This is a genomic window from Collinsella aerofaciens ATCC 25986, assembly GCF_964239575.1.
In the GTDB taxonomy this organism is placed as follows: domain Bacteria; phylum Actinomycetota; class Coriobacteriia; order Coriobacteriales; family Coriobacteriaceae; genus Collinsella; species Collinsella aerofaciens_BQ.
On the sequence record NZ_CAXSQQ010000003.1, the window covers coordinates 115,344 to 161,630 of the forward strand.

Here is a 46,287-nt window from a genome sequence, read left to right on the forward strand (position 1 = left end):
CGTAGTTGCCGGCAATGGATGCAAGCTGCTCAACAATCTGCGCGCGCGGAACTCCTTCGTCACGCAGGCGGCGATGCAGCTGGCAGGTCTCGAGCAGCGATTCCTCGCCCTCACCGATGAGAATGGCATCGAAGAAGGCCGCGTACGGCTCGGGGTTGTACACCGAGGGGCCGCCGGCGATGATGATGGGGTCGTCTTCACCTCGGTCGGCCGCTAACAGCGGAATGCCAGCGAGGTCGAGAGCCTCGAGGAAGTTCGTCACCGCCATCTCGTGCGGCACATGCAGGCCGACGATATCAAACGAAGCGACCGGCGCTGCACCCTCGAGCGAGAGCAGCGGAATGCCCGCCTCGCGCATAGCGTCACCCATGTCGGGCCACGGCACATAGCCACGCTCGCAGGAGATGCCCTCGGCCTGGTTAAGGATGTTGTAGAGGATGGCGATACCCTGGTTGGGCAGACCGACCTCGTACACATCCGGATAGATCAGGCAGCAACGGTAGTCGGCATCGGCCTTGGAAAGCGTGCCCCACTCGTGATCGATATAGCGACTCGGCTTCTCGACCTTGGCGAGCAACGGCTCAATTAAATGAAAACAATCTTGGTATGCAACGCGCAACGGAAAACCCCTAAGCAGCGAGATCTGATGCGTCCTGGTAGGACGCCATAGGACGGGTAGCGCCCGCGACCGTGGTTACCAGATCGCGAACGCGGGAGAACGTGGCAGTAACCACCTCGTTGGCACGGCTGTAGTCGACATCGCGCTCGTAGAGCGAAACAAGCGCACGGCCCATGCCATAGGTGCCCGCGGCAGCAGTGAGCGCCTTGACGGCAAACCCAATATGCGGTGTCTGCTTGACGAGCGCGCGGGTGACCGCGCGGATCACAAGACCGCCGGCAAGCACGCCCGCGACCTCGTAGCCGCGCTCGGGCTTAATACCGCGTCCAAAGACGGCAGCGAGCTCAAAGAGCATGCCCACCTGCGCCAGCGCCATAACGGGATAATCGGCGCCCGGCAAAAACACCAGCGCACCGGTCGCCATATTGGTGAGCGCGCACGAGGTGATGATACGATTGGCCGCCGCGATGCGCATGAAGGCAAAGTTCGCCGCAAAAGCCGTTTCCTTGTCGGTGCGATCGAGAATCCAGCGGGCAAGCGTCTCGAGCAGATACGTCTTATCGGTTGCCGCTACCACGCCGAGCATGGGCGTGGACTCCTCGATAAACGGCACCTCCACAGCAGACTCGGCAAGCACGCACACGGGCGCGCCGGCGATCACGAGCTCCTGCACGGCACTCTCCAAGCGGTCGGAACCACACGAGAGCACCAGCACCACATCGGTATCGGTCTTTGGAGCAATTCGCTCCTCCCCCAGACGCTCGACGCGCACAATACCCGAGGTCGTCTGCGGCACAAAGGCGTCACGCACCGTCTCGGCAAGAAAGCGCGAGGCGGACGAATCCAGATAGACCGAGACGCGCACCGGCGTATCGGAATCCTTCTTAACGGACGCGCCCATCTTAAAAGCGCGGGTCAGCTTATCTACGGGAATTTTCATAGCAAACCCCTCCAGCGGTTACGCGGCGCCCGAACGATGCCGCCATATGGATTGTACGATACCCACCGTCAGCAGCTGAATCATCATCGAAGACGAACCGAAGCTAATAAACGGTAGCGGAATACCGGTAATCGGCATCATGCCGATGCACATGCCGATGTTTTCGAAGGTCTGGAACGCCCACATGCCGACGATACCTACGCATGATAAGCGTAGGAACAGAGACTCGCACTTAAAAGCAACGCGGATCGTCGAGAAGATGAGCAGTACGTACAAGCACAGCAGCAAAAAGGAGCCGCAGAAGCCAAAGGTCTCGGACAAAAAGGCGAAGACGAAGTCGGTGTGGAACTCAGGCAGAAAGCCGCCGGCCGACTGCGTCGCATGGCCCAAACCCTTACCAAAGAAGCCACCCGAGCCAACGGCGATAAGCGACTGCTGCAGGTTGTAGGCATCGTCCGAATCGGCATTATCGGGGTCGATAAAGACCGTCAGACGGTTCATCTGATACTGCTTGATAAGCACATCGTGGCCGAGCAACGAATCAAAGACCGAATCGAGCGCCAGGACGAGGGCCACCAGGCCCACGAGCAGGGCCAGGGTCGACAGCACCCATTCGCGGCGTGCACCACTCATACAAATGACGATGGCGCCCGAAACCAGCACGACAAGGCCCGAGCCCAGGTCGCCCATGGCGACGACGGCCAAAAACGGAATGGACAACATGCCGCAGAGCTTGACGTAGTCGCGAACGGTATCGATGCGACCGTTATACTGCGAGCCAAGCGTAGCAATAAAGAAGATGGTGATGAGCTTGGCAAGCTCAACCGGCTGGAATGTCAAGCCGATACCGGGAATCTTGATCCAGCCCGTCATGCCCAGACCGCCCGTATAGGACAGACCCGGAATCTTGGGCGAGAGGATCACGATCAGGTCGATGACGAGCAACGCCGTCGAGAAATTGGAAATACCGCGCAGGTCGGAGCGCCAGACCAGCACCGCCAGCACCGTGCCGATGCCAATTCCCAGCAGATGGCGTGAGAACGAAGCATCGGCCTTAAACTGCGAAGCCGACCAGATAATGATGGCACCGTAGGCGACGAGCGCCACTGTAGCCACGAGCACACCGATATGGACCTTTTGGCGAAACGTGCCGCGCGAGGCCGAAAGTTGCTTGTTGACACGGTCCAGGCTGCTGCGAGAGCCGGTCTTGGTTGAACGGAACAGATCCGCCGGAGAAAAATCCATCGCAACCTCCTATCGAACCGAAGAATCGCCCGAGGCCGAAGAGGTATCGGGCTCGTCATAAATCACACCGAGCACGTCGCGCACGACATGCATCGCGGTATCTGAGCCGCCGCCGCCCTGCTCCAGGACAGTAGCGATGACATACTTGGGATTATCGGCCGGTGCATAGGCGCAGAACCAAGCGTATTCGTCCTCGCCGCTTTTCTCGCCCGTGCCCGACTTGCCGTATACCTGCGGCGTCAGGGTACCAAAGTGCGCCGCCAGGGACGTCGATGCCGTGTATATCACGTCGTGCATGCCGTTGCGAACAAGAGCCAAATCCGAATCGCTGTTGATCTTGGCCTCCAGGCGCTTCTTCTTGCCCTTGCCATTGTACTTATAGGCATCGCCGTCGCCATCGCGCGACACGGCAGACAAAAATACGTGAGGCACGTACTGTTTGCCGCCGTTGGCAAGACCCATATAGGCGCACGCCATCTGCAGGGGCGTCACCAGGATGTCGCCCTGGCCGATAGCAATGTTGGTCATATCGCCGGCATTCCACTTGCGGTCCTCGGCAGAGGCGTCGGTGAAGTATGACTCTTTCCACTCGGCATCGGGAATACGACCCGCGCCCTCACTCGGCAGATCGATACCGCAGGTCTTGCCTAGGCCCCAGCGACGAAAGACCTCCTGCAGGCCCTCGGAATGTTTCTCGTCATAAAAGAACGCCTTACCCATGTCGTAGAAGACGGGGTCGCACGAGTTGGCGATACCCGACTGCAGCGTCATGGTGCCGTGGCCAGACGTCAGCCAGCAGCGCTTGCCCCAAGCCTTGCCCAGACCCGTCCAATAACCCGTGCAGTTGGTTGTCTGCGTTGAAGTGTAGGTTCCAAACTCAAGACCGGCCAGTGCCGAGAGCGGCTTGATGGTCGAGGCCGACATGTACTGTCCGCTAATGGCGCGGTTGAGCAGCGGGTGCGAACCCTTGTCATCATTGAGCTCGGTCCACACGTCATTTGAGACGCCGCCGATAAAGACGGACGGATCGAACTTGGGCTGGCTCGCCATGCCCAGGATCTCGCCATTGTTGGGATCGAGACACACCACAGCGCCGTTGCCGGCATTGCTGTAGCCAGTGGTCTTGGCAAGCTCGATAGCGCTCGCCAGCGCCGTCTCACAGGCCTGTTGGATCTTAAGGTCGAGCGTGAGCTTAATGTCGGAGCCGGCCTTCGCGGGCACTGCGCCGGCCTGACCGGTCACATTGCCCGAGGCATCGACCTTGACGGTCTGCTCGCCACGAATACCCTGCAGCAGGTTTTCGTAGTAGCTCTCAACGCCCGCCTGGCCCACGATATCGCCCGACTGGTACGTAATCTTGCCAGCAGAAGCATCATCATCGCCAGAGGTTTTCTTATTCTGGGCCTCGAGCTGCTCGGAGGTAATGGTGCCGGTATAGCCCAAGATATGGCATGCCGTCTCGCCGTATGGATACTGGCGCTCGGTACGCTCGGCAATCTTGACGCCCGGGAACTCGCCGGCGTGTTCCTTGATATAGGCAACCGTGGAGCGACGGACGTCCGTCGCGATGGTATGCAGGCTCTGAGCGCCCTCTGTATTGTCCTGAATATTGCGAAGGACCGGCACATAAGGCATTCCAAGCACGTTGGCAAGATGGCGAACCAGAACCTCATCCTCGGCAAGGTCGCGGTAGGCCACGACAGCAAGTGAGGGACGGTTCTGGACAAGCGCCACGCCATTGCGGTCGAGGATGCGGCCGCGCACAGCGGGTGTGGTAACGGTGCGAGTCTGATTACTATTGGCCTGCTTCTCGTAATAGTCCGACGAGACCATCTGCATGCCCCACAGCTTGACGGCAAGTGCCGCAAACATCGCGCCCACACCCGTGGTGAGGATGGAAAAGCGGCCCTTAAAGGCGGTCGCCGCGGTATTGCCCTCGCCCTCGGTGGCGCGCGGGGCCGTTCCATGCTGTGTATCGTAGGTAAAACGGGAATCGCCTCGACGCATGATGACCAGCGCGACCACGATGGCCACAACCAGCACGATACCGGCGATAATAACCGTCATCTGGGAAGACATCTACGGGCCTCCCCTATTTGAGCTTGCGGGTCTTGGGCTTAAAGCGCATACCCGTCTGGCGTCCGCCACGTGCGGAGAATCCATAGCCGGACTGCGGCACGACGCCGGACATCAAAAACGGAATGGCAACCAGACCCGTCAGGATCGAGGACGGCAGCGCATGGCCGAAGATCGCCACGACAAAGCTCGTCTCCAAACCCATAAACAGCAAGATGATGCTGTAGATCACATTAATGACGAGCGCAAAGGCGCCCACGGTGACGCCGCGCGCACTCGGGGTACCGCCCGTCTGACCGACGGCGCTGTGCACCAGGGCAAAAGAACCCACGGTCAGCAGGAGCGACATAACGCCCACCGGCACGGCAGCGGACAGGTCATAAAACAAGCCGCTGCAAAAACCGCACACGACGGCACGGGTCGGGTCGCCCGAGAACACGCTTAGGCACACCAGGATAATCATGAAGTTGACGCGACCTCCCGCAATGGAGATCTGCGGTGCCAGGCCTGCCTGCAGCAGCACACACACAATGGCGGCGATTACAAACGTGCGGGAGCTCATCCCCTGCTCGTGTAGATCCATGGACATGCCCCCTATTCGCTCGAGCCAGAATCGGTCGTCTCGGACGTGTCGGAACTGTCATCCGAGCTCTCGTCCTTCGTCTTGGTCGCAGCATCTCGCGACGTTCCCTGCGGCGTGCTGTTGGCCGTGCTCACGTCCTCATCCGAGGCCGACTGTTCGTCGGTCAGCGAGGTAATGACCAGCACTTCCTCGTTGTTCTCGGCCGTGGTCTGAGCGCGCACCACAATGGTGTAGTACACGTCGTTTGCCGATTTCTCGACCGACGAGACGGTGCCGAGCGGTAGACCCTTAGGGAACACGCCGCCAATGCCCGAGGTTACGATGATGTCGCCAACCTTAACGTCGGAGTCGACGCTCACGTACTCAAGACGCAGCGTGCCGTCAGCCTGACCCTGAAGCATGCCCTGGGCGCGCGTGTCCTGCACCATGGCGGACACGCCCGAGTTCTCGTCGCCAATCAGGCGCACGGTCGATGTCTTAGCCGATACCTCGATAATCTGGCCGATAACACCGGCAGAACTCGTCACGGGCATGTTGATGGTAAGGCCGTCGGCAGAGCCCTTGTCGATGGTAACAGTCGAGGTCCAGGCATCGCCCGAAGCGCCGACAATGCGAGCCGCGGTGGACTTGAGATTGTAGGTCGACTGCAGTCCGACCAGCCCCTCCAGACGCTCGGCGGTCTTTTGAGCCTCGGAGAGCTCAGCAACCTTAGAGGTCAGTTCCTCATTTTGCTTCTTGAGTTCGTCGAGCGTGTCCTGCGACGCCGTAAGGTTAGAGAACACGTTGCCGATCGCATTGAAGGGAGCCGCCACAGCCGAGCCCACAAAGCGCACCGGCGAGGTAATCGTCGTTACGCCCGAACGCACGGCATGAATCGGTCCTGCCTCGCCCTCGCGGATGTAAAACGTGAGCAGCAACACCGAAATCAGGCTGAAAACAATCAACGGGCGCATACCCGTTGATTGTCGCTTGGTATTCAGATTTGTGGAGAAACCCGAAGATCGTGCCAAATGGAATCCACCTTTTGGAAATTAAGCATTGGTCTGGACGAAGCCGCCATCAAACGCATTGGCCTCGAGCACGCGGGCACAGCCGTTAACGACGTTATCGAGCGCCGTGGGGCTGACGTTGACCGAAACACCGGTCTCATCGCGCAGGCGCACGTCGAGACCGCGCAGCAGCGCGCCGCCACCGGTCAGCAAAATGCCGTAGTACATAAGGTCCGAGGCGAGATCGGGAGGCGTGGCATCGAGGGCGTCCTTGACGGCCTTGGCCATCTCGTCGAGCGGCTTGTTGAGCGCGCGACGAATCTCCTCGCTCTCGATGCGCACGGTCTTGGGCAGACCGGTGATCACGTCGCGGCCGTTGACCTCGACGTCGAGCTCGTCCTTGAGCGGCACGGCGGAACCGACCTTGATCTTGATGTCCTCTGCCGTACGCTCGCCGATGGCCAGGTTGTAGGCATCTCGAACGTGCGTGAGGATAGCCTGATCGAACTCGTCGCCGGCAATACGGATGGACTGCGAGACGACGATGCCGCCCATAGCGATAACGGCAACCTCGGTGGTACCGCCACCGATGTCGATGACCATGGAGCCGGTGGGCTCCTCGACGGGCAGGTCGGCGCCGATAGCGGCAGCCATGGGCTCCTCGATCAGATAGGCCTGGCGAGCGCCAGCCTGGATCGTGGCCTCAAAGACGGCACGCTTCTCGACCGACGTGACGCCGGAGGGAACGCAGACGACAACGCGCGGACGCGGGGTCCACGGATAGCGCTTCTCGGACGCCTTATCGATAAAGTAGCGAAGCATGGCTTCGGTAACATCGAAGTCGGCGATGACGCCGTCCTTCAGGGGACGAACGGCCACGATGTTGCCGGGCGTACGGCCAAGCATGCGCTTTGCCTCGATACCGACCGCCAGGATGCGCTCGTCGTTCTTGTCGATGGCGACGACGGAGGGCTCACGAATGACGATGCCCTTGCCGCGCACGGAGACAAGCGTATTTGCGGTGCCGAGGTCGATGGCAAGATCGCCCGCATAGCTACCGAAGAACATATCCATCAAAGAAAACAACGCAACTCCTGATGTGTTGGATGATTGCTGGAAAACTACTAGCTCATCATACTAGCGCAAGCCCGGCACCTCACTTGCGGTGAAGCGCCGGGCAAAGCTAAATCCCATAAGGTCACTACTGGTTGTCAGCAGCCGAGAAATCCATATCGAGCGAGGAAACGGCCCAGCCGATATGGTTGTCGGAGCGCACGAATTTGACGGTGTACTCCTGCTCGCCGCCCTTGGACAGCGATGCCTTCACCTTAGCGGTCGTCTCGGTCATGGACTGATCCATGCCCTCGACGGACACGGTGGCGCCCTGCGGAATCGAAGAGATGATCATCGACTTGGCGTCCTCGGACAGACTCGAAGCCAGGCAAGACTCGGCCTTTGCGGTGTCACCGTCCCCGGCAGCCTGGAACAGATCGGAAACGACAGACTCCTGAGACGGGAAGCCAAAGCCGCGCGTGTAGGCAAAGCCCAGACCGCCCGCGGCGATCAAAATGAGCAGAAGCAGCACGATGAAGACTTTGAGACCCGTGTGGCGATGGCGACGACGGACCTTGGCCTGCTTACGATCCTGACGGTCCTGCTGGACCATCTCGGACTCGGACAGCGTAAAGAAGCCGGTGTCCGAGGGATCGGGCATAAACTGACCGGTCGCGCCCGTAGGATCGAGCGGATCGACGGCAGGAGCGTCCATCGCGGGCGTCGGAGCCGTGGCCATAGCCGTCTGGGCAGACAGCGCGGCAAGCGAATCGTGCACGCGGGCAAGCTCATCGGCCTGCTCGGAGGTGAGCTGGTAGATGCCATCTGCAGTAGCGGCGTTAAAGGCGTCGAGTGCGTCGGAGGGACGGCCGGCGGCAGAAAGCGCCTGACCCATGCCGGCGTTGAGCGCACGCGTGTCGTCGCGGGGGCCGGCAAAGTCGATAGCCGTGCGGTAGGTCTCCACGGCATCCGCCGGACGGCCGAGCTTAATGAAGCAACGACCAAGCTCGCCCAGTGCGGCGGCAGGAGCCGGATTGGCGCCGTCGATGGCAGCCTGACGGAAGGCAGTACCCGCGTTGGCATAGTCGCCCGACTGGAACAGCGCGTTACCCAGGCCCAGATAGGCCTTGAACGGCGTGGCATAGGAAGCATCCTGCGTAGCAGCAGAGAACGCCTGGGCGGCCGTCGTGTAGTCGCCCACGGCGGCGAGTGCCTTGCCGCGGTTGGTGAGCAGCGCGCCGCGCTTGCCGTAGGTGCCGTCATTGAGGGCAGCGGCGTAGGCCTCGGCGGCCTCGGCATACATGCCCAGGTGCATCAAGGCGTTGCCACGAAGGTGATCGGCCTCGCCCATAATCTCATCGGGAGTTTTTGCCGCCCCAAGCATCTGGGCTGCAGCGGAAAAATCACCCGCGCGGTAAGCGGCGCGGCCCTGTTGGATCAGCTGGCTATTCAAGGAAGTCCCCTTTACTCGTGAACGATCTCGACATGGACGATCTCGTCGCCGGCACGCAGCTGCGAAATCACATCGAGACCCTCGACCGTGGTACCAAAGACGGTGTAACCGGAATCGAGGTTATGCTGGGCACCCAGGCAGAAGTAGAACTGCGAACCCGCGGAATCGGGGTCCATGGAGCGTGCCATGGCAAGGGCACCATCGACATGGCTGTTGCGCGGATTGGTGGCAAACTCGCCCTTGATGCAGTAGCCGGGACCACCGGTACCGGGCATGCCGTCAGGGCCCTCAAGACCGGCAGCGACGTCGGCGCCGGACATATCGCGGGTATTGGGGTCGCCGCCCTGAATGACAAAGCCGGGCACATAGCGATGGAACTTAAGGCCATCATAGAAACCCATCGTGGAAAGCTCGCAGAAGTTCGCGACATGAATGGGAGCGCCCTCACCGTCAAACTTGACCTTGATGGTACCCTTCGACGTCTCGATAACGGCGCACTCGTCGCCGGCAAGCTGATACTCGGGCGTGTAGAGCTCTTTCTTAAAACCAAACATGTGGTTCCTTCCTCGTGCGTTTAAAGCATATTTGTACGAATTGTAGCAATAAGCATGCGCTTACATCAATTGCGCACGTAGGTTATGCCGACTATGGCGAACTAATTTTAGGAACGCTGCTGCGGCTTCCAGGAGCCCACATTGGCGTCGTACTGGTTCAGCGCGCTGTTGCCGCTTTGAGCGATGGGCGCCAGGATCTCGCTTTGGTGAGAACTCATCGACTCGCCATCGGGAATGGCCAGCGAGATGTCCCAACTCTGGCAGATCACGTCGACGCGCTCGTACATCCACTCGGCAAGCTGCTTTAAGTGGGCGATGTCATCCGCATAGACCGTATCGTCCTGGTACTTAAGGTTGTTAAGCTCATCTTGCGTCTTTTTGATCTGGTCGCGCAGGGCGTAGGCACTCTGCGACAGCTCCTGGCGGATGGACAGCGGCGTTCGGAGATAGCCGTTGTTAAAGGAATCGATGACCTCGCCGATCTGGTCCTCATCACCGTAGGACACGATGGTCTGATACAGACCGTCGAGTCTGGTATAGAGCTGATCATCGGTGAGCACGGTTTCTTCCTGGACCACCTCGGCAGAATCGTCCTGCTTGGTATCGTCCTCAGTCGCCTCGCCCTTTTGGCGCGTGGGGAAGGTCGTCTGCGCAGCCTGGCCAAACTGGTCGTAGAAGGCAGGCATGACACCCATGGGATCGGCCGTCACGAACCAATAGGCACCGCCGCAAACGACGGCAAGGACCGCGATGACGATGAGCGGCTTGGGGATATGACGCTTGTGCTTGTGATAGGCGTCCTCGTCGGGATGCACCTTGCGCTTGGGTTTTTGAGCATCGTCATGCAGGGAAACGGGCGTGGGAATATCGACCTTGGGGATACCGAAATCCTTATCGAAAGCCGGCAGCACGCAGGTCTCGTTAGGATCGGCGGCGTCCGAAAGAACCGCGGCAGCCGAGGCGGGCGCATGAGGCACCTCGGTATCGATCTGCTCTTGCGTTAGGCGCGGAAAGCCCGCCGTGCGGCCCGCTGCCAGGTCGGATGCGGCCGCGTCCTCGGAGAGGATACCCGGAGCAGGGCGTCCGCATTTTGGGCACGTGCGATCATGCGGAGAAAGACGGGCACCGCAGCCCTCACAGAACACGAACTCGGTGTGCTCGGGACCATCGCCCGGACCCACATAGGCGTTGCAGTAGGGGCAGAACGAGGCGCCGTCCTCGATAGTCTTAAGGCAATGCGGGCAGATCACGGCATCCTCTTTTCGAAGCAATTCAAACAATCGAGGTTAGAGCATAACATCGCCACGGCCCCACAGGAACAAGGCACCAATTCAACATCGCCAGGGCGCGTAGCTACTTCTTCTTTTTGCTTGGCATCGAGACTTTGATGCCTTGGGCGGACTTGGTCACACGAGAGCGCTTAGCTCCGGTACTCTTCTTTTTCTTGGGCTGGGCCTGGGCCACGCCCTCGAGTGCGCGGGCCTCGGCCTCGCGAGCGGTGCGATCTTCGCGGCGCTGCGCCATGTCGGCGGCGACGCGCTTGGCAAAACGTTCGGCCGTCGAGCCCGTCGAGCTCACCTTGCCGCCACCGCGACCCAGGCGGACGCGCACACCGCGGCCAAAACCAGTTGCGGCATGACGACGACGCGGCTTGAGCGAATCCATCATCGTGGCGAGCTTAAAGAACACCGAGCAGGTAAAGACCACGATAACAGCCAAGATAACCATCTGGCCCATCGACAGGTTGGCAATAGACAGCAGCTCCGGGAATCCGATAACGCCCACCAGGATGCCGGCGACTACAAACACAAAGAGCACCACACGTAAGGGCGTGAGAGGCTGCGAGACGCGCCAGATTAGGCTGACGCTCGCCGCGCACGACGTAAGCAGGCACATCGTAGACAGCGTGAGCTGGCTAAAGCCAAACACGCGCGCCACAAAGATATCGAGCGCCGCAGCCAAAATGACCGCAATCGACGCCGGCAGTGCACGCTTGAGTACGTTGCTCAAAAACGCACCCTTCACACGAGCATTGTTGGGCTCCAGGCCCAACACAAAGCCCGGCGCGCCGATGCAGAAGAAGTTAATGAGCGTCATCTGGATGGGCTCGAAGGGGTACGGCGGCAGCGCGATACACAGCGCCGCCAGGCCCATCGAGAACAGCGTCTTGGTCAGGAACAGTGAGGCCGAACGCTGCAGGTTGTTGATGGAGCGACGGCCCTCGGCCACCACGGCGGGCATCGAGGCAAAATCGTTGTCGACGAGTACGATCTCGGCCACGTTGCGCGCGGCATCGGAGCCGGCCGCCATGGCGACGGAGCAGTCGGCCTCCTTGAGCGCCAGCACGTCGTTGACGCCGTCGCCCGTCATGGCCACGGTGTGCTCGCGGCGCTTGAGCGCCTGCACGAGCTCGCGCTTCTGCTGCGGGGTCACACGACCAAAGACATGGTAGCGGTCCACTGCGGCATCGAGCTTGGCCGGCGTATCGAGCGTCGTGGCGTCCACATAAGCGTCCGCCCCCGGCACGCCCACCACACGCGCGATCGACGACACCGTACGCGGGTCGTCGCCACTGATCACGTTGAGGGTCACGCCCTGCTCGTTAAAGTAGCCGATGGTCTCGGCCGCCGAGGTACGGATCTCGTCGCGGATGGTCACAAAGCCCACGGGCTCGGCCTCGCCCACCATATCGCCATCGGGTGTAAAGCCGTCCACGCGCGCCACCACGAGCACGCGGCAGGTGTCGGCAAGCTCGGCGACACGGTTCTCGACCTGCGAAAACACACGATCAGAGAGCACAAACTGCGCCGCACCCATCACATAGGAACCCTGCTCAAAGGACGCACCGCTCCACTTTTTGGAGGACGAGAATGGAATGACCGACAGCGGCTCGGACACCTCGACCGGGCGATCGGCGTAATAGTTGAGCAGCGCCTGGCAGGTCTCGTTGGCATCGGCCGAAGTCGCACGTGCCACGTTAGCCAGCGCAAAATCGAGCACCGTGGTATCGACGGGAACAGCCGCCTCGTCCGAGCCAGCGCCTAGGCTGACGCCCTCAACCGGCAGCGGATACGTGCCCTCGACCTCCATGCGGCCCGACGTGATAGTGCCCGTCTTGTCCAGGCACAGCACGTCGACGCGCGCGAGCGTCTCGATGCAGTAGAGCTGCTGCGCCAGCACCTCGCGGCGGGCCAGGCGCACCGTGGCGATGGCGAGCACCGACGAGGTCAGCAGCACCAAGCCTTGCGGAATCATGCCCAGCAGGGCGCCCACCGTGGACAGCAGCGCCGACGAAGGCACATGGCCAGCCAACAGCTCGGAGAAGCACCACGAAAGCGCGGTATCGCCCGGGGTTCCCGCGGCATCCCACAGCTCGCTCACACTCGAGGCAAACAACGCCAAACCGAGCGGGATCATGATGATGCTCGCAAAGCGCACGATAGCGTTCAGCGCGTTCATGATCTCGGAATTGACCTTTTTGACGTACTTGGCCTCGTTATTAATTTTGGCCACGTAGTTGTCGGCGCCGACATGAATCACGCGGGCGCGCAGCAGGCCCGAGTCGATAAAGCTGCCGCTCATGAGCTCAGAACCGGGCTGTTTCTTAATAAGGTCGCTCTCGCCCGTCAGCAGGCTCTCGTTCACGAGCGCCTCACCCGAAACCACCACGGCGTCAGCGGGAATCTGGTCGCCGCGCCCCAGGCGGATGATGTCGTCGAGCACGATCTGGTCCAGGTCGAGCTCCACCTCGGCGCCGTCGCGCACCGCGATGGCCTTCTTGGAGGTCAGCAGCGTGAGCTTATCGACCATCTTCTTGGAACGCATGGACTGAATGACGCCAATAGCGGTATTGAGGAACACCACGAACAGGAACGTCAGATTCTTAAACGAACCGGTCAAAATGACCAGGAACGCCAAGATCACGTTGATCAAATTGAACAGCGTGCAGAGATTCTCGATGATGAGCTCTTTGACCGACTTGGTCTTGAGCTCCATGTTGCGGTTGATCTTACCGGCGGCGATGCGCTCCTCGACCTCGGCGGTCGAAAGCCCGCGCTCGATATCCGTTGCTGCCATACCACGTCCCATCACGTCGCGTCGGTATAAGAAAACCGCCCGGACCATGCGAGGTTCGGACGGCCTTGCGTTCGGTGGTGCCCCATGTTGGATTCGAACCAACGGCCTTCTGCTCCGGAGGCAGACGCTCTAATCCCCTGAGCTAATAGGGCCAACGTTTGGCATTATACCCAAGTGCGCCACGGGCTATCAAAATAAAAGAAAAAGCTTTGCAGTTCCGAGGAAGACGCGGCGCAACGGCCCACTTTAGAAGGCAAAAGCGAGTCAGATAGTATAAACTCTCATGCACCATATATACACGGCTCGCGATGCGGGCCGTTTTTGCAAGGGTTATCCATCGAGGTGAGAGGCACACCATGATTGCTATTTTAAAGCAGAGCGCCAGCGACGAGGCCGTCAGCCATATCGTCAGCTGGATTGAGAAAAAGGGCCTGAAGACCGACGTCTCGCGCGGCGAGAACGAGACGATCATCGGCCTGGTGGGCGATACGACCAAGATCGACCCGTTCCTGCTCGAGTCCATGGATGTCGTCGAGCGCGTGCAGCGCGTCTCGGAGCCGTTCAAGCGCGCCAACCGCAAATTCCACCCCGAGGACTCCGTCATCGACTGCGGCCACGGCGTCAAGATCGGCGGCGACCAGTTCCAGGTCATCGCCGGCCCCTGCTCCGTCGAGGGCGAGAACCTCATCCGCATCGCACGCCGCGTAAAGGCCGCCGGCGCCACGATGCTGCGCGGTGGCGCCTACAAGCCCCGCACCTCCCCTTACGCCTACCAAGGCATGGGCCCCGCCGGCCTCGACCTGCTGTGCGAGGCGTCTGCCGAGCTCGACATGCCGATCGTCACCGAGATCATGGACCCACGCGACGTGCAGGTCTTCCTGGACAAGAAGATCGACGTCATGCAGATCGGCGCCCGCAACGCCCAGAACTTCCCCCTGCTCAAGGAGGTCGGCAAGACCAAGACCCCGATTCTGCTCAAGCGCGGTATGTCCGGCACCGTCGACGAGCTGCTTATGGCAGCCGAGTACATCATGAGCGAGGGCAACGACAACGTCATCCTGTGCGAGCGCGGCATCCGCACCTTCGAGACCCGCACCCGCAACACCTTCGACCTCAACGCCGTGCCGGTGCTGCACCACCTCTCGCACCTGCCCGTCGTCGCCGACCCCAGCCACGCCACCGGCTACACCCGCTATGTTGAGCCCATGGCGCTCGCCGCGACTGCATGCGGCGCCAACGGTCTGGAGATCGAGGTCCACGACGACCCGAGCCACGCTTGGTCCGACGGTGCTCAGGCCCTCACCCCCGACCAGTTCGACGATACCATGCGCCGCATCCGCGCCATCCGCGAGGTCGTCTGCCAAGAGACCGTTCAGGAGTAGCCCATGGGCACGGTGAGAAACGCACGCGTTAACCAGGGCGGCCCCAAGTGCGCCGGCATCGTGGGCCTGGGCCTCATCGGCGGCAGCTTTGCCCGCGGCTATGCGCAGGCGGGCGTCCGCGTGCTGGCCTGGGACCCCGATGACGATGTCATGACAGCCGCCAGCATGGGCACCGTCGCCGGCGAGCTCAACGACGAGACGCTCGGCGAATGCGACATCATCGTCCTGGCTTGCTACCCCGAGGCCTGCATCGAGTGGCTCGAGGCGCATGCCCAGGCACTCGCCGACGCCACCGACACCGAGGCCATCATGGGCCCCGTGGTGATCGACACGGTGGGCGTCAAGGGCATCGTGTGCGAGCGCGCCTTTGAGCTTGCCCGCGAGCACGGCTTTTACTTTGTGGGCGCGCACCCCATGGCGGGCACACAATACTCGGGCTACGCACACTCCCGCGCCGACCTGTTCCAGGGCGCGCCGCTCGTGCTTGTACCGCCCGCGGTGGACGATGCGCTCAAGCTGGAGCTTTTGGGCCAGGTGCGCGAGATGGTGCGCCCCTTGGGCTTTGGCAAGTTCAGCGTGACCAGCGCCGCCGAGCACGACCGCGTCATCGCCTTCACGAGCCAGCTTGCGCACGTGGTATCCAACGCCTACGTCAAAAGCCCCACCGCCCAGGTTCACCACGGCTTTTCGGCCGGTAGCTACCGCGATCTCACCCGCGTGGCGCACCTCAACCCGCAAATGTGGTCCGAGCTCATGATCGACGACGCCGACGCACTCGCCTTCGAGATCGACCATCTGATCGAGTCGCTTGGCGCCTACAGCCGTGCGCTCAAGGACCGCGACCAGCGCTATCTGGAGAATCTCCTTGCCGAGGGCGACCGCATTAAGCGCGCGCTCGACGACGAGGCCTCACACTAGACCACCTATCACGCCAGGTCGAAAGGACCGAAGCTTATGGCGATTACCATCGATATCGACACCGCACGCCCCTACCAGGTGCATGTTGGCACGTTTTTGCTGGAGCAGGCGGGACCGCTCGTGCGCGCCACTGCCGGCGGCACCAAGGCCGTCATCGTGACGGACACCAACGTGGGCCCGCTCTACCAGATGCCCGTTAAGCAGAGCCTGGAGGCATCAGGCTACGAGGTGAGCATCTGCACCTTCGAGGCCGGCGAGGCCCATAAGCGCGCCGAAACCTATGTTGCCATTTTGGAGTTTGTGGCCGAGCACGAGCTTTCGCGCTCCGACGTGATCGTGGCACTCGGCGGCGGCGTCGTGGGCGACGTGGCGGGCTTTGTGGCCGCCACCTACATGCGCGGCTGCAAGTTTGTGCAGATCCCCACGAGTCTGCTCGCCATGGTGGATTCGTCGGTGGGCGGCAAGACGGCCATCGACCTGGCCGCAGGCAAAAATCTCGCCGGTGCCTTTTGGCAGCCGAGCGTGGTTATCGCCGACGTGGGATGCCTTGCCACCCTCACGCCCGAGCAGTTCGCCGACGGCTGCGGCGAGGTCATCAAACACGCCGTCATTGCCGATCCGGAGCTTTTCGCCGAGCTGGAGAAGACCCCGCTCACGCTGGAGCTGCTCAACCGCGATGTGGCGCGCGTAGCGCTCATCATCGCCCGCAATATCGACATCAAGCGCGCCGTGGTCGTTGCCGACGAGCGCGAGACCAACCAGCGCAAGCTCCTCAACTTTGGACACAGCGCCGGACACGCCGTCGAGGGCTGCGAGCACTTTGAGCTCGGACACGGCAACTGCGTGTCGATCGGCATGGGCATCATCACGCGCGCCGCGGCCCTGCACGGCGTCTGCGATGCCGCACTGCCCGGTCGTATTGAGGAGCTCTGCGCCCGCCATGGCCTCAAGACCCGCTGCGACCTCGATGCCGATGCCGTCTTCGCCGAGGCGCTCCACGACAAGAAGCGCGCCGGCGAAACCATCGACCTGGTGATTCCGCACGGCATTGGCCGTTGTAGCATCGACCGCACGCCGCTTTCCACATTCCACGAACTCATTGCCGAGGGCCTCGGCCAGAAGGAGGAGGCATCCGCATGCTAGCCCGCATCACCCCGTCCCCGCTCAAGGGCACCGTTCCCGCCATCGCGTCCAAGTCGATGGCGCATCGCCTCATCATCTGCGCTGCGCTTGCCAACGGCGAGACGCACGTTACCTGTAACACCACCTGCGCCGACATCGAGGCCACGGTGCGTTGTCTAACGGCCCTGGGTGCTCGCATCGAGACCGTCGAGGACGGCTTCCAGGTCCACCCCACCATGAAGAGCATTGAATTTGGCCTGCTCAAGGCCCTAGCCGGCGGCACGCTCGACTGCGGCGAGAGTGGCTCCACGCTGCGCTTTATGTTGCCCGTCGCCTGCGCGCTGGGCGCAGAAGCAACTTTTGTGGGTCAGGGACGCTTAGGCGCCCGCCCGCTCTCCCCGCTCTCGGACGAGATTATCGCCGCCGGCTGCGACCTACAGGGTCTGGGCGGTTTTCCGCTCAAGACGAGCGGCCGCATGCGCCCGGGCACCTTTGTGCTTCCGGGCAACGTGAGCTCGCAGTATATCTCCGGCCTGCTGCTGGCGGCCCCGCTACTGGCCCAGCCCTCCTGTGTGCAAGTGACCGGCCTCATCGAGAGCCGCCCCTATATCAACCTGACCATCCAGGCCATGAAGGCCTTTGGTGTCGAGGTCAACGTCGAGCGTATTCCGGCCAAGGACGGCCAGCCCGAGGTCACGAACTTCCGCGTAAGCAGCGGCTCGTACCGCACGCCCGGCAGCGTAGCCGTCGAGGGCGACTGGTCCAACGCCGCCTTTTGGCTGTGCGCCGGCGCCATCGGCACCGACCCCATCACCGTGGAGGGTGTGTCCCTGAGCTCCGCACAGGGCGACCGCAACGTGCTTGCCGCGCTTTCGCGCTTTGGCGCCCGCATCGTGCGCTCCACCAACGCCGCCACCGTGCAGTCCGACAAGCTCGCCGGCTTTGAGATGAGCGCCCACGACATTCCCGACCTGGTGCCCGTTATCTCGGCCGTGGCCTCGCTGGCACAGGGCCGCACCTTTATCCGCGATTGCGCCCGCCTGCGTATCAAGGAATCCGACCGCCTGGCCACAACCACCCGCGAGCTCACCGCGCTGGGCGCGCAGGTGCGTATTGCCGGCGACGACCTCATCATCAAGGGCGTCGATGCCTTCACCGGCGGTGAGGTCGATTCGCACAACGACCACCGCATCGCCATGATGGCCGCCATCGCCGCAAGCCGCGCCACCGGCGAGGTCGTGATCCACGGCGCCGAGGCCGTCAACAAGTCCTATCCCGATTTCTTCGACCACTACCGCCTACTGGGCGGCAAGGTCACACTCGAGGAGGAATAGCATGTCCTCGACCTTTGGCAACGTCTTGCACTTAAGCATCTTCGGCCAATCGCACTCCCACGCTATCGGCTGCTCGCTCGATGGCATCCCGGCGGGCATCGCCGTGGACCAGGAGGAGCTGCAGGCCTTCCTCGACCGTCGCGCCCCCGGACGCGACGAGACCGCGACCAAACGACGCGAGGCTGACGCAGCCCACATCATCGCCGGTGTTGTCGATGGACATACCACCGGCGCGCCCATCGCCGCGATTATCGAGAACACCAACACGCGCTCCAAGGATTACTCCGAGCTGCGCCGCAAACCCCGCCCCGGGCACGCAGATTTCCCTGCGCGCGTGAAGTATCACAACATGCACGATGTCGCTGGTGGCGGGCATTTTTCCGGTCGCCTAACGGCACCCTTATGCATCGCTGGCGGCATTGCGCTACAGGCGCTCGAAGCCCGCGGCATTCAGGTCATGGCGCATGTGGCGCAGATCGGCGGTATCTCCGACCTGCCCATGGACGACATGGTCTATCGCGAGGCCGACCGCAAGGCAATTCTTTCGAACGACCTGCCGTGCATTGACGCCGCCGCAGCCGGCCGCATGCGCGAGGAGATCCTAGCCGCGCGCGACGAACTCGACAGCATCGGCGGCATCGTGGAGTGCGGCATTTACGGGCTTCCCGCGGGCATCGGCGACCCCATGTTCGACGGCATCGAGAACCGCATCGCGCAAATCGCGTTTGGCATTCCCGCCGTGAAGGGTGTGGAGTTTGGCATGGGCTTTGCCGTGGCCGCCATGCGCGGCAGCGAGAACAACGATCCGTATCGCATCGATGCCGAGACCGGCGAGATCGAAGTCGAGTCCAATAACGCCGGCGGCATCCTGGGCGGTATTTCGACCGGCGCGCCCGTCATGTGGCGCATGGCCGTAAAGCCGACGCCCTCCATTGGCCGCGAGCAGCAGACCGTAGACATGGACGCTATGGAAAATGCCGAGCTCTCGGTCCACGGCCGTCACGATCCCTGCATCGTCCCGCGCGCCGTCCCCGTTGCCGAGGCAGCAGCTGCCCTCGCGATTTGGGACGCCCTCCTCGAGGACGCCGCCCAGCTTTAGTCCACCCACCCCAAGGGTAGTTAATTTGGGACGGGGCTATTTTAGCTACCCCCATATACCGGTTCATATTTGCCCCGGCACCCATCGATTCGCCGACAGTCAAAGGGTAGCTAAAATAGCCCCGTCCCAAATTAACTACCCCCGCACAACGATTCACGAAAGGGGCCTCCATGGACCTTGCTGACATCCGCCAGGCCATCGATGGCATCGACACCACGCTCCTCAACAGCTTTGTCGAGCGCATGGACATTGCCACCGAGGTCGCCAAGTCAAAAATCGAGATGGGCAAGGCCGTCTTCGACCCCGCCCGCGAGCGCTCCAAGCTCAACAACCTCGCCAGCCGCGCGCCCGAGCGCTACGAGGCACAGACCATCGCCCTGTTCCGTCTCCTCATGAGCATGAGCAAGGCCGAGCAGCAGCGCTACATCAACGAGCTCAACGGCATCACGGTCTCGCAAAAGGCCCACGCCACGGCCGTAGCCTCCGACACGCCCTTCCCCCAAACGGCCAGCGTTGCCTGTCAGGGCGTGGAAGGCGCCTACAGCCAAATCGCTGCGTGCAAGCTCTTCGACGTGCCCGACATCGCGTTCTTCGAGACCTTCGAGGGCGTCATGCGCGCCGTGCGCGACGGCTTCTGCGAGTTTGGCGTGTTGCCCATCGAAAACTCAACCGCCGGCTCGGTCAACGCCGTCTACGACTTGCTCGCCCAGTTCGACTTCCACATCGTGCGTTCGCTCCGGCTCAAGATCGATCACAACCTGCTCGTCAAGCCCGGCACCAAGCTCGCAGACGTGCGCGAGGTCTACAGCCATGGCCAGGCCATCGCCCAGTGCGCCGGCTTTATCGAGCGCCACGACTTGCATGCCACCAAGTACCCCAACACCGCCATGTCGGCCGAGATGGTCGCCAACTCCGAGCGCACCGATGTCGCCGCTATCGCTTCGCGCAGCTGTGCGGCGCTCTACGGCCTGGAGGTCCTGGAGCCTAATATCCAGGACTCGGACAACAACTACACGCGCTTTGTCGTCATCAGCCGCGAGCCGCGCGTCTACCCCGGCGCCAACCGCGCCTCGCTCATGATCACCACGGCCAACGAGCCGGGCGCCCTCTATCGCGTGCTCGAGCGCTTCTACGCACTCAACATCAACCTGATCAAGCTCGAGAGCCGCCCCATCCCCGGGCACGACTTTGAGTTTATGTTCTACTTTGACCTGGACTGCCCCTTTGGCAGCAAGGCCCTCGACGACCTGCTTGATTCCATCGACGACGTGTGCGAGAGCTTCACCTACTTTGGCAGCTACACGGAGGTGCTCTAGATGACCGATACCGCCGCAACCCGCCCCTACGGCGTGCTGGGCCGCGTGCTGGGCCACAGCTACACCCCGACCATCTACAAAGAGCTCGCAGGCCTGGAGTATGTGCGTTTTGAGCGTGAGCCCGAGGATCTTGAGGCTTTTATGACGGGCGACGAGTGGGAGGGCACCAACGTGACCATCCCCTACAAGCGCGCCGTCATGGAATACCTGGACGAGCTGAGTCCATTGGCCGAGCGTATGGGCAACGTCAACACCATCACGCGCCTGCCCGACGGCCGCCTGCGCGGCGACAACACCGACCACTTTGGTTTTCAGTGCCTGGTCGAGGAGCTGGGCGTTGAAGTGGCCGACAAGAAGGTCCTTGTGCTCGGCGCCACCGGTGGCGCGGGTACCACTGCCAGCATGGTGCTCGGCGACCTAGGCGCCACCGTGGTGCCCGTGGGCCGCACGAGCGAGGTCAACTACGGCAACATCGCGCAGCAGTCCGACGCCGCCCTGCTCGTCAACTGCACGCCCGCCGGCATGTTCCCCCATTGCCCCGACGCGCCTTGCACGCTCGAAGGGCTCGATGCGCTCGAAGGCGTTATCGACATTGTCTACAACCCCGCCCGCACGGGACTCATGCTCGAGACCGAGCGCCGCGGCATCCCCTGCATCGGTGGCCTGCTGATGCTCGTGGCCCAAGCGGCACAGGCCGTCGAGCACTATACCGGCCAAGTCACCCCGCGCAAGCGCATCTTAGACGTAACGGAGCGTCTGTCCCGCCGCGAACAAAACATCGCGCTGATCGGCATGCCGGGTTCGGGCAAGACCCGCGTGGGTGAGCAGATCGCCCAGCTCACGGGCCGCGAGCACATCGACTTGGATCGCGCGCTCGAGGAGCGTCTGGGCATGCCCTGTGCCGACTTTATCGTCGAGCGCGGCGAGGCGGCCTTCCGCGAACAGGAGACTGCTACGCTGGCCGACATTTCCAAGCGCAGCGGCCTGGTGCTCTCCACCGGCGGCGGCGTGGTCACACGCGACGAGAACTACCCGCTGCTGCACCAGAATAGCCAAATCGTGATGCTCAACCGTATGCTCGACGAGCTCGCCCACAAGGGCCGCCCCATCACCGCGCGCGACGGCATCGATAAGCTGGCTGAACAGCGCATGCCGCGCTACCGCGCCTGGGCCGACTACATAATCGACTCACGCGACTGCGCCGCCAACACCGCTTGCGCCGTCCTCGACACCCTCCCACCCGCTCTCTAACCAAAACCACCACAAAGGGGACAGGCACCTTTGTGGTGGTTTTCCAACCGCAAAGGAAGCAACCATGAAAGCACTCGTCATCAACGGTCCCAACCTCAACATGCTCGGCATTCGCGAGCCGGGCATCTACGGCAGCGACAACTACGACCGCCTGGTCCAGATCTGCCAGGAGGCAGGCGCCGCACAGGGTTTTGACGAGGTCGAAGTCTTCCAGTCCAACCACGAGGGCAGCATCGTCGATAAGATCCAGGAGGCCTACGGCAAGGTCGACGGCATCGTCATCAACCCGGCCGCCTACACACATACGAGCGTGGCGATCCTCGATGCGCTCAAAGCCGTCGCCATCCCTGCCGTCGAGGTGCACATCAGCGCCGTAGAGACGCGCGAGGACTTCCGCCAGGTGAGCTACGCACGCCTAGCCTGCTTCGCCACCATCACCGGCGAGGGCCTGCAGGGGTATGCACATGCGCTAGAGCTGTTGAAAGAGCATCTGGAAAAGTAAAATGCCAACCCCAACAAACAGCAGCGGCTTGCTCGCGCTCGGCTTCAGCAGCATACAAGATGAAAAAAGCCCAGACCACCAAGCGGTCCGGGCTTAATTAACGATGGTGCTCCATGGCGGATTCGAACCGTCGACCTTGGGATTAGAAGTCCCCTGCTCTATCCAACTGAGCTAATGGAGCAAATAACCGCACGCCCAAGCAAGCGCAAGCCTGTCAGGCGCAAGTAATTATAACCTAGTTGAACTGCTCGCGGTACGCCTTGCAGACCTCATCGACCGGGCCGTCCATGCGAAGGTCACCCTTCTCAATCCAAACGGCACGGTGGCAGATGCGCTCAACCTGCTCCATGGAGTGCGAAACGAACAGAACCGTCACGTCGCCGCTCTGGATAAAGTGCTGAATGCGGTCCTCGCACTTCTGCTGGAAGAACACGTCACCGACGGACAGCGTCTCGTCAACGATTAGAATATCGGGCTCGGTAATCGTCGCGATTGCAAAGGCGATACGCGCCACCATGCCCGAGGAGAAGTTCTTAAGCGGCATATCGACAAAGTTCTGCAGCTCAGCGAACTCGATAATGCCGTCAAAGTTGGCGTCGATGAACTCCTTGGTATAGCCGAGCAGGGCACCATTCAGATAGATGTTCTCGCGGGCAGTCAGCTCGGGGTCAAAGCCGGCACCAAGCTCAATCAGCGGCGCGATGTTACCGTGCACCTTAACACTGCCCTCGCTAGGCTCAAGCACGCCAGCGATAATCTTGAGCATCGTAGACTTGCCGGAGCCATTGGTGCCGACCAGACCCACGACCTCGCCACGATGAATATCGAACGAGATGTGCTTAAGCGCCCTAAACTCCTCAAAGAACAGCTCGTGCTTGGCAAGCTTGATGAAGTACTCCTTGAGGTTGGTCAGCGACTCGGACGCCATGTTAAAGATCATGGTGACGTCGTCGACCTCGACAGCCAGAGGCTGCTCGCTGTAATCAACAACAGATTCAGTCATCACAGCACTCCTTAGATGTAGAGGATGAACTTGCGCTCGGACTTATGGAACACGGTGTAGCCAATAACAAGCGCAAGGACCGCCCAAGCGACGCACATACCAAACGTCAAAAGCGAGGGCGTAGTCTGGAACAGGAAGATATCACGCATAAACTGCAGGTAGTTGTACATGGGGTTCGCATACACCAAGATCCGAACGATATGCGGCATCTGAGCAACAAAGTCGGTCGTCCAGAAAATAGGCGTGATATAGGTCCAAGCCGTGATGACAACACTCCACAGATGCATAACGTCGCGGAAAAAGACCGTGAGGGCCGAGAGCATCATGCCCAAGCCCATGCAGAAGCACATAAGCAGCAGCAGGCAGACCGGCAGCAGAATCAGGTGCCAAGAAGGCATAACATGGAACCACAACATAACGATGGCAACGGCGACCAGCGAGAAGGCAAAGTTAACCAGCGAGAAGAGCACCTTCTGTACTGGGAAGACCCAACGGTGCACCTTAACCTTCTTGAGCAGCGGGGCAGCACCCACGATCGACGTCAGGGCCTGGTTCGTAGACTCGGACATGACGGCAAAGGTAACGTTACCCACGATCAAGTACAGCGGGTACATCTCGGGCGTAATCGAGCCATTGCGGCCCTGGGCAAAAATCGTCGAGAACACGATGGCCATGACGATCATCATCAGAAGCGGGTTGAGCACCGACCATGCGACGCCCAGAACGCTACGGCGATACTTGATCTTAAAATCCTTGGTAACCAGCTGACGAAGGATAAACGCGTCCTTCTCAAATTCGTTCTTAGCAAACGTCGCAGGCAGACTGCGAGCTTCTTGTTGCTTTGTCTGATCCGACACGGATGCAACTCCTTTACTCGTAATCGTTGACAAACGAACAGTATAGACCCGACGGCCCTGCAAACGATTCGCGCAACAAAACTGGAGAACTAACCCACATCTAAGGATGCCAAGCCCAAACGGCTATACTTTCAAGGATTGAATGTGTAAGGAGCATTGAGTGAATTCTGAATCTATCGCCGTCATCATCCCCTGCTACAACGAAGCGCTCACGATCGGCAAAGTCATCGACGACTTTCACCGCGAGCTTCCGCAAGCGACGGTCTATGTCTATGACAACAACTCGTCGGACGATACCTCACGCATCGCCACCGAGCACGGCGCCACGGTTCGCTTTGAGCCCCGTCAGGGAAAGGGCAACGTGTGCCGCCAGATGTTTCGCGATATCGACGCCGATTGCTACCTGATGGTCGACGGCGACGACACCTACCCCGCCGAGGCGGCCAAAGCCCTCTGCGAGCCTATCCTCAGCGGCACGGCCGACATGACCGTAGGCGATCGCCTTTCCAACGGCACCTATGCCGAGGAGAACAAGCGTGCCTTCCACGGCTTTGGCAACAATCTGGTCCGTGCCATGATCAAGTTGATCTATGGCTACAGCTTCGATGATGTCATGACCGGCTACCGTGCCATGAGCCGCCCGTTCGTTAAAACCTTCCCTGTGCTTTCCGAGGGCTTCCAGATCGAAACCGAGCTCTCGATCCACGCCGTCGACCACCGCTGGCGCATCAAGGATGTGCCCATCGAGTACCGCGACCGTCCGGAAGGTTCCGAGTCCAAGCTCAATACCGTAAGCGACGGCATTAAAGTCGTTGCGATGATTGGCACGCTGTTCAAGGACTACCGCCCTCTGAAGTTCTTCAGCCTCGTCGCGCTTCTGTTTGCGGTGATCGGCCTCGCCTTGGGCACGCCCATCGTTGTCGAGTATTTCCAGACCGGCCTCGTTCCGCGCTTCCCCACCGCCATGCTCGCCGCGTCGTTTATGTTCCTGTGCGGTCTGAGCCTTGCGACCGGCTTCATCCTCGATTCCGTGGCAAAGGTCGAAAAAAAGCAGTGGGAGGTCAACGTGTACAGCAAATACGCCTACGATGACCAGCCCGGCAGGTCCGCCACCACGCCAAGCGAGTGAAAGATCTTCCGCAAAATACTATTGGCACCACTGCGCAGATAGCCATCAACAAGAAAAGCCGCCGTTAACAAGCGGCGGCTTTTACTCTCGAAAAGTTGATAGCGGCTAGAGCGTCTTGAGGTACTCCCCAAGCTCTTCCTCCCAGTCGGGCATGTGGAAGCCGGCAGCCTCGAGCCTGGACAGGTCGAGCGCGGAGTGGACCGGGCGCGGGGCGATGGGGCCGTCGGCGTTCGCGTAGTAGTCGGCGGTCGACACCGGCACGACCCTGTCGCCGTTGCCGTTGGCGGCCTCGAAGACGGCGCGGGCGATGTCCGCCCAGCTCTTCACGGCGCCGGAGCCGGTGCAGTCGTAGGTGCCGTAGGGGGCGTGCGTCCCCAGCACGTGGAAGATGGCCTCGGCCATGTCGCGCGTGAAGGTCAGGCGGCCAAGCTGGTCGTCGACCACAGTGACCTGCGTGAGCCCGTCCTCGGGGTCTGCGACGCGGTCGGACAGGCACTTCATGGTCTTGACGAAGTTGTGCCCCTCGCCGATGACCCAGCTGGAGCGCATGATGTAGTGACGGGGGCACCCGGCCACGGCGATGTCGCCGGCGGCCTTGGTCTGGCCGTAGACGGACAGCGGGGAGAAGGGCTCCTCCTCGTCATGGACCTCGGCCGTGCCGTCGAAGACGTAGTCGGAGGACACGTGGACGAGCGTGATCCCGTGCCCGGCGCAGGTGCGGGCGAGCAGGGCCGGCCCGGTGGCGTTGGCCTTCCAGGCGGTCACGCGGCCCTCAGGGGTCTCCGCCCTGTCCACGGCCGTGTAGGCGCCGCAGTTGATCACGGTGCCGTAGAGCGACCAGTCGTATTTTGAGTAGGCGTCCGGGTCGGACATGTCGAAGGTGTCGATGTCGCAGAAGTCGAAGTCCTTCGCCACGCCGCGCTCCTCGGCGAGCGCGCGCACCGCGCGGCCCAGCTGGCCGTTGCAGCCGGTGACGAGCGTCCTCTTGGGCGCCATGGGGAGGACGTCCTTGAGCATCGGGTGGTTGAGGTCTGCATCGGAGACGGTGGCCTGATCCAGCGGGATCGGCCACTGGATGGCGAGCTCCGGGTCGGCGAGGTTCACGAAGGTGTAGGTCCTCTTCAGCTCGATGGACCAGTGGGCGTCCACCAGGTAGGTGTAGGCGGTGCCGTCCTCCAGGGCCTGGAAGGAGTTGCCCACGCCGCGCGGGACGTAGATGGCCTTGCTCGGGTCGAGCGTGCAGGTGAACACCTTCCCGTAGGTCTCGCTGCCCTCGCGCAGGTCCACCCATGCGCCGAAGACCGAGCCGCGGGCCACGGAGATGAACTTGTCCCAGGGCTCCGCGTGGATGCCGCGGGTGACGCCGCGGCTGTCGTTGTAGGAGATGTTGTTCTGGACGACCCTGAGGTCGGGGATGCCCAGGGCGGTCATCTTGGCGCGCTGCCAGTTCTCCTTGAACCAGCCGCGCGAGTCGCCGTGGACGGCGAGGTCGACGACCTTCAGGCCCTCGATGCCGGTCTCAGCGACGGAGAGGTCCTTCTCGAATGCGATGTCTGCCATGTCTCTCTCCCCTCCTACTGGCCCTGTGCGCGGTAACGGGCCTCGGTGGCCTCCTTGGCCGGGCGCCACCAAGACTCGTTGGCCACGTACCAGTCGATGGTGGCCTTCAGGCCCTCGGCGAAGTCGGTGTGGGCCGGCCTCCAGCCCAGCTCGCGCTGGAGCTTGGTCGAGTCGATGGCGTAGCGGCGGTCGTGGCCGGGGCGGTCGGCGACCCAGTCGAAGTCCTCGGGGTCGCGGCCCATGGCCTCCAGGATCATGCGCAGGACGGTGATGTTGTTCTTCTCCCCATTGGCGCCGATGAGGTAGGTCTCCCCCATGCGGCCCTTGGTGAGGATGTCCCACACCGCGGAGCTGTGGTCCTCGGTGTGGATCCAGTCGCGGACGTTCTCGCCGCGGCCGTAGAGCTTGGGGCGGACTCCGTCGATGATGTTGGTGATCTGCCTGGGGATGAACTTCTCCACGTGCTGGTAGGGGCCGTAGTTGTTGGAGCAGTTGGAAATCGTGGTGCGCAGGCCGTAGGTGCGGGTCCATGCGCGCACGAGCATGTCGGAACTCGCCTTGGTGGAGCTATAGGGGCTCGAGGGCTTATACGGCGTCTCCTCGGTGAACTTGGCGGGGTCGTCGAGCGCCAGGTCGCCGTAGACCTCGTCGGTGGAGACGTGGTGGTAGCGGACGCCATATTTGCGGACGGCCTCCAGCAGGCGGAAGGTGCCCTCCACGTTGGTGCGCAAGAACGGCTCCGGGTCGGCGATGGAGTTGTCGTTGTGGCTCTCTGCGGCGTAGTGCACGATCGCGTCGTGGCGGGGGACGATCCTATCGAGCAGCTCCGCGTCGCAGATGTCACCGACGACGAGCTCGACCCTGTCCTCGGGCAGCCCCGCGATGTTCTCGGGGTTGCCGGCGTAGGTCAGCTTGTCCAGGACGGTCACGTGGACGCCCGGGTGGTTCTTCACGACGTGGTGCACGAAGTTGCTGCCGATGAAGCCGCAACCGCCTGTGACGATGATGTTCTTAGGTTCAAAAATCTCAGACATGAAAATCCAATCTGAAGCAAGTACAGCTTCTTTAGTATGCCGCAGGAAGTGACGCCGCGACACTATTCAACAAAACTATCGGACATTTCGGCATGCGATAAGAGCCATGACCTTCGCAGAATTACTTCCCCTACAAAACGCCTCCGGAATGCAGTCTTTGTCGTACCGGAAGACCGAATTCCCAGTTTTATCGCGTAAGTACTTATAGAAGAAGTCTTCCCAGCTTTTAAACTTCTCACTGTTTACAAATGCTTCTGGGGTTTCCAAAACCGCCTTAACATCTAACCCTGAAATTACGCCAGAGCTCAGCAGAAGCCACTCGAATGACTCGGGAAGACAAACCGTAACAGTATCGCGATGACTGTCTTGCAGCTTAAGGACGCGGTCCGCATAGCACCCAAATGCCGCTCCGTCCGCGACAACAAACACGCGATCGTCGAAATGCTGATCCAACCAGCCCAAAATCGCGCTGTTCGTCATGGCCGAAGCACAGGTAAGCTCACTATCAGCGAAATGCCGTTCAAAGAACTGGAAACCAGACTTACTGTCCTCGCATAGAAGGATAGAAAAGTCCTGTTTTGGCGCCGATCGGGAAATAGCATAACGATGATTTCCGCGATCTTGATAAACAGGGACGAAGGAATGGTATTTTCCGCTCGTCTTAATCTTGTAAATCTCATCCACGCTATACGGAAGATTGGGGAAATCAGCCCTTGAGATCAGCACGAAATAATTCGAGGAATACAGCACATGATGGGCAAACTCATCAGAATGGATCTCTTTTAAGCCCTCATCGACAAATACAATCGAGTCATGAACGGACGAAAGCTGGTTTCGCCAATCATAATCGGTCAGGGCGACACAGGGACAATCGCATTGCAAGGAGACACCCGACTGCTCGCCCGTTCGCATGTAGTCTGCGACCATGTCAAACAGTGTCGTCTTACCCGTGCCACTATCGCCACGCACAATAGTGATGTTCCGCTTGATGGTAAATGTGTACTTAGTTCCCCTGCGGCGGGAAATCTTAACGAGATGCGAACCGTTCATAAGCAGTACCTACAGATACGGAATCGACTCGTGAATCAATTCGGCCATGTTGTGAACGATTCGGCCGCTATTCACGACTTTAATTTTAAAATCCTCGCGACCAAAGTCCATCACATGATAGAGATTCACAACGAGCTTGCGGTCTTTCGCCATGTCAAGAATCCACTTGGCACAGTTGTCACCACAGGTAGAGGCGTTAAAAATATGCTTACGATCAAATCTCATAAGCAGCAGCGTTTTCACGCCACCAGAAAGCTGGAGTGGGGAGATGGATCCAAGCACGGGGCTTTCGATGACGTTTTCGGAGACAACATCCGATCGATCGACATCTTTAATTATCGAGACTGCATAGGGATCCGTAATCCAAGTAGACCGGTAAGAGTTTTTGAAATATGTCGCTGTGTTGTAAATCGCTTCTGGCATATCGCCAAAGTAGACGCTTAACACATCCACTCCCAATCATATTATCTTTATGGTCAACGTAATCATAACGAAAGGGGCCACCAGATAAACGGTGACCCCTAAAAGAAAACAAGCTGGCGCTAGTACTCGCGCGGGCTGTTGACGATCTCGCCGGCGGCGACCTTCTTCAGGTGCCGGCCGTAGACCGACTTGCCGTAGGCCTTCGCGGCCTCCTCGAGCCCGGCGGTCGTGATCCAGCCGTTCTCCCAGGCGATCTCCTCGGGGACGGACACCGGCAGGTCCTGTGAGTGCTCCACGGCGCGGACGAACTCCGCCGCCTCGTGCAGGCTCTCCATGGTGCCGGTGTCCAGCCACGCGTAGCCGCGGCCGAGGGTGACCACGGACAGCGTCCCCTCCTCCAGGTACATCTGGTTGAGCGTGGTGATCTCGAGCTCGCCGCGGGCCGACGGCTCCACCCTATGCGCCTTGGCGGCCACGTCGCCCGGGTAGAAGTACAGGCCGGTGACGGCGTAGGAGCTCTTGGGGCGCTCGGGCTTCTCCTCGATGGAGACGGCCCTCCCCTCGCGGTCGAACTCCACGACGCCGAAGCGCTCGGGGTCGTCCACGTGGTAGCCGAAGACCGTGGCGCGGCCCGACTCGGCGTTCTGGACGGCGCGCGTCAGGTGGCGGGACAGGCCGTTGCCGTAGAAGATGTTGTCGCCCAGCACCAGGGCGCACGGCTCTCCGCCGATGAAGTCCTCGCCGATGGTGAAGGCCTGCGCCAGGCCGTCCGGCGAGGGCTGCTCCGCGTAGGAGAGGTTCACGCCGTAGCGCGAACCGTCCCCGAGCAGGCGCTCGAAGTTGGGCAGGTCGGTCGGCGTGGAGATGACCAGGATGTCGCGGATGCCCGCCAGCATGAGGGTGGACAGCGGGTAGTAGATCATGGGCTTGTCGTAGACCGGCAGCAGCTGCTTGGAGGTCACGAGCGTGAGCGGGTACAGGCGCGTGCCGGACCCGCCGGCGAGGATGATGCCTTTCATAACATAACTCCTTAAAAAATAAAGCAGCCAGACATTGCATGCTTGCGGCAACGTTAACTTAAAGGTCTACGTTGCCGCAAGTATGCATCCATCACATTAAAACTATAGTATCAGTCATATAGGCGAACGACTCTATCCGTCAGTTTTGACCAGTCCCTCTCCTCCGCAGTCTTCAATCCCCCGTCATACAGCGTCTTACGAAGACCGTGATCATTAACGATGCGATTAATGCAGCTCACCGCAGCATCAATATCTCCCCGGTCATAAAGCAAGCAATTCAATCCGTCGCGAAGGAACTCTGCATTACCTCCATTGGGAACAGCAACAACAAAGCCGCCGGTCGCCATCATCTCCAACGGGGGATATGAAAAACTTTCGAGAATGCTTGTCTTCAATAAAATATGACACTGGTTATAGATGTCTGATATTTGATCATGCGGCACTCTACCGAGGAAATTATCGATACGGTACCAAGGCTTCTTTTTACCAGTGTAGTTCATATACCAAATCTCATATCTTTCAGAGTCAAGCCTTTCCACTACCCTGAAAGCTTCATCAACATTTTTATAATCCGAACCGCAATCCCCCTCAATAAGTATCCGAATTTTAGGCATAGAGAAATCACGCTCAGAATGAGGGAACGAGGCAAGGTCGAGTCCATTCGGAACCGACTTACAATTCTGACCAAACCTATCATGAAGCCATTCCTCGCACCAAGGCGAGATCGTCAGGTAGTCAATATCGTTATTTAAATAAGTAGAATTCGCCTGAAGACGCAGCCTATCTCCTGGAAGATAAAAATCAGTCTCCAGGTTCTGAACCAAGTACTTTTTCTTACCAATACGTGGATAACGTTTAACAAAATCAAGAGTATCCCAAAGGGTTGCAACCGCAGTATCAATTGCACCCGACAAAGGGCATTTATCGAGTTTGCCACTTGGAACGACACGATTAAGAACAGGAATACGATGTCCGAAAACTACAAGCCACTTTGTTGAATCATCAGTATTAAGCAACAATACATCAACGCCAGCGTCTTGAAGAATGCACAGATGCCTAAGGGCGACTAAGACACCACCGCTAGTATTCACGCTCGGCATGACCATTGCGAGATTGGGAGATTGTTCTTTTACAATAATATCTCGGATTGCTTTAGCAGCCGAAACAGTAGTGCAGTGCTCATGGCAGTATAAATATGCAGATTCGCCGACGCTCTTCCTAAGATCAGAATCTAATATCAGACGATTGAGGGCAGCACACCAGTCCTCAACACAATCGCAGAGAAATCCAGTAACGCCATCCTGAATCATCTTCTTAAAGGCGCCAACATTGCTAGCAACCGTAGGAACCTTAACAAGCGATGATTCAATCCATTTATTCTCGGATTTAGCTCGATTGAATAGAGTATTCTCCAAAGGAGCGATATTGATATCACAGGAAGCTATATAATTTGGAAGCCGACGCCAATCGCAAAATGGGAACGTGACAATACGTTCAGAAAATGGCATCAAGTCATCAGGAACATCGAGTTCCCCGCCCACCATCAGGGTGACGTTGTGATGAGTCTCCATTACCTTAGATAATGCTGGGAGCACTGAATTGAAATCTGCATTATGGGTAATGCTTCCGCTAAAATAGCCGATTCTGATTTCCTGAGTTTTCTGTTTTTCATCCCTTCGCTCAACCGCTCGCTTATAGGGAACCCTATCCTCGGGCAAGACGCTTGAGCTTTGCAAGCTGGGGAGTACATCTCGACGATAGATAGCAATATTCGAATAATCAATCATCGATTCAGATGCTACATTTCTATTTATATAGACCCTGGGAACATATTTTTTTAGTTCTTCCGCCATACCCTCAGTAGTAGTGATAGCGCAATCGCAAAGCTTCAGTGTTTCACCCATTCGCCTGACTCCATCGTCATAGCAAGACTTATCATGAGCAGTCATTGCATTAACGAACGGAATAGAATCGGTATAAGCAGTGTCGATAACCAAATCATCAATGTCATAAATAACACGCTTATTAAGTTTTTTTGCCTGCCTAATTAAAGATTCAACTTCATCACTTAGGGGACAACGGAAAATAATAAAAGTACGCGCATGCCTAAGAATATCCTTTTCCATCTCCCAGGCATTAACCTTTTGGACCGTTAAGCCGGCAGCCTCAAGTTCCTCAATCTGATGATCGACACGGTACCTAATAGGATGCGGAACGGAATAATCACATCCATTAATAAAAATAACATCAAAAAAAGAATTGTCTTGGCGAGAGCTAAAATCAAATCGAGGCCTATGCATTGAGAGTACATGGGAGACCTTCTTGGGGACGTTATAAAAGCCCTCTTCTTTAACGGTGTAACCAATGCCCTCAAGAAGGTTCAACATGAAACACTAACTCCTAAAACGCAGAAAGAATTGAAATAAAGTCAACAAATAGAATAGTACTCATTATCAATGAAGAACCAAGCAAGAAATGTCCTTCAGAACTTGATTTTATCGGTCGCAAGATATTCAACAGAACCGGAAGGACCAGTGGGAATAAATATCGTCCTTGGACCCCCATGATAATATCTTCACGCTTATCAACAGTAAGAGTCCAGTTCCTCATCGTCATAACAATCAGGAAGAAATTGACGAATACAACAGCAATCATTACAAAGCGATCCGTACTGCAGAATAATTTTTTATTATTCTCATCGTTATAAAACAGAACAACGGACTGAAGAATGATGTAAAGCCAAAAACAAAATGGCCAAACATTAATCGAAAGAGCGCCAAGATTGTAACCTGCATAGGATTGAAACCAGAATGGCCCCATCTCCCAAATAGACTTAATAAAGACCTTTGCGCAATGCAGCGGCGCTCGCATCAAATCAAAAGAATCTGGCATGAAACTACCATGATAAAGAGACACGAACGCACAGCTCGCAACAAAAGCTATCGCAAAGAAGGAAAAGATGAACTTTATATAGCTGTCTGTTCCTTTAAGTTTTTTCCAGTGAATAAGATTCAAGAGTACCAACGGGAAAAACATTATCTTTGAAAGAAGCAGTAAAACGGATAGCAGTATTAACGCCAGCAGAGATCGATATGAGTACAACGAGTCCGCATAAATCTTAACAACTACAGCAACGTACAAAATGGCAACAATGTTTGCGACAGAATCAGCCGAAACAGACGCTTCCTGCTGCAATAAAATGGGATTTAGTAAAAAAATCAAAACAGCATTTTTACCAACTGGCATCAGTTTGATTATCCAATAAGCCGCGAAGCAATATATTAATCCAGCGCACACGCGCGAAACTGAAAGGGCCACAAAGGCATTGAAACCCGTTTGCTGCGCAAATCCTAGAATTACTCCCGGAATTAAATAAAGATGAGGGTAATAGCTCCCCAAATACGTATGGCACACAAAGACGCTAGACCAATCGGTAGGCTGAGTCATTGCATTAAAATAATCTGCGTACGATGAAGGAAACTGACCCAATTGGAAGCAAGAGACAACATCAAAGCCATTGCCGTTACGAGACAATAAGGCGGCCGCCTGCCAAATATGAGAAGCCTCGTCTGGAACATTAGCGGGCAGCATGAAAAGGCCAAAAGCAGTTACAGCGGGCACACCAATCACCACAAAGCAAATTGCGGGATTGTGCTGCTCTTTAATTAATAATAGGACACCAACGAACAAGCAGGCGATTAAGGGCAGAGCCGAGAGCCATAGCCCAGGCAATCCGATAGCGCTGGCTTTAAAGGCGCAATAGTAGAAAAATCCCAAGCAAAGAGAGAGTGCAGCTATAAGTGGATAAACGATAAACGTCAGAGCTTTTCGATAACTATCAGATAGTTTCAGATGACCAGTAAAGGTATCTAGATTCATAACTCTACAACTCCGTCTCGATAAATGTTCAACTTACGCCGGCATTGTTGCAGCGTCATAAAGAATTGCTTCTCATGCTAAGCAAATACAGGCTACAGACTATTGGAGCAAACCACTTGGGCCAGAATTTTTGAAGCATAGTTTCATCCTCCGACCTCCTTGTATCATCTTTAATCAACGCCGTGGTCTCAGAGCCTTCATGAATTCGATGAAACATTAAAACCTCGGGAGAATAAACGAAAGATCCGTCGATTTTCGAGAATCTTTCCCATGCCTCCCAGTCCAAGTCACATTTCATGTCTGTCATAAATAACGGTGTCTGTAAGATGCTTAGATTAAATGTCACAGAAGGACAGCAGATGGCGGAACCGAACCTCAGGATATCCCTTTTATCCTTAACCGATGAAAGAGCGCCGTGGCGAGCAAACTTACGAAGTAAAATTCTCTTAATTTTCAGAATAAGGAGGTTTTCTTCATATACGCCATTTCTTATCTCACCATAATTAGAAAAGAAGATTAAAGGTCGATCCGCTTCTTTCATAGCCCGCAGCATAGTTTCCGTATAACTAGAGCTATAGATATCATCCTGATGAGCTATAGTCACAAGCTTTGTATTTGAATTCGCAATAGCACAATTCCAGTCATGAGATATGCTAGGCGACCCCTCGTTAACAATTACCGGAATCGAATAATTAGACGCTATACGATCAATATAGGAATTAGGAGTTGACGTCGATATAAGGATATTACTTCGGGTGCTTTGGTTCACTAAAGAATCTAAACAGTCAGACAAGTACGGAGACTCGCCGTATGCGCACAATACAAATGTATGATCTTTTGCCAAGCACATGGCATTACTCCCTATTTTTTGATTCAAGCTCTTTTTCAAGCAATGCAATTCGTTGAGTTAAGTTAGCAATTGCAGAAGATTGTTTACTTGACAGACATGCCATAGAAAGAACAATGCATATCAAAAATAAAAACCCTAAGACAAAAACAAAATTGGCTGGAGTCTGAAAACCAAATAAACTTGAAATGAAGTAAAGAGGTTGCGGAAAGAGGCCGCATACCAACAAAACCAATGCAAGAACAATCCAAAGAAGTGAATACTTGAGCTGAAGGCTATCCTTTAATACAAGACGCAGCACAAAACAAAGCAAAACTAAACAAGCAGTAATGACACCAAACTGTAAGGAAATATGCATAACAACCCGTCCTAATTCGAGAATGAAGAGATGATAATCGCCAAAGTAACCTTTATCATGTAATAAATGCTACTAAAACCAGAAATTGACGACTTTCCCCCCTGTCGTTCTTTCATTACGACAGGCACTTCTGTAACGCGAAGGCCCTTAACCATAGCCGCAACAGCAGAATCCGGCTCCGGATAGTCTACGGGATATTTTTTACAGAACAGATCTATGGCCTTAGATCCACATGCGCGAAAACCAGAAGTGGGGTCGCTAACACGAACGTGAGTTGTAAGATGAATTACCGCAGAGAGCCATCTAATTCCAAGACGCCTCAAGAAGGTTGACTTGAAGCCTTCAGATTCCTCAAGAAATCGCGATCCGATAACTAAATCAGACCCATTATTTATTTCATCAAGCAAGCGCGATATGTAATGGGCGTCATGCTGCCCATCACCATCAACTTGGATGTCTACATCATAGCCAAAGCGTTTGGCATATTTGTGTCCGGCTTGAACCGCGCCTCCAATGCCAAGATTCTGCGGTAAATCCAGGACATTAACCCCCGCATCGCGACAAACACGCAAAGTGTCATCAGTGGAGCCATCGTTAATAACTACATAATCGTATCCAGCTTCCTCCACAGAAGAAACCGTATCTAAAATGTTCGCCTCTTCATTAAAAGCTGGGATGATAACCAGCGCTCTTAATTCATGCATCATCTGAATCCTCAGTACAGAATATCAATCAAACAGCCCAAGTCGAACTGAAAAACCCTATCGAAACAAGGAGAGCGAATTTACAGTTCGGATGTGACAGATTGCTTCGCCTTCCGATTTAATAGGTTAATTATACAAAGGAAGGAAAATAATAATCCAAAACCGTATGCCACCAAGATAATGATATTGATGACATTTGCATCAGAAGCAAATACCGGATTCACAAAACAATAACGAGAAAGAAACACGGCCAACGCTAACGAAGCGGCACCAGAAATCGTGCCAATAATCGGTTTCCCAAATGCAATAAAGACATCAATAGTGAAAAAGTTCAAACCAGTGAATGCGGTAGCAACGAGTGCCAACGGAAGATAATCTGAGTGAAGGCCAACTTCTTTGCCATAAATAGCAGTAAGCACAGGTTCGCCTATGAAAGCACTAGCCATGGCACACATCGCCGTCAAAACGAATACGGAAACGAGCATCTTAATAAATACTAAGCGTAATCGGTGAGTTTCGTTTTCTCGCCACATTGCCGAAATAGGTCCAAGCAGGGGGGCATATAGATAAGATACGAGAGCCTGAATTACGGCAGTCGGAGTGGCAACGGCGGCATAAAAACCCAACGCCTCATTTCCATAGGAAAGGCCATAGAACTGTCTTGTTACGCTAACAACAGCCGTGCACGCAAGAGATGCAACAAAACCGGGAAAGCAGATACGCGACAATTTGATAAGGGAAGTAAAATCAAAATCAGGTATAACGGCACAAAACCGTTTTGTCATTCTAAAATCATATGTAAGCACAACAGCTATGGTAACAAAAGCCATTGAAGCAACGGCTATTACCAAGTTATCAAATAGCAACAAGCACAACGAAAAGGAGACTAGAACTCCTACGCCACGAACTATTTGAGAGATAGCCGCAATGTCCAATCTGTTGTTTACCTGATCCACACCGTGAAGAACATCGACAAATGAATCACCAGCTTTAAATAGGCAATAAACAGCAACAACTGCCCAATCGTTGAATGCAACAGAGACTAAACAATAGAAGAAGCAAATTACACAGGCAAATATTGTTGCAACGATTCTATGAGCGATAAAATTCCCAGTCGTAAAATCAGAATAACTCTCAGAAACCTGAACGGGGCGCGCTCGAAGCAAAACAATGGTCGCAAAAATATTACCAACAGACATAGCCACAGCAAGGCTACCAGACATGCTAATGTCGGAACCAAGTGTCACCACAAGAACAGTAATCAGCCAGTTGCAAATCAAATACACCATCGAGCCGACGCTGTTCCAAACAAGGCTCTGCTCAACAGAGAGTTCTTTCGTTTTTCTATTAGACACAATCACTCCAGCAGTGGATCATCAGGCCTTGTTGAATAAAAACAAAACGCGAAGAAGTAAATCAGAAATCAAAGTAGGTCGCAGACGCTTTGGGAAAATTGCTTTCCTAAGTCTTGAAATAATCCCATCATCATTGGTGAAAATATCAAGCTCATGTTTCTGCTCAGAACTAAGCTCATCATAAAATACCGCAGAAAAATGGCTTAACTTTTGACTCTCATCTTTCGATCTATCACCAAATAGCTCGTCCTTAAAATAAGTCTTTAAAAGATCAAAATAACGATTATCTCCAGAAGTGACCGCAGAGGAATGACGAACATGAGAAGCCGTACAGACGGAATCAAACAATACCTTTCCAAATGCCGAAGCACACCGAATCAACCATCGATCATGCATTTCATTCCCTGGATCCACCTCAAGAATAAAGGCCCTGCAAGCAAGGCGATTAAATACTATCGTGAAGCCTAGTCCAGGAGTATAAAACAAGGTGTTATGAAAAGAGAGGTGCTTGTCCTGCGGAGCCGATTCGCGTATCGTCTCACCATCTTCGCTTACATATGAGAAGGAAGAGAAATAGACAGTAGGCACCTTGTCTCCACTGTTTTCAATTGCCTTGACTGCCCGCTCGATTTTATCGGCCTTCCAAATATCATCCTGATCGGCAAATGCATAGAAGTCATATTCGGGAACCCGCTTGATAATTTCATAAAAACTATTTGGGCACCCAAGATTACCGATTGAGTCTTGAATTAAATGAATACTCGAGTATGACTGACAGTACCATTGTGCAATTTCAACAGTGTCATCCGCTGAACCGTCATCACGAATATAAACGGAGCAATTAGGCCAAGTCTGCTTCAAGATACTATCAAGCTGTTTGGCCAAATACTTGCCGCCATTATATGTGGGCAAAACAATGCAAACGGACTTGTCTTTAGTTTTATACATAATCCTATTTGTTTCTTTGCGAGGCACGATACTTAAGAAATGCAGGGATCAACCCGCTGATTACTTTATAGCGTAGCTGAGGAAATGGCCTGGTTAGGAAATTAAAAGCCCGCCAGGCAAGAAAATAAGCGCCCCAACCATCTTCATCTTCTGCGTCCTTCCAGAACGTTTCTGACAAATAATAGTGATACTCATTATTGAAACGATGAGTATTCCCCCGCCGCCATGGCCTCTCTTCGCCGAGATAATGGACGATGACGGGCTTCGATCTGGCAGTCATAAAACTGTCTTCATCCGAAAATCCCGGCATTAACGAGTTTAAAAATGAAAACGGATAGTAGTCAAAAATATTGGAGTAATTGAACGCAGGGGATAAACTGCAAATCCTATCTTTAAGTACTGCATTTAGAGCATCTTGATCATTCGCAAACAAGCGTCCCGAGCGGCGCTCGAAATAATCCAATAATTCATCTTCGCAACAAGTTGATCTCCATTGCTTTAAATCAACAAGCAGCACGCCAGCATTATGGTACAGGTAGCCATTTAGGTCTAAATCATTAAGTCGAGATGGACCAACCGTTGGCTCGGGAACCATTCCAACTACGCACCCCTTTAGATCTTGATTCCAAAGAAGGGCAATATCCCCAAGAACAATCGTATCGCCATCAAGATAAATAACTCTTTCGATCTCATTAGGTAAAAAATGTGCCATCAAAAGCCTAGCGAGAACTATTTCATTCCATCCCGATGTATCAAAATCAAACCCGAGAGCCTCTTTGAAGTTCGAAATATCATAAAACATAAGCTGTTGATTGTATTCGGTCGTCAGCTCCTGGAGCAAATGTTGGTTACGCTTTGTAATGCCATTAGAGAAAACATGAAATGTAATGTCATGAATGCCGGAATGATTGGAAGCAACCGAGCAAATATTGGCAGCCAACTGTGGGACAAAATTGTTATCGACCGTATAAAGCAAATTCATGATTACTAACTTCACCTTAATTCATTCAATAGAAGTAATGTTGAAAACTCAACGAAAGAGGCTAAATAGATACTTATACAAATATTAAATATTAGCACGGTTTACCTCTTTCAATTAACTAACAAAGGAGTGAACCGAAGAGGTGTCATACTCCTTCGGTTCACTCCCTACCCCCATTAACGATGCTTTATAAAGGTAAATTGTTTCTATAGTTAGCTTTTCTCAACCAGCCTAACCTCAAGCGCTTCCAAATGAAGAGCCTCACCAGTTGTACCGGCGCACTCGCCTGACTTAACACAATCAAGCCAACCCTTGTTTTGCACATGCGCCCTATAGACAACGTCATAATGCTTGGCAAGATCTCCCGTAAGCTTAATTTCTACAGCCTCAATAGCAAGAGACTTTCCAGTGGTGCCGGCCAGTTTGCCGTTCTTGACCCACTTTTGCCAGCCGATATTCTGAACGTGAGCTCGATACTCGATGCCGCCAGAATACCCAAGATCAAGCTTGCTAATCGTCAACGCCTCAACAGCAAGATTTCGACCAGTTGTGCCCGCCGTCATGCCCTCATAAACAGGCTGCTGCCAACCAAGGTTGGAAACATGGGTCTTAATCGAAAACGTTCTCTGAATAGAGGGCTGACTCGTATCCCCTGGAGCAGGCAAACCCTTTTCAACCAAAACGACCTGATATGCCTCGAGCCTCAAGCCAAACCCAGTCGTTCCGGCAACCTGATCATTGCAGGCCCAGCCAAGCCAGCCCTTATCCTGAACATGAGCGCGATAGTATACGTCATAACGATTGGCCATCTCACCAGTAAGTCGAATTTGAATAGCCTGAACAGACTTGCTCTGACCCGTAGTACCGGAGACTTCTCCCTCTTTCACATAGTCTTGCCAACCGTAATCGGAAACATGTGTCCTGTACTCCAAGCTGCCGTCGTAGGGAACATTCTGCAGGTTGAGAGTAATAGCCTCGACAGCCTTGGACTGACCAACGGTACCAGAAACATTTCCGCCCTTGGAAGCCGACTGCCAACCGTCATTCGCAACATGCGAAGTTGCCAAAACATCTAGCGAGCCTCGTGACACCTTGACGACATCGTAGCCAGACTCACTCTTCTTGTAATAAGTCAGAGCGCCGCTGTTGTGCGAATAGATAGCAAAGTCGTAATTTGCCGAAGCAAGTATGGCATCCGAAAACTCCACGAGATAACAGGAGTCACCTTGCTTGCAAAGGGACCTGATAGCCTCGTCTGAGTCCTCAGTAATAGGCGAAGCAAACCAATCCATAACCGAATAATCGATAGCAGCGCCGGGCTTCAACGCCTCGGACTTCGTAGAATTCCAAAGTCCACCAGCGGCATCGGCGCTAGCCGAGTTGTATGTACTAGACCCGTAGCCCGACAGCCCAATCTCCGGATTGAAGAAAAGGATGAGCTCTGCAGCAACAGACGAATCGACATCGGTTATACCAAGACGGTCAAGCTGCTCCTGCTTTTGGGGATACATGCCTGTCGGTGTGTTCGGGTGCCCCTTGTAATAATACAAATAGTCATCGCCATAGATAACTTCCGTCAAGTTGGCATAGTCGTCAAAATTCTGCTCATAAGAAACGTACGTTCCAAGCAGCATCATTACCTTTTTGCCCTGTTGAGTCGCCGCATCAAAATAACCATCGTTAAAGTTATACAGGGCCTTAAACGCTTGGACCGTATCTTCTCCCCTATTCTGCAAGCTCGTAAGCATGCTCGAAACGTTCATCTTCTTAACGTTAGGATCGGATGCGATCTTACTCGCAAAGACATTATCGTCACCGCTTGTAAACAGATTGGTGCGAGTCATCCACCACTGAGTCCCGGGCTCAATGCTCAGCACGGCATACATAGAATCCCAGTGATCGTGATAATCGCTATACGACTTTGAAACCTCACCGGTTTCGTATTCTATTTTCTTGGCAGCATTCCAAGAAGCAATCAGCTCAGCTTGCTTAGAATCTGGATCCTTAACGTCGAAGGCCTCGTTGGTAAATACATACGTGGCAGATCCATCGGACAACAGACGAATAGAGTACTGGCCGGCGGGAATCTTATTGGCATAAATCATCCTATGGATCAACGAGCAGGTGATGTCATTGATATACAGATTGAACTTCGCCTTGGGATTGATCTTGTAGAGAGCAGCGACATAATCCGCAAACGCCTGATAGCTCGAACTAGAAGCATTTTCCTCATGAGTCAGATACGGAAGACCATACATCCCGGATGGAAGCGAGTTCCAGTTATAAGCACTTGGACGATCAAGCATTACAATCGACGGAATGGTCGTTCCGGCAGAAGAGGCGCTGATATCCCAGAAAGATAGCGAATAGAGAACAACGGGAAAAGAAGCACTCAAAGGGGCAAGGTTGTATTCACTCGCAGAAATGCCGATTGACTGATGGCCCTCATGAACAATGTTCCCGTTCTTCAAATACTGCAACGTAACGTCAAACGGACCATAATCGCTAAATTCAATTTCACTGGAGCTGGAATCCAAATCTCCGAGTGCGATCGTGCTGGAAACAGAACGGGTAACCTTCCCTCCATACGACATAGAGCCCGCTACCTTTATCGAATCAGCGATACCGAGTCGTTTTATATCCTCGACCTGCGGAATATTCAGGGTTACTTTAGTCGTCTCCCCAACCTGAGAAAGAGAGCAATTAAAGACATACGGGACATAGGCTCCAGCAGTATCGCCGGGCGCCGCTTCACCCTTCTTTACAATGACGATCTGTATTGCTTCAACGGCATAAGACCAGCCTGTAGTTCCGGCGGTTGATCCATTCGAGGCCCATCCAAGCCAGCCAAAATTAGAAGCATGAACTCGGTAATACAGGTCATAAGAAGCAGACCAGTCACCCGTCAGCTTGAGCTCGACGGCTTCAATCTGAAGGCCCTTTCCTGTTGTGCCGGCGACGGTTCCATTAGAAACCCAATCCTGCCAGCCTTCATTTTGAACATGAGAGCGGTATTCGATACCAAGGTCTTCTGAATTAGGGAGAGTAACCCTGAGCGCCTCAAGCCTACGAGACTGGCCCGTTGTGCCAGAGGTCGAACCATTCGATGTAAACGTCGACTCCCAGCCAATGCCTGAAATGTGAGATTTATAGCTGACGTCCGGGGCCGCCTCTTTGGGCTCCACGGCAACATCAATCGAAGGCGCCGTTTCATCGGCTGCAGCAGCAGTTTGATCCGAGGAGTCGGATTGTGTCTCTGAAACGGATTCATATTCGTTGGCACCAATATTTTGATCCGCCCAACAAGCCAAAGGGCTCAAAAGCAGCATCGACATGAAGCAGGAAATCAGAACAACAAATGCTCTAAATTGCCTTTTCAAGAGAATCGCCTCCTAGATAGACAGCCGTCAATAACCATACTATCGGGAGTAGGCTTCTTTATTGCTACAAATTAGGTGAACGAAGAAATAGGAGCCTGATTCAACGGCAAGGACCCTTTCCTGTTGCCAAGACTACGACAACAGGAAAGGGCCCTCTAACAAGCTCTCGTCGTTTACGGAATAGCTAGTAAATTACCACCTTGGTAGTAAGGGGCACGTTATCCCAAATCCATTTAGCGCGATCAATGGGCAAACGCACGCAGCCTTGTGAAATATGCATTCCCATTCGGCTGTCCATAGGATTAAAAGTTCCCTGGTAGTACGGTATTGAATGGAACAGATAGTCCCCGTAAAACTGCGTGTAGTAGTAGCAGGTATACCCATGTCCAAACGAGTAGCCCTTGCCGGTGACGGTATACTCGCCCGTAGGCGTTGGAGTACTAGGAGCGCCGGTAGAGCAAGTCCAGTATTGAGCGTAACCCCACGACCCGCGCTGTCCACGAAAAACTCCAAGGCGGCATGCTTGCCTGTCAACCATAATGAGCCAGTTTGTATTGCTCGAATATTTATTAGCCCGATTAAGCATGGTCATCATGTCGGCAGGCAACAAGGGCTGATCGGTAAACGGGCGCCCGGTAGCACCGGGAGCACCAGCGCCCTTGGGAACAATCTTCACTTGAACAGACTCGACTCTGCAGCCTATCCTCGATGTGCCCGCGGGCTGCCCATTAGAGGTCCAGTCGAGCCACCCAAAGTCTTGGCAATATGCTCGATACCAGATATCAAAGTAGTTCGACAGATCACCAGTCAGCCTAATCTTGAGAGCCTCGATGCGCTTAGCACGGCCCACCGTACCAGCAACATTCCCATTGGAAGTCCAGCCTTGCCAACCCACATCCTGCACATGGGCAGAGTACTCAATACCGCCCGATACGCTACTGGAGACGCTTAGCTTAAGTGCCTCAATCGCAAGTGATCTGCCAGTCGTACCCGCAACGCCGCCGTTGCCAACGGGATTCATCCAACCAAGCGTGGCGACATGCGCCTGGAGCGTTAGGGCTGGTACCGAGATAAATGCGGGCGCAGACGACGCACCAGGATCCCCGCCCTTCGCCACAAGCTTAATTTGGACAGCTTCTATCTGGATATTAAGCCCGGTAGTTCCAGCGGAATCGCCGTTTTTGGCCCAACCAAGCCAACCATAGCCCGCCGAATGAACTCGATAGTATATGTCATACTGATTCGCGAGAAAACCATTTAAGCGCAGCTCAAGAGCCTGAATGGCCAATCCTTGTCCAACGGTCCCAACATAACCGGCAGATCGCCATTCTTGCCAACCAATATTGGCAACATGGGCTCTTGCCTCAATTAGAGAATCATCATCCACGCCAGACAACGACACATTCAAAGCTTGAAGAGAAAGCGATTTTCCCGTTGTACCGGCATTCTGCCCATCCAAAACAGATGGAGACCACCCACGGTTAGCGGAATGAGCCTGATAGACAACGTGAGCGCAATCGGCGGAAGTATCGGAAACAAATGCTCCGTCCGTTATTCCGGGAGCGCCGCCGCCTTTACTGACAATCCTTACTTCGACAGTCTTAAGGAATGAACCCGATATCGTTGCCCCTGCATCCGCGCCATTGCATGCCCAACCAAGCCATCCTTTTTTGGAGTCAAAGCAGCGATACCAAATGTCATAGGCATTAGACAAATCTCCAGTAAGAGCCAATCTCACCGCCTTTAGAACACGCCCATCGTTTTTAGAGTTAAGCGCAGCACCGTCAGAAACAGCACCGCTCCATCCGCCAAATTCAAAAAAGCCGGAATAGTCAATTGAGCCTAAAATCTCTTGATTATCAAACGAAATGGAGAGCGAGGTTAAAGGTTCAGAGCCGTTCTCGGAGCCCAATAGGATTGATTTGCCTTGTACGGAGCCCAGGCTTTTACCGTTAAGACCAAGCGAGCTCCCGCTTAGAACATCCGTAGCTCCAATGAAATGGTTCAACGTATCGCCGGGAGCAGAGCCGCTTTTTTTCGACCAATAAAATCTGAACACCCTGAATGGCGGCACCCTTCCCCACCGAGCCCGCAGGAGACCCGTTAGACGTCCAGCCCAGCCATCCGCCCAATTTGGAAGCATACACACGGTACCAAATGCCATAAGTTGCAGATATCTCGCCGTTCAGCTTAAACTGAACGGCCTCAATGGACCGAGACTGCCCGGTCGTGCCAACAGCACCTGAAGACCAGCTTTGCCAACCGACACCAGACACATGTGCGCGAGAGGAAATGGAGCCTCCGCGGCCATACCAATTAACGCTAAGCGACAGCGCCTCAATTGCATTTCTTGAGTCAATAACCCCCGATGTCTTTCCGTCCGCGACAGCGCCCATCCATCCAACATTAGAGACATGAGATCGATAGGAAACGGTAGGCGGTTCCTGAGAATAATCCCTAAAGGCATCGCCTCGCGTTGGCGCATCTTGAGCATTTTTTGGAAGCACCTCAATCTGAATAGCTTCGATCTGACAAGCATAGCCCTGCGTTCCAGCAGGCTCACCATTTGAGGCCCAGCCAAGCCAACCAACATTTGCAGAATGAACGCGATACCAAATGTCATACGAATCAGAAAGACCGCCCGACAAAGATAGCTTGATCGCCTCGATGGCTCGCGACTGTCCAACTGTTCCAGATGTCTGCCCGTTACCCACCGGCTGAGACTCCCAGCCGATCCCGGAAATGTGAGATTGGACCGAAATGCTATCATTCCCCAGCGGGGTGCCATCCTGTGAAAGCAAATTAATCTTGAGGGCTTCGACGCGCTTAGCACGGCCTGTAGTGCCCGCCGTCATTCCATTTGAAACGAGAGCTTGCCAGCCAATATCCTGTACATGAGTCTGGTATGAAACAGAGCCAAACACAGTGGATGCATCATTTTCGGGTTTCGCCGAATCAGTTGCATTGGAGGCAGGCTCGCTAGAAACGGATGAGGGAGAATCGTTGTCTGACACAGTCGGCTGCTCGACTTCAACCCCCTGCTGTTCGTCATTTAAGACAAAGCTCTCGTCTTCCAAGCTGCTGGCAGAACTATCGATATAATCAGTGGATTCCGGTTGCACAGGTAAAGAATCAGCCCAGACGGAAAGGGGCGTCAGAAGACACTGAAGGTAGTGTCGAGAAAGTTGGTGTAGAGCCCCATCCGAAGCGAGTCGGCCCGGCGTCCTAGAATCTGGAACACGGTTG

Annotated in this window: 38 protein-coding genes and 2 tRNA genes (1 of these 40 cut by a window edge); 9 read left to right on the plus strand and 31 right to left on the minus strand. The window is 55.8% G+C overall.

Annotated features, from left to right (window positions below; all coding sequences use genetic code 11):
* The 12 genes from ACESUZ_RS03270 to ACESUZ_RS03325 form a co-directional block, all read right to left on the minus strand.
* Positions 1–619, minus strand: the beginning of a protein-coding gene (locus tag ACESUZ_RS03270; protein ID WP_373198425.1) for a TIGR03960 family B12-binding radical SAM protein. It extends 1,259 nt beyond the left edge of the window; 619 of the gene's 1,878 nt are visible here — the first part of the coding sequence; its start codon is at positions 617–619; its stop codon lies beyond the left edge, outside the window.
* A 10-nt stretch (positions 620–629) separates the two neighbouring features.
* The gene (locus ACESUZ_RS03275) at positions 630–1,559 is read right to left on the minus strand and encodes a YcjF family protein (RefSeq protein ID WP_006236071.1); all 930 of its coding nucleotides are present in this window, start codon (positions 1,557–1,559) and stop codon (positions 630–632) included.
* Positions 1,560–1,577: 18 nt separating this feature from the next.
* Positions 1,578–2,804: an FtsW/RodA/SpoVE family cell cycle protein gene (locus tag ACESUZ_RS03280; protein WP_006236069.1), complete on the minus strand. Its 1,227-nt coding sequence runs from the start codon at positions 2,802–2,804 to the stop codon at positions 1,578–1,580.
* Between the two features lie 9 nt (positions 2,805–2,813).
* Positions 2,814–4,883, minus strand: a complete 2,070-nt coding sequence (mrdA, locus tag ACESUZ_RS03285; RefSeq protein ID WP_373198428.1) for a penicillin-binding protein 2 — start codon at positions 4,881–4,883, stop codon at positions 2,814–2,816.
* 13 nt (positions 4,884–4,896) lie between these two features.
* Positions 4,897–5,463, minus strand: coding sequence for a rod shape-determining protein MreD (locus ACESUZ_RS03290; RefSeq protein WP_022094761.1), 567 nt, complete (start codon positions 5,461–5,463; stop codon positions 4,897–4,899).
* Between the two features lie 11 nt (positions 5,464–5,474).
* On the minus strand, positions 5,475–6,416 hold the full coding sequence (mreC, locus tag ACESUZ_RS03295; RefSeq protein ID WP_082421788.1) for a rod shape-determining protein MreC: 942 nt from the start codon (positions 6,414–6,416) through the stop codon (positions 5,475–5,477).
* Positions 6,417–6,494: 78 nt separating this feature from the next.
* Positions 6,495–7,526: a rod shape-determining protein gene (locus ACESUZ_RS03300; protein WP_006236061.1), complete on the minus strand. Its 1,032-nt coding sequence runs from the start codon at positions 7,524–7,526 to the stop codon at positions 6,495–6,497.
* Positions 7,527–7,653: 127 nt separating this feature from the next.
* The gene (locus tag ACESUZ_RS03305) at positions 7,654–8,958 is read right to left on the minus strand and encodes a tetratricopeptide repeat protein (protein WP_229055572.1); all 1,305 of its coding nucleotides are present in this window, start codon (positions 8,956–8,958) and stop codon (positions 7,654–7,656) included.
* A gap of 11 nt (positions 8,959–8,969) precedes the next feature.
* Positions 8,970–9,512 (minus strand): peptidylprolyl isomerase, encoded by a 543-nt coding sequence (locus ACESUZ_RS03310; RefSeq protein WP_006236059.1) that lies wholly within the window; start codon positions 9,510–9,512, stop codon positions 8,970–8,972.
* Positions 9,513–9,619: 107 nt separating this feature from the next.
* Entirely contained in the window at positions 9,620–10,783 is a 1,164-nt protein-coding gene (locus ACESUZ_RS03315; protein WP_373198432.1) for a zinc ribbon domain-containing protein, read from the minus strand.
* A gap of 82 nt (positions 10,784–10,865) precedes the next feature.
* On the minus strand, positions 10,866–13,589 hold the full coding sequence (locus tag ACESUZ_RS03320; RefSeq protein WP_373198435.1) for an HAD-IC family P-type ATPase: 2,724 nt from the start codon (positions 13,587–13,589) through the stop codon (positions 10,866–10,868).
* Positions 13,590–13,664: 75 nt separating this feature from the next.
* Positions 13,665–13,741, minus strand: a tRNA-Arg gene (locus tag ACESUZ_RS03325).
* A 204-nt stretch (positions 13,742–13,945) separates the two neighbouring features.
* Between ACESUZ_RS03325 and aroF the strand changes: the two genes are divergently transcribed.
* The 8 genes from aroF (at position 13,946) to aroQ (ending at position 22,513) form a co-directional block, all read left to right on the plus strand.
* Positions 13,946–14,971 (plus strand): 3-deoxy-7-phosphoheptulonate synthase, encoded by a 1,026-nt coding sequence (aroF, locus tag ACESUZ_RS03330; RefSeq protein WP_373198437.1) that lies wholly within the window; start codon positions 13,946–13,948, stop codon positions 14,969–14,971.
* A gap of 3 nt (positions 14,972–14,974) precedes the next feature.
* Entirely contained in the window at positions 14,975–15,889 is a 915-nt protein-coding gene (locus tag ACESUZ_RS03335) for a prephenate dehydrogenase (RefSeq protein WP_117583253.1), read from the plus strand.
* Positions 15,890–15,925: 36 nt separating this feature from the next.
* Positions 15,926–17,032 (plus strand): 3-dehydroquinate synthase, encoded by a 1,107-nt coding sequence (gene aroB / locus ACESUZ_RS03340; RefSeq protein ID WP_373198439.1) that lies wholly within the window; start codon positions 15,926–15,928, stop codon positions 17,030–17,032.
* Entirely contained in the window at positions 17,026–18,345 is a 1,320-nt protein-coding gene (gene aroA, locus ACESUZ_RS03345) for a 3-phosphoshikimate 1-carboxyvinyltransferase (protein WP_138112729.1), read from the plus strand. Before aroB ends, aroA begins: the two co-directional genes overlap by 7 nt.
* A gap of 1 nt (position 18,346) precedes the next feature.
* Positions 18,347–19,444: a chorismate synthase gene (gene aroC / locus ACESUZ_RS03350; RefSeq protein WP_373198442.1), complete on the plus strand. Its 1,098-nt coding sequence runs from the start codon at positions 18,347–18,349 to the stop codon at positions 19,442–19,444.
* Positions 19,445–19,614: 170 nt separating this feature from the next.
* Positions 19,615–20,760, plus strand: a complete 1,146-nt coding sequence (pheA, locus tag ACESUZ_RS03355) for a prephenate dehydratase (RefSeq protein ID WP_373198443.1) — start codon at positions 19,615–19,617, stop codon at positions 20,758–20,760.
* The gene (locus tag ACESUZ_RS03360; RefSeq protein WP_373198446.1) at positions 20,761–22,011 is read left to right on the plus strand and encodes a shikimate kinase; all 1,251 of its coding nucleotides are present in this window, start codon (positions 20,761–20,763) and stop codon (positions 22,009–22,011) included. It abuts the gene before it with no gap.
* A gap of 64 nt (positions 22,012–22,075) precedes the next feature.
* Positions 22,076–22,513: a type II 3-dehydroquinate dehydratase gene (aroQ, locus tag ACESUZ_RS03365; protein ID WP_022094776.1), complete on the plus strand. Its 438-nt coding sequence runs from the start codon at positions 22,076–22,078 to the stop codon at positions 22,511–22,513.
* Positions 22,514–22,617: 104 nt separating this feature from the next.
* Here aroQ and ACESUZ_RS03370 read toward each other — a convergent pair.
* The 3 genes from ACESUZ_RS03370 to ACESUZ_RS03380 all read right to left on the minus strand — a co-directional run bounded on the left by ACESUZ_RS03370 (position 22,618) and on the right by ACESUZ_RS03380 (position 24,373).
* Positions 22,618–22,694: transfer RNA gene (locus ACESUZ_RS03370), tRNA-Arg, on the minus strand.
* Positions 22,695–22,748: 54 nt separating this feature from the next.
* Complete coding sequence (locus ACESUZ_RS03375) at positions 22,749–23,516, minus strand: ABC transporter ATP-binding protein (protein ID WP_195239234.1); 768 nt, start codon at positions 23,514–23,516, stop codon at positions 22,749–22,751.
* A gap of 11 nt (positions 23,517–23,527) precedes the next feature.
* On the minus strand, positions 23,528–24,373 hold the full coding sequence (locus ACESUZ_RS03380; RefSeq protein WP_233503787.1) for an ABC transporter permease: 846 nt from the start codon (positions 24,371–24,373) through the stop codon (positions 23,528–23,530).
* A 160-nt stretch (positions 24,374–24,533) separates the two neighbouring features.
* On the opposite strand from ACESUZ_RS03380, the gene ACESUZ_RS03385 reads away from it, so the two are divergent.
* Positions 24,534–25,502, plus strand: coding sequence for a glycosyltransferase family 2 protein (locus ACESUZ_RS03385; RefSeq protein ID WP_373198448.1), 969 nt, complete (start codon positions 24,534–24,536; stop codon positions 25,500–25,502).
* 105 nt (positions 25,503–25,607) lie between these two features.
* Here ACESUZ_RS03385 and ACESUZ_RS03390 read toward each other — a convergent pair whose 3' ends face one another.
* From ACESUZ_RS03390 to ACESUZ_RS03465, 16 genes are all read right to left on the minus strand, one after another.
* Entirely contained in the window at positions 25,608–27,062 is a 1,455-nt protein-coding gene (locus ACESUZ_RS03390; RefSeq protein ID WP_373198450.1) for a sugar nucleotide-binding protein, read from the minus strand.
* Positions 27,063–27,076: 14 nt separating this feature from the next.
* Positions 27,077–28,096, minus strand: coding sequence for a dTDP-glucose 4,6-dehydratase (gene rfbB / locus ACESUZ_RS03395; RefSeq protein WP_373198452.1), 1,020 nt, complete (start codon positions 28,094–28,096; stop codon positions 27,077–27,079).
* Between the two features lie 75 nt (positions 28,097–28,171).
* Positions 28,172–29,146, minus strand: coding sequence for a hypothetical protein (locus ACESUZ_RS03400; protein ID WP_373198453.1), 975 nt, complete (start codon positions 29,144–29,146; stop codon positions 28,172–28,174).
* Positions 29,147–29,155: 9 nt separating this feature from the next.
* Positions 29,156–29,593, minus strand: coding sequence for a DUF4869 domain-containing protein (locus ACESUZ_RS03405; protein WP_040360074.1), 438 nt, complete (start codon positions 29,591–29,593; stop codon positions 29,156–29,158).
* A 95-nt stretch (positions 29,594–29,688) separates the two neighbouring features.
* Entirely contained in the window at positions 29,689–30,588 is a 900-nt protein-coding gene (gene rfbA, locus ACESUZ_RS03410; protein WP_271748954.1) for a glucose-1-phosphate thymidylyltransferase RfbA, read from the minus strand.
* 110 nt (positions 30,589–30,698) lie between these two features.
* Positions 30,699–32,975, minus strand: coding sequence for a glycosyltransferase (locus tag ACESUZ_RS03415; protein WP_373198456.1), 2,277 nt, complete (start codon positions 32,973–32,975; stop codon positions 30,699–30,701).
* Between the two features lie 13 nt (positions 32,976–32,988).
* The gene (locus tag ACESUZ_RS03420; RefSeq protein WP_373198458.1) at positions 32,989–34,467 is read right to left on the minus strand and encodes a DUF2142 domain-containing protein; all 1,479 of its coding nucleotides are present in this window, start codon (positions 34,465–34,467) and stop codon (positions 32,989–32,991) included.
* 55 nt (positions 34,468–34,522) lie between these two features.
* Positions 34,523–35,317, minus strand: a complete 795-nt coding sequence (locus ACESUZ_RS03425) for a glycosyltransferase family A protein (protein ID WP_373198460.1) — start codon at positions 35,315–35,317, stop codon at positions 34,523–34,525.
* Between the two features lie 4 nt (positions 35,318–35,321).
* Entirely contained in the window at positions 35,322–35,672 is a 351-nt protein-coding gene (locus tag ACESUZ_RS03430) for a DUF2304 domain-containing protein (protein ID WP_082222966.1), read from the minus strand.
* Positions 35,673–35,683: 11 nt separating this feature from the next.
* The gene (locus ACESUZ_RS03435; RefSeq protein WP_082222965.1) at positions 35,684–36,379 is read right to left on the minus strand and encodes a glycosyltransferase family 2 protein; all 696 of its coding nucleotides are present in this window, start codon (positions 36,377–36,379) and stop codon (positions 35,684–35,686) included.
* A 77-nt stretch (positions 36,380–36,456) separates the two neighbouring features.
* Positions 36,457–37,731 (minus strand): lipopolysaccharide biosynthesis protein, encoded by a 1,275-nt coding sequence (locus ACESUZ_RS03440; protein WP_373198463.1) that lies wholly within the window; start codon positions 37,729–37,731, stop codon positions 36,457–36,459.
* Positions 37,732–37,752: 21 nt separating this feature from the next.
* A complete protein-coding gene (locus ACESUZ_RS03445) occupies positions 37,753–38,679 on the minus strand; it encodes a glycosyltransferase family 2 protein (protein ID WP_373198464.1) in 927 nt (308 codons plus the stop codon).
* A gap of 4 nt (positions 38,680–38,683) precedes the next feature.
* On the minus strand, positions 38,684–39,661 hold the full coding sequence (locus ACESUZ_RS03450) for a glycosyltransferase family 8 protein (RefSeq protein WP_373198466.1): 978 nt from the start codon (positions 39,659–39,661) through the stop codon (positions 38,684–38,686).
* Between the two features lie 212 nt (positions 39,662–39,873).
* On the minus strand, positions 39,874–42,996 hold the full coding sequence (locus tag ACESUZ_RS03455) for a hypothetical protein (RefSeq protein ID WP_373198468.1): 3,123 nt from the start codon (positions 42,994–42,996) through the stop codon (positions 39,874–39,876).
* 229 nt (positions 42,997–43,225) lie between these two features.
* The gene (locus tag ACESUZ_RS03460; protein WP_373198470.1) at positions 43,226–44,953 is read right to left on the minus strand and encodes a L,D-transpeptidase family protein; all 1,728 of its coding nucleotides are present in this window, start codon (positions 44,951–44,953) and stop codon (positions 43,226–43,228) included.
* 40 nt (positions 44,954–44,993) lie between these two features.
* Positions 44,994–46,118, minus strand: coding sequence for a hypothetical protein (locus ACESUZ_RS03465; RefSeq protein ID WP_373198472.1), 1,125 nt, complete (start codon positions 46,116–46,118; stop codon positions 44,994–44,996).
* Positions 46,119–46,287: the final 169 nt, after the last annotated feature.

Coding starts and splice junctions, on each gene's coding strand:
- ACESUZ_RS03445 (WP_373198464.1), bottom strand. CDS start 38,679: ATGTATAAAACTAAAGACAAGTCCGTTTGCATTGTTTTGCCCACATAT.
- ACESUZ_RS03450 (WP_373198466.1), bottom strand. CDS start 39,661: ATGAATTTGCTTTATACGGTCGATAACAATTTTGTCCCACAGTTGGCT.
- ACESUZ_RS03435 (WP_082222965.1), bottom strand. CDS start 36,379: ATGATGCATGAATTAAGAGCGCTGGTTATCATCCCAGCTTTTAATGAA.
- aroQ (WP_022094776.1), top strand. CDS start 22,076: ATGAAAGCACTCGTCATCAACGGTCCCAACCTCAACATGCTCGGCATT.
- rfbA (WP_271748954.1), bottom strand. CDS start 30,588: ATGAAAGGCATCATCCTCGCCGGCGGGTCCGGCACGCGCCTGTACCCG.
- aroA (WP_138112729.1), top strand. CDS start 17,026: ATGCTAGCCCGCATCACCCCGTCCCCGCTCAAGGGCACCGTTCCCGCC.
- ACESUZ_RS03415 (WP_373198456.1), bottom strand. CDS start 32,975: ATGTTGAACCTTCTTGAGGGCATTGGTTACACCGTTAAAGAAGAGGGC.
- ACESUZ_RS03300 (WP_006236061.1), bottom strand. CDS start 7,526: ATGGATATGTTCTTCGGTAGCTATGCGGGCGATCTTGCCATCGACCTC.
- ACESUZ_RS03290 (WP_022094761.1), bottom strand. CDS start 5,463: ATGGATCTACACGAGCAGGGGATGAGCTCCCGCACGTTTGTAATCGCC.
- ACESUZ_RS03280 (WP_006236069.1), bottom strand. CDS start 2,804: ATGGATTTTTCTCCGGCGGATCTGTTCCGTTCAACCAAGACCGGCTCT.
- ACESUZ_RS03310 (WP_006236059.1), bottom strand. CDS start 9,512: ATGTTTGGTTTTAAGAAAGAGCTCTACACGCCCGAGTATCAGCTTGCC.
- ACESUZ_RS03390 (WP_373198450.1), bottom strand. CDS start 27,062: ATGGCAGACATCGCATTCGAGAAGGACCTCTCCGTCGCTGAGACCGGC.
- ACESUZ_RS03335 (WP_117583253.1), top strand. CDS start 14,975: ATGGGCACGGTGAGAAACGCACGCGTTAACCAGGGCGGCCCCAAGTGC.
- ACESUZ_RS03425 (WP_373198460.1), bottom strand. CDS start 35,317: ATGTGCTTGGCAAAAGATCATACATTTGTATTGTGCGCATACGGCGAG.
- ACESUZ_RS03420 (WP_373198458.1), bottom strand. CDS start 34,467: ATGAATCTAGATACCTTTACTGGTCATCTGAAACTATCTGATAGTTAT.
- aroC (WP_373198442.1), top strand. CDS start 18,347: ATGTCCTCGACCTTTGGCAACGTCTTGCACTTAAGCATCTTCGGCCAA.
- ACESUZ_RS03360 (WP_373198446.1), top strand. CDS start 20,761: ATGACCGATACCGCCGCAACCCGCCCCTACGGCGTGCTGGGCCGCGTG.
- rfbB (WP_373198452.1), bottom strand. CDS start 28,096: ATGTCTGAGATTTTTGAACCTAAGAACATCATCGTCACAGGCGGTTGC.
- ACESUZ_RS03275 (WP_006236071.1), bottom strand. CDS start 1,559: ATGAAAATTCCCGTAGATAAGCTGACCCGCGCTTTTAAGATGGGCGCG.
- ACESUZ_RS03375 (WP_195239234.1), bottom strand. CDS start 23,516: ATGACTGAATCTGTTGTTGATTACAGCGAGCAGCCTCTGGCTGTCGAG.
- ACESUZ_RS03430 (WP_082222966.1), bottom strand. CDS start 35,672: ATGCATATTTCCTTACAGTTTGGTGTCATTACTGCTTGTTTAGTTTTG.
- aroF (WP_373198437.1), top strand. CDS start 13,946: ATGATTGCTATTTTAAAGCAGAGCGCCAGCGACGAGGCCGTCAGCCAT.
- mreC (WP_082421788.1), bottom strand. CDS start 6,416: ATGCGCCCGTTGATTGTTTTCAGCCTGATTTCGGTGTTGCTGCTCACG.
- pheA (WP_373198443.1), top strand. CDS start 19,615: ATGGACCTTGCTGACATCCGCCAGGCCATCGATGGCATCGACACCACG.
- ACESUZ_RS03400 (WP_373198453.1), bottom strand. CDS start 29,146: ATGAACGGTTCGCATCTCGTTAAGATTTCCCGCCGCAGGGGAACTAAG.
- aroB (WP_373198439.1), top strand. CDS start 15,926: ATGGCGATTACCATCGATATCGACACCGCACGCCCCTACCAGGTGCAT.
- ACESUZ_RS03320 (WP_373198435.1), bottom strand. CDS start 13,589: ATGGCAGCAACGGATATCGAGCGCGGGCTTTCGACCGCCGAGGTCGAG.
- mrdA (WP_373198428.1), bottom strand. CDS start 4,883: ATGTCTTCCCAGATGACGGTTATTATCGCCGGTATCGTGCTGGTTGTG.
- ACESUZ_RS03455 (WP_373198468.1), bottom strand. CDS start 42,996: ATGTCGATGCTGCTTTTGAGCCCTTTGGCTTGTTGGGCGGATCAAAAT.